General features: G+C 50.8%; 52 protein-coding genes and 4 pseudogenes (1 of these 56 running past the window's edge). 18 read left to right on the top strand and 38 right to left on the bottom strand.

Features of this window, described 5'->3' with window-relative positions; genetic code table 11:
* The 11 genes from P0G09_RS07075 to P0G09_RS07025 form a co-directional block, all read left to right on the top strand.
* Window positions 1-1,072, top strand: the 3' portion of a protein-coding gene (locus tag P0G09_RS07075) for a DNA methylase (RefSeq protein WP_275252318.1). 437 nt of this gene lie to the left of the window's left edge; the window shows 1,072 of its 1,509 coding nt (coding positions 438-1,509); its start codon lies off the left edge, out of view; it ends in the stop codon at window positions 1,070-1,072.
* Window positions 1,069-1,491, top strand: a complete 423-nt coding sequence (locus P0G09_RS07070; protein ID WP_275252317.1) for a hypothetical protein — start codon at window positions 1,069-1,071, stop codon at window positions 1,489-1,491. Before P0G09_RS07075 ends, P0G09_RS07070 begins: the two co-directional genes overlap by 4 nt.
* Window positions 1,491-2,252, top strand: a complete 762-nt coding sequence (locus P0G09_RS07065) for a hypothetical protein (RefSeq protein ID WP_275252316.1) — start codon at window positions 1,491-1,493, stop codon at window positions 2,250-2,252. Before P0G09_RS07070 ends, P0G09_RS07065 begins: the two co-directional genes overlap by 1 nt.
* Window positions 2,249-2,908 carry an SIMPL domain-containing protein gene (locus P0G09_RS07060; RefSeq protein WP_275252315.1) on the top strand — a complete coding sequence of 220 codons (660 nt, stop codon included), beginning with the start codon at window positions 2,249-2,251 and terminating at the stop codon, window positions 2,906-2,908. Before P0G09_RS07065 ends, P0G09_RS07060 begins: the two co-directional genes overlap by 4 nt.
* Before the next feature lie 236 nt (window positions 2,909-3,144).
* Window positions 3,145-3,474 carry a plasmid mobilization relaxosome protein MobC gene (mobC, locus tag P0G09_RS07055; RefSeq protein ID WP_005934759.1) on the top strand — a complete coding sequence of 110 codons (330 nt, stop codon included), beginning with the start codon at window positions 3,145-3,147 and terminating at the stop codon, window positions 3,472-3,474.
* Window positions 3,435-4,799, top strand: coding sequence for a relaxase/mobilization nuclease domain-containing protein (locus tag P0G09_RS07050; RefSeq protein WP_275252314.1), 1,365 nt, complete (start codon window positions 3,435-3,437; stop codon window positions 4,797-4,799). The genes mobC and P0G09_RS07050 overlap by 40 nt, the downstream gene beginning before the upstream one ends.
* A 176-nt stretch (window positions 4,800-4,975) precedes the next feature.
* Window positions 4,976-5,188: a helix-turn-helix transcriptional regulator gene (locus P0G09_RS07045; protein ID WP_197055333.1), complete on the top strand. Its 213-nt coding sequence runs from the start codon at window positions 4,976-4,978 to the stop codon at window positions 5,186-5,188.
* 69 nt (window positions 5,189-5,257) lie between these two features.
* The gene (locus P0G09_RS07040) at window positions 5,258-6,760 is read left to right on the top strand and encodes a class I SAM-dependent DNA methyltransferase (protein WP_275252313.1); all 1,503 of its coding nucleotides are present in this window, start codon (window positions 5,258-5,260) and stop codon (window positions 6,758-6,760) included.
* Entirely contained in the window at window positions 6,750-7,925 is a 1,176-nt protein-coding gene (locus P0G09_RS07035) for a restriction endonuclease subunit S (RefSeq protein WP_275252312.1), read from the top strand. The genes P0G09_RS07040 and P0G09_RS07035 overlap by 11 nt, the downstream gene beginning before the upstream one ends.
* Before the next feature lie 108 nt (window positions 7,926-8,033).
* Window positions 8,034-9,017: a site-specific tyrosine recombinase/integron integrase gene (gene xerA, locus P0G09_RS07030; RefSeq protein WP_275252311.1), complete on the top strand. Its 984-nt coding sequence runs from the start codon at window positions 8,034-8,036 to the stop codon at window positions 9,015-9,017.
* A 13-nt stretch (window positions 9,018-9,030) separates the two neighbouring features.
* A complete protein-coding gene (locus P0G09_RS07025; RefSeq protein WP_275252310.1) occupies window positions 9,031-9,573 on the top strand; it encodes a restriction endonuclease subunit S in 543 nt (180 codons plus the stop codon).
* Here the strand turns inward: P0G09_RS07025 and P0G09_RS07020 are convergent.
* Complete coding sequence (locus P0G09_RS07020) at window positions 9,570-10,277, bottom strand: restriction endonuclease subunit S (protein WP_275252309.1); 708 nt, start codon at window positions 10,275-10,277, stop codon at window positions 9,570-9,572. The genes P0G09_RS07025 and P0G09_RS07020 overlap by 4 nt on opposite strands.
* Between P0G09_RS07020 and P0G09_RS07015 the strand changes: the two genes are divergently transcribed.
* The 5 genes from P0G09_RS07015 to P0G09_RS06995 all read left to right on the top strand — a co-directional run bounded on the left by P0G09_RS07015 (window position 10,242) and on the right by P0G09_RS06995 (window position 19,031).
* Window positions 10,242-11,744 carry a hypothetical protein gene (locus tag P0G09_RS07015; protein ID WP_275252308.1) on the top strand — a complete coding sequence of 501 codons (1,503 nt, stop codon included), beginning with the start codon at window positions 10,242-10,244 and terminating at the stop codon, window positions 11,742-11,744. The two genes, P0G09_RS07020 and P0G09_RS07015, sit on opposite strands and share 36 nt — an antisense overlap.
* A gap of 16 nt (window positions 11,745-11,760) precedes the next feature.
* The gene (locus P0G09_RS07010) at window positions 11,761-14,850 is read left to right on the top strand and encodes a type I restriction endonuclease subunit R (protein ID WP_275252307.1); all 3,090 of its coding nucleotides are present in this window, start codon (window positions 11,761-11,763) and stop codon (window positions 14,848-14,850) included.
* Between the two features lie 25 nt (window positions 14,851-14,875).
* Window positions 14,876-16,267: an NYN domain-containing protein gene (locus tag P0G09_RS07005; protein ID WP_275252306.1), complete on the top strand. Its 1,392-nt coding sequence runs from the start codon at window positions 14,876-14,878 to the stop codon at window positions 16,265-16,267.
* Window positions 16,268-16,296: 29 nt separating this feature from the next.
* Window positions 16,297-18,345: an ATP-dependent DNA helicase gene (locus P0G09_RS07000; protein WP_275252305.1), complete on the top strand. Its 2,049-nt coding sequence runs from the start codon at window positions 16,297-16,299 to the stop codon at window positions 18,343-18,345.
* Between the two features lie 74 nt (window positions 18,346-18,419).
* Window positions 18,420-19,031 (top strand): hypothetical protein, encoded by a 612-nt coding sequence (locus P0G09_RS06995; RefSeq protein WP_275252304.1) that lies wholly within the window; start codon window positions 18,420-18,422, stop codon window positions 19,029-19,031.
* Window positions 19,032-19,307: 276 nt separating this feature from the next.
* On the opposite strand, the gene P0G09_RS06990 is transcribed toward P0G09_RS06995, so the two are convergent.
* Window positions 19,308-19,883: an SLOG family protein gene (locus tag P0G09_RS06990; RefSeq protein WP_008816165.1), complete on the bottom strand. Its 576-nt coding sequence runs from the start codon at window positions 19,881-19,883 to the stop codon at window positions 19,308-19,310.
* 151 nt (window positions 19,884-20,034) lie between these two features.
* Between P0G09_RS06990 and P0G09_RS06985 the strand changes: the two genes are divergently transcribed.
* On the top strand, window positions 20,035-20,364 hold the full coding sequence (locus P0G09_RS06985; RefSeq protein ID WP_006573527.1) for a helix-turn-helix transcriptional regulator: 330 nt from the start codon (window positions 20,035-20,037) through the stop codon (window positions 20,362-20,364).
* A gap of 143 nt (window positions 20,365-20,507) precedes the next feature.
* Here P0G09_RS06985 and P0G09_RS06980 read toward each other — a convergent pair whose 3' ends face one another.
* From P0G09_RS06980 to P0G09_RS06835, 30 genes and pseudogenes are all read right to left on the bottom strand, one after another.
* On the bottom strand, window positions 20,508-20,729 hold the full coding sequence (locus P0G09_RS06980; protein ID WP_275252303.1) for a hypothetical protein: 222 nt from the start codon (window positions 20,727-20,729) through the stop codon (window positions 20,508-20,510).
* A complete protein-coding gene (locus P0G09_RS06975; RefSeq protein WP_275252302.1) occupies window positions 20,726-22,498 on the bottom strand; it encodes an antirestriction protein ArdA in 1,773 nt (590 codons plus the stop codon). The genes P0G09_RS06980 and P0G09_RS06975 overlap by 4 nt, the downstream gene beginning before the upstream one ends.
* A gap of 13 nt (window positions 22,499-22,511) precedes the next feature.
* The gene (locus P0G09_RS06970; RefSeq protein ID WP_008396825.1) at window positions 22,512-22,727 is read right to left on the bottom strand and encodes a transposon-transfer assisting family protein; all 216 of its coding nucleotides are present in this window, start codon (window positions 22,725-22,727) and stop codon (window positions 22,512-22,514) included.
* A gap of 1 nt (window position 22,728) precedes the next feature.
* Complete coding sequence (locus P0G09_RS06965) at window positions 22,729-23,922, bottom strand: DNA mismatch repair protein MutS (protein WP_275252301.1); 1,194 nt, start codon at window positions 23,920-23,922, stop codon at window positions 22,729-22,731.
* Window positions 23,923-23,934: 12 nt separating this feature from the next.
* Complete coding sequence (locus P0G09_RS06960; protein ID WP_275252300.1) at window positions 23,935-25,824, bottom strand: DUF3849 domain-containing protein; 1,890 nt, start codon at window positions 25,822-25,824, stop codon at window positions 23,935-23,937.
* Window positions 25,825-25,840: 16 nt separating this feature from the next.
* On the bottom strand, window positions 25,841-26,599 hold the full coding sequence (locus P0G09_RS06955) for a phosphoadenosine phosphosulfate reductase (RefSeq protein ID WP_275252299.1): 759 nt from the start codon (window positions 26,597-26,599) through the stop codon (window positions 25,841-25,843).
* On the bottom strand, window positions 26,596-28,665 hold the full coding sequence (locus P0G09_RS06950) for a DNA topoisomerase 3 (RefSeq protein ID WP_275252298.1): 2,070 nt from the start codon (window positions 28,663-28,665) through the stop codon (window positions 26,596-26,598). Before P0G09_RS06950 ends, P0G09_RS06955 begins: the two co-directional genes overlap by 4 nt.
* On the bottom strand, window positions 28,662-29,441 hold the full coding sequence (locus P0G09_RS06945; protein WP_275252297.1) for a DUF4366 domain-containing protein: 780 nt from the start codon (window positions 29,439-29,441) through the stop codon (window positions 28,662-28,664). The genes P0G09_RS06950 and P0G09_RS06945 overlap by 4 nt, the downstream gene beginning before the upstream one ends.
* On the bottom strand, window positions 29,434-29,670 hold the full coding sequence (locus tag P0G09_RS06940) for a DUF4315 family protein (protein WP_006573549.1): 237 nt from the start codon (window positions 29,668-29,670) through the stop codon (window positions 29,434-29,436). Before P0G09_RS06940 ends, P0G09_RS06945 begins: the two co-directional genes overlap by 8 nt.
* Window positions 29,671-29,686: 16 nt before the next feature.
* Window positions 29,687-31,894, bottom strand: coding sequence for a C40 family peptidase (locus P0G09_RS06935; RefSeq protein WP_275252296.1), 2,208 nt, complete (start codon window positions 31,892-31,894; stop codon window positions 29,687-29,689).
* Window positions 31,894-32,724: a site-specific DNA-methyltransferase gene (locus P0G09_RS06930; RefSeq protein WP_275252373.1), complete on the bottom strand. Its 831-nt coding sequence runs from the start codon at window positions 32,722-32,724 to the stop codon at window positions 31,894-31,896. The genes P0G09_RS06935 and P0G09_RS06930 overlap by 1 nt, the downstream gene beginning before the upstream one ends.
* Before the next feature lie 152 nt (window positions 32,725-32,876).
* A complete protein-coding gene (locus tag P0G09_RS06925; RefSeq protein ID WP_275252295.1) occupies window positions 32,877-33,470 on the bottom strand; it encodes a nitrogen fixation protein in 594 nt (197 codons plus the stop codon).
* A 17-nt stretch (window positions 33,471-33,487) separates the two neighbouring features.
* Entirely contained in the window at window positions 33,488-35,887 is a 2,400-nt protein-coding gene (locus tag P0G09_RS06920; RefSeq protein WP_275252372.1) for an ATP-binding protein, read from the bottom strand.
* 1 nt (window position 35,888) lies between these two features.
* Entirely contained in the window at window positions 35,889-36,269 is a 381-nt protein-coding gene (locus P0G09_RS06915; RefSeq protein WP_040647218.1) for a PrgI family protein, read from the bottom strand.
* The gene (locus P0G09_RS06910) at window positions 36,238-36,726 is read right to left on the bottom strand and encodes an XF1762 family protein (RefSeq protein WP_275252294.1); all 489 of its coding nucleotides are present in this window, start codon (window positions 36,724-36,726) and stop codon (window positions 36,238-36,240) included. The genes P0G09_RS06915 and P0G09_RS06910 overlap by 32 nt, the downstream gene beginning before the upstream one ends.
* Window positions 36,714-37,283: an MT-A70 family methyltransferase gene (locus tag P0G09_RS06905; RefSeq protein WP_275252293.1), complete on the bottom strand. Its 570-nt coding sequence runs from the start codon at window positions 37,281-37,283 to the stop codon at window positions 36,714-36,716. The genes P0G09_RS06910 and P0G09_RS06905 overlap by 13 nt, the downstream gene beginning before the upstream one ends.
* Before the next feature lie 13 nt (window positions 37,284-37,296).
* A complete protein-coding gene (locus tag P0G09_RS06900) occupies window positions 37,297-38,166 on the bottom strand; it encodes a CD0415/CD1112 family protein (protein ID WP_007046101.1) in 870 nt (289 codons plus the stop codon).
* A 39-nt stretch (window positions 38,167-38,205) separates the two neighbouring features.
* The gene (locus tag P0G09_RS06895; RefSeq protein WP_130869802.1) at window positions 38,206-38,421 is read right to left on the bottom strand and encodes a Maff2 family protein; all 216 of its coding nucleotides are present in this window, start codon (window positions 38,419-38,421) and stop codon (window positions 38,206-38,208) included.
* A 95-nt stretch (window positions 38,422-38,516) separates the two neighbouring features.
* Window positions 38,517-38,732: a Maff2 family protein gene (locus P0G09_RS06890; protein ID WP_130869802.1), complete on the bottom strand. Its 216-nt coding sequence runs from the start codon at window positions 38,730-38,732 to the stop codon at window positions 38,517-38,519.
* Window positions 38,733-38,866: 134 nt separating this feature from the next.
* Window positions 38,867-39,925: pseudogene (locus P0G09_RS06885) on the bottom strand (type IV secretory system conjugative DNA transfer family protein); the annotation flags it as partial.
* A gap of 111 nt (window positions 39,926-40,036) precedes the next feature.
* Window positions 40,037-41,947, bottom strand: a complete 1,911-nt coding sequence (gene ltrA, locus P0G09_RS06880) for a group II intron reverse transcriptase/maturase (protein ID WP_113998925.1) — start codon at window positions 41,945-41,947, stop codon at window positions 40,037-40,039.
* Window positions 41,948-42,650: 703 nt separating this feature from the next.
* Window positions 42,651-43,379, bottom strand: a pseudogene (locus tag P0G09_RS06875) (type IV secretory system conjugative DNA transfer family protein); the annotation flags it as partial.
* Window positions 43,376-43,867: a PcfB family protein gene (locus P0G09_RS06870; protein WP_147561391.1), complete on the bottom strand. Its 492-nt coding sequence runs from the start codon at window positions 43,865-43,867 to the stop codon at window positions 43,376-43,378. The gene P0G09_RS06870 and the pseudogene P0G09_RS06875, both read right to left, overlap by 4 nt.
* Before the next feature lie 130 nt (window positions 43,868-43,997).
* Window positions 43,998-44,903 carry a DUF6017 domain-containing protein gene (locus P0G09_RS06865; protein WP_147561393.1) on the bottom strand — a complete coding sequence of 302 codons (906 nt, stop codon included), beginning with the start codon at window positions 44,901-44,903 and terminating at the stop codon, window positions 43,998-44,000.
* Entirely contained in the window at window positions 44,900-45,673 is a 774-nt protein-coding gene (locus tag P0G09_RS06860; RefSeq protein ID WP_147561395.1) for a BRO family protein, read from the bottom strand. The genes P0G09_RS06865 and P0G09_RS06860 overlap by 4 nt, the downstream gene beginning before the upstream one ends.
* The gene (locus tag P0G09_RS06855) at window positions 45,666-45,914 is read right to left on the bottom strand and encodes a hypothetical protein (RefSeq protein WP_005934799.1); all 249 of its coding nucleotides are present in this window, start codon (window positions 45,912-45,914) and stop codon (window positions 45,666-45,668) included. Before P0G09_RS06855 ends, P0G09_RS06860 begins: the two co-directional genes overlap by 8 nt.
* A 126-nt stretch (window positions 45,915-46,040) precedes the next feature.
* The gene (locus tag P0G09_RS06850) at window positions 46,041-46,349 is read right to left on the bottom strand and encodes a DUF6050 family protein (protein ID WP_033121585.1); all 309 of its coding nucleotides are present in this window, start codon (window positions 46,347-46,349) and stop codon (window positions 46,041-46,043) included.
* A gap of 153 nt (window positions 46,350-46,502) precedes the next feature.
* Window positions 46,503-46,751, bottom strand: a pseudogene (locus P0G09_RS06845) (recombinase family protein); the annotation flags it as partial.
* Between the two features lie 70 nt (window positions 46,752-46,821).
* Window positions 46,822-50,877 (bottom strand): annotated as a pseudogene (locus P0G09_RS06840) (SNF2-related protein); the annotation flags it as partial.
* Window positions 50,878-51,251: 374 nt separating this feature from the next.
* The gene (locus P0G09_RS06835) at window positions 51,252-51,608 is read right to left on the bottom strand and encodes a TnpV protein (protein WP_227621867.1); all 357 of its coding nucleotides are present in this window, start codon (window positions 51,606-51,608) and stop codon (window positions 51,252-51,254) included.
* A 160-nt stretch (window positions 51,609-51,768) separates the two neighbouring features.
* On the opposite strand from P0G09_RS06835, the gene P0G09_RS06830 reads away from it, so the two are divergent.
* Entirely contained in the window at window positions 51,769-52,014 is a 246-nt protein-coding gene (locus P0G09_RS06830) for a hypothetical protein (RefSeq protein WP_256266571.1), read from the top strand.
* A gap of 445 nt (window positions 52,015-52,459) precedes the next feature.
* Here the strand turns inward: P0G09_RS06830 and P0G09_RS06825 are convergent, their stop codons facing one another.
* From P0G09_RS06825 to P0G09_RS06800, 6 genes are all read right to left on the bottom strand, one after another.
* Window positions 52,460-52,852, bottom strand: coding sequence for a hypothetical protein (locus P0G09_RS06825; RefSeq protein WP_217212472.1), 393 nt, complete (start codon window positions 52,850-52,852; stop codon window positions 52,460-52,462).
* A 262-nt stretch (window positions 52,853-53,114) separates the two neighbouring features.
* Window positions 53,115-53,273: a hypothetical protein gene (locus tag P0G09_RS06820; RefSeq protein ID WP_055186498.1), complete on the bottom strand. Its 159-nt coding sequence runs from the start codon at window positions 53,271-53,273 to the stop codon at window positions 53,115-53,117.
* 102 nt (window positions 53,274-53,375) lie between these two features.
* A complete protein-coding gene (locus tag P0G09_RS06815; RefSeq protein WP_120079983.1) occupies window positions 53,376-53,579 on the bottom strand; it encodes a transposon-transfer assisting family protein in 204 nt (67 codons plus the stop codon).
* Window positions 53,569-54,483 (bottom strand): LPD16 domain-containing protein, encoded by a 915-nt coding sequence (locus P0G09_RS06810; protein WP_275252290.1) that lies wholly within the window; start codon window positions 54,481-54,483, stop codon window positions 53,569-53,571. Before P0G09_RS06810 ends, P0G09_RS06815 begins: the two co-directional genes overlap by 11 nt.
* The gene (locus P0G09_RS06805; protein ID WP_275252289.1) at window positions 54,483-56,297 is read right to left on the bottom strand and encodes a DNA topoisomerase; all 1,815 of its coding nucleotides are present in this window, start codon (window positions 56,295-56,297) and stop codon (window positions 54,483-54,485) included. Before P0G09_RS06805 ends, P0G09_RS06810 begins: the two co-directional genes overlap by 1 nt.
* On the bottom strand, window positions 56,284-57,671 hold a 1,388-nt coding region (locus P0G09_RS06800; protein WP_275252288.1), incomplete at its 5' end, for a recombinase family protein. The genes P0G09_RS06800 and P0G09_RS06805, both read right to left, overlap by 14 nt.

Here is a 57,671-nt window from a genome sequence, read left to right as displayed (position 1 = left end):
GGACGTGACGGACTACCTGAACACCTACAAGCTCTCGGCACATGACCTTGCCATGAAGATCATCCTCGACGTGCTTGAGACAACCGGCATCACGGCAACCGCTGGGATTGGGACGAATCTCTTTCTCTGCAAAGTGGCAATGGATATTGTGGCGAAGCACATCCACGCCGACAAGAACGGTGTCCGCATTGCAGAGCTGGATGAGATGAAGTTCCGGCGTGAGCTTTGGTCTCATCAGCCTCTCACGGACTTCTGGCGCGTGGGTCGGGGCATTGCCAAGAAACTTGAGCAGAACGGGATGTTCACGATGGGTGATGTTGCCCTCTGTTCAGAGCGGAACGAGGACTTGCTTTACAAGCTGTTCGGCAAGAATGCGGAATTGCTCATTGACCATGCGTGGGGATGGGAACCGACCACCATTGAAGCAATCAAAGCGTACCGTCCCAGCTCCAACAGCCTCAGCTCTGGTCAGGTTTTGCACTGCCCCTATGAGCCGCAGAAGGCGAAGCTGGTTGTGCGGGAAATGACGGACTTGCTTGTGCTGGACTTGGTAGACAAGGGGCTTGTCACCGACCAGATGGTTCTCACAGTTGGCTACGACATTGAGAACCTGACTGATCCGGCGCGACGGGCAAAGTATCACGGCGCGGTGGAGACAGATCATTATGGGAGGCAGATTCCGAAACAGGCGCACGGCTCTATTAACCTCGACGGTCACACATCCTCTACTCGCAAAATAATGTGTGCTGTGTCAGAACTCTTCGACCGGATCGTGGATAAGAATCTGCTTGTCCGCCGTATGTATGTTGTTGCAAATCATGTCCTGCCGGAAGCTGATGTACCGAAGAAAAACGACGGTGCAGTCCAGCTCGACCTCTTTACCGACTATGCCGCCGAAGAGGAAAAACAGAAAGCCGAAGATGCCGCTTTGGAGCGTGAGCGGAAGATACAAGCCGCCACGCTTGCCATCAAGAAGAAGTATGGAAAGAACGCCATCCTCAAGGCAATGAATCTTGAAGAAGGTGCAACCGCGAAAGACCGCAATGCGCAGATTGGAGGGCATAAGGCGTGAACGGAAAATACGACGAGATCATGGGACTTCCTCACCACGTTTCCAAAACGCGACCACAAATGCCGATGTCAGATCGTGCAGCGCAGTTTGCGCCCTTTGCCGCCCTCACCGGCTATGATTCTGCAATCAAGGAAACCGGACGTCTGACCGACGAAAGGATTGAGCTTGATGAGGGAGCCTTGACCGCTTTGAACATGAGGTATCAGCTTCTCATGGATGCCCTTGATGAAGAGCCGGAGGTTGAAATAACCTACTTCAAACCTGATGAGCGCAAAGCTGGCGGTGCGTATGTAACTGCAACCGGCGCAGTCATAAAGGTTGATGACTTTGAGCGCCTGATTACCATACAGGACGGCACGAAGATTCCGATGGATGACATCCTAAGCATTGACGGAGAGCTGTTCTTGTCCTTAGAATAATGTCGCTTGCCATGCGACCAAATGAAGTGAATACCGAAGTACAATATGACTGTAAGGTGAGACACCAAGCAGTCATATTTTTATATACGGAGGTACAAAACATGAGAAAGAACTTGACGGAGATCGTATTCATCCTTGATCGCAGCGGCTCTATGAGCGGACTGGAAACAGACACCATCGGAGGATTCAACTCCATGATTGAAAAGCAAAAAAAGGAGAATGGTGAGGCATTGATCTCTACCGTTCTCTTTGACAACATGAGCGAGGTTATTCATGACCGTGTACCGGTTCAAAAGGTCGAGCCGATGACCGACAAGGACTATTCCGTTCGCGGCTGCACCGCGCTTCTGGATGCTATCGGCGGAGCGATTCATCACATTGGAAATGTCCACAAGTACGCAAGAAATGAAGATGTCCCTGAACATACTCTGTTCGTCATCACAACGGACGGTATGGAGAATGCAAGCCGCCGTTATGACAGCGAGAAGGTCAAGAAAATGATTGAGCGTCAAAAGAAAAAGTATGGCTGGGAGTTTTTATTCCTCGGTGCAAACATCGACGCGGTTGAGACGGCAAGGCATTTCGGAATTGGTGCAGACCGAGCGGTCAACTACCACTCTGACCATGAGGGAACGCAGCTCAACTATGAAGTTCTGAGCGAAGCGGTTTCTGCTGTCCGATGCAGCGTACCACTGGGTACGAATTGGAAAAAGCGTATTGATGAGGACTTCAATTCCAGAAAGGACGGGAGAAAGCAATGAGAACGATCACCGTAAAAGGGACAGGAAATGTCTCCGCAAGACCGGATTACATCATCCTCTCCTTGAACATTGAAACCTTATCTAAAACCTATGACCGTGCAATGTCGGAAGCTGCCGAGAGAATCGAAAGACTGCAAGGTGCCGCAGTCTGCGTTGGGTATCGCAAAGAAGACTTGAAAACCACGAGCTTTGATGTCCAGACAAGATACGAGAACGTCAAGGATCGGCAAGGAAATTACAAGCGAGAGTTTGTCGGATATGCTTGCAGCTATCGCTTGAAACTTGCATTTGACTTTGACAGCAAACAGCTTGCAAAGGTCATTTCTGCGATTGCGGATTGCGGTGCAAAGCCGGAACTCAGTATTGCATTCACTGTAAGAAACCCATCAGCGGTCAGCGAAAAGCTGCTGATCAGCGCGACGGAGAATGCCAGAGCGAAGGCGGAGATTCTTTGCAAAGCATCAGGCAGTACGCTTGGGCAGCTACTCAATATCGACTACAACTGGGGCGAACTCAATGTGTATTCCAGAACAAGCTATGAGGTCGAAGACTGCATTCAGCCTCTTATGGCGATGAGTAAATGCTCTGCGCCAGAGATCGAGCCGGACGATATTGACGTGTCGGACACCGTGGCTTTCACATGGGAAATCCAATGATTTTTTGACTTTTTTGAAATCCGGTACTCAACAAACGCTCTTATTGTGTCCGTTGTAAAGTGAAGGGACATTTCACGGAGGACTCTTCGGGGAATACGATTTTGGGAGATTAGCAAGCAAATCCGGTGAGTACCCACCGGAGAAAAATCAGTTAAGGAGACCCTGCCCTTAACATCAGATTTTTGCTTGTTGGGATAGTCCCAAACCCTTCTAATCTTTACGACGGAGGGCGCAGCATGGTACGAAGAACACGAGACATTCAGAAGAAGATTTGGCTGACACCACAGGAAGAACGGACGATTGCAAAGAAGATGGAGATGATCGGCACGGAGAACTTTGGTGCGTATGCAAGGAAGATGCTGATCGACGGCTACATCATCGTTGTGGACTACACGGAGCAGAAAAAGCTCGCCGCCGAAATCAACAAGATCGGTGTGAACATCAATACCGTCTGCCGCAGGATCAACTCGACGGGACGATTCTATCAGGACGATATTGACGAGCTGAAAGAAAAGATGGACGCGGTATGGCAGTTACTAAAATCAAAGCAATCCGAGGAACTTTGAGCAAGGCAATCGCGTACATTCTCAATCCCGAAAAGACCGACGAGAAGCTGCTGGTCTCGTCCTACGGCTGTGCCAGCGAGACCGCAGCGCGGGAATTTGAATGGACACGGAAAATAGCCGAGCAAAAAGGGATGAACCCGGTCAGGATCATAGCCCGTCATGTGATCCAGTCCTTTGGAATTGGAGAGGTCACGCCGGAGCTTGCCCACGAGATCGGCAAGCAATTTGCGGATGAAATCCTCGGTGGAAAATACGAGTATGTGCTGACCACGCACATTGACAAGGACCATGTTCATAACCATCTGATTTTCAATGCGGTTGACTTTGTGGACTACCACGCCTACAAGAGCTACAAGCGGATTTACTATGATATGCGTGAGGTCAGCGACCGGCTCTGTAAGGAAAACGGTCTCTCTGTTATCCCTCCCTCTCAGAACAAAGGCATGAGCTACAAGGAGTACACCGAAGCCAAACGCGGCACGAGCTGGAAGCAAAAACTCAAGCAGACCATCGACCGGCTTGTCATCACAGCGAAGGACTACGATGATTTTCTGCGGCTCATGCAGGAAGCCGGTTATGAAATCAAACCCGGCAAATACATCTCCTTCCGCGCTGAAGGTCAGGAGCGGTTTACCCGTTCTAAGACCATCGGAGAGAACTACACCGAGGAACGCATCAAGGAGCGGATTGCCGGACGGACGCCCCGAAGAAGTCAGAGACAGACCACGCCGAAGGGCATCTCTCTCATCGGAGATATTCAGGAGCGGATCAGGCTTATCGACAGCAAGGGTTATGAGCATAAAGCAAAGCTCACTATCCTCAAGGAAGCGGCACGGACGCTCAACTATCTCACAGACAACAACTTGCTCCAATACGCCGATCTTGAGAAGAAGGTCGAGGATGTTCACAGCTCCTATGATCGTACCGGCAAGGAGCTGAAAGGCGTTGAAGCGCGGCTGCGGGAAGTCCAGCCGCTTATCAAAAACATCTCCAACTACCAGCGCCTAAAACCTGTATATGACGCTTTCCAGAAGGCAAAAGATAAGCCGGGTTTCAAGGCAAAGCATGAGGCAGAGCTTGTGATCTTCGAGGCGGCACGGAGTACGCTGCTTGCCATGCAGGGCGATGAAAAACTGCCGAGCTTGAAGACGCTGCAAGCGCAACAGCAGCGACTTCTCGATGAGCAACAGCGGCTCTATGATGAACGTGCGAAGCTCAAAAAAGAAGTAAAGCAAATAGAGACGATCAAGTCTAATGTTGATACGTTTCTCGCTCCTTCTGCTGACCATGACCGTGATCATCTGCGCAGCACACAGCGCGAATAATCTCGTCAAAAACAGGGCATCTCCGATCAACAGGAGATGCCCTGCATCCTTGAGAGAAGGTTCGAGAAATTGAAACTTTTTCTTTAATTTCTGCATCAACGGATTGCTTTTGAGAATGAAATCCAGTATAATATTATAAACGATGTTGAATGCAAGCAAGCGAAAGGATGGTTGCCGTGCGCATAAGCTATAAGAAACTATGGATGCTTCTTCTGGAACGCGACATAAAGAAGGCTTCTCTACGACATGAAGTAGGGCTGTCTGCCGGAACATGGACAAAACTGAATAAGGGGGAAGAAGTGTCCCTCTCTATTTTGCTGCGCATTTGTGATTACTTGAACTGTGACATCGGAGATATATGTGAGGCTGTGCGAACGGACAAGAACTGAGTCCGGTTTTTCGTACAGCTCTTTTTGTAGAATAGTAAGTGTGAAACTATAACTTTGGAGGTTGCTGAAATGGCTGAAAATAACACAAGCAATATCGGCTTTGAAAAACAAATCTGGGACGCGGCTTGCGTCCTGCGCGGAAACATCGACGCATCCGAATACAAGTCCGTCGTTCTCGGATTGATTTTCTTGAAATACATTTCTGATCGCTTCGAGGCAAAGTACAAGGAACTGGTTGAAGAAGGCGATGGATTTGAAGAGGATCAGGACGAATACACTGCCGAAAACATATTCTTTGTCCCTGAGAATGCACGATGGAGTGCGATTGCTGCTGCCGCTCACACGCCGGAAATTGGCACGGTAATTGATGATGCAATGCGCAGTATCGAGAAAGAAAACAAGCGCCTCAAAGATATTCTGCCTAAGAACTTCGCCCGTCCGGAGCTGGACAAGCGGCGTCTTGGTGAAGTGGTTGATCTCTTCACCAACATTCAGATGATCGAGCATGGAAACAGCAAGGACATTCTCGGTCGTACATACGAATACTGTCTCTCCAAGTTTGCTGAGCAAGAAGGTAAACTTGCTGGTGAGTTCTATACTCCCTCTTGTGTTGTACGTACCCTTGTTGAGGTGTTGCAGCCGTTTAATGGACGTGTTTATGACCCATGCTGCGGCTCTGGCGGTATGTTCGTTCAGTCTGCAAAGTTCATCGAGAATCACGGCGGCAACATCAACAAGATTTCCGTTTTTGGTCAGGACTCCAACCCGACCACATGGAAGATGGCGCAGATGAATCTTGCCATTCGCGGTATTGAAGCCGACCTCGGCAAGTTTAATGCGGACACGTTCTTTAACGACTGCCACCCTCAACTCAAGGCAGACTTCATTATGGCAAATCCTCCCTTCAATCTCTCCGGCTGGGGTGCGGATGAACTCGTTGATGATGTCCGTTGGCAGTATGGTACGCCTCCTGCTGGAAATGCAAACTTCGCGTGGTTGCAGCACATGATCTGGCATCTCGCCCCGAATGGGCGTATCGGTATGGTTCTTGCAAATGGTTCGCTTTCCTCGCAGTCCGGCGGTGAAGGTGAAATCCGCAAGAACATTATCAATGCTGACCTTGTGGACTGTATCGTTGCAATGCCGACGCAGCTATTCTACACGACGCAGATCCCGGTATCGCTCTGGTTCCTTGCAAAGAACAAGAAGCAAAAAGGCAAGACACTATTCATCGACGCACGGAAACTCGGCACTATGGTTACGCGGAAGCTGCGCGAACTGACGGATGAAGACATCAAGAAAATTGCCGACACTTATAATGCCTTCGTTGATGGAACACTCGAAGATGAAAAGGGCTTCTGTGCTGTTGTCACTACACAGGACATTGCAAAGCAGGATTACATTCTCACTCCGGGACGCTATGTTGGTATTGAGGAACAGGAAGATGACGGCGAGCCGTATGAAGAGAAAATGGGGCGTTTGACTTCTGAACTTTCTGAGCTTTTCGCAAAGTCCCATGAACTTGAGGCGCAGATCAAAGAACGACTGGGGGCGATTGGGTATGACATCTGAGTGGAGGACAATTCGCGCTGCCGACTTTATTGACTTTAATCCTCGCTTGAGCCTCAAAAAGGGTGACATTGCAACGAAGGTTGCAATGGACAAATTAAAGCCGTTCACGAAAAAGATTCCAGAGACGGAAAAAGCCGAGTTTAACGGCGGAGCTAAGTTTTGCAACGGGGACACCGTTATGGCAAGGATCACTCCATGCCTTGAAAACGGAAAAACCGCTTATGTTGATATGCTTGATGATGGCGAAATTGGCTTTGGCTCAACGGAGTTTATTGTGATGAGAGCAAAAACGGGAATCAGCGATCCGCAATTTGTTTATTACACAGCAATAAACCCGGTTTTCCGTAATGTAGCTATAAAGTCTATGGTTGGATCTTCTGGAAGGCAGCGAGTTCAACAAAGCGTTCTCGAAGAGCTTGAATTGTCAGTGCCAGACTTGGACGAGCAGAGACGCATCGGAGATTTCCTTGCAAGGATTGACGAAAAGATTGCGCTTAACGATAGGATAAACGATAATTTATATGAGATAGTCAACGCTTACTACACATCACTATTCAAGGACGTTGAATGTGAAATGACCACCATCGGCAACTATGCCGAGCGCATTTACAGCGGCGGAACTCCGACAACCTCAAATGCAGCGTATTGGGATGGCACGTTTGGCTGGTTTTCATCTGGTGAGACCCGAAATCGTTTTGTGATCTCAACTGAAAAAAGCATTACACAAACCGGCATCGACAATTCATCTACCAAACTCGCTTCAAAACACGATATTGTCATGGCATCTGCTGGTCAGGGTTTTACGAGGGGACAGACATCCATGCTTTTGATTGACACCTATGTCAATCAGTCTGTAATCGTCATTCACGCCGATAGAAACATCCTACCCTATCTGTTTTGGAATTTGGCAAACCGGTATGAGGAACTTCGCGCAATCTCAGATTCAAGTAGTATTCGAGGAAGTTTAACCACAAAGATGATCGCAGCGTTTGAAATACCCTGTGCAAACAACGATGTAATTCAAACATTTTCTGGTTTTGCGTGGGCTGTCATCCCTCAAATTGAGAATAATCTTCTTGAGAATGAGCGTTTGGCAGCACTGCGAGACTCCCTTTTGCCCAAGCTGATGACCGGCGAGATTGATGTCTCCGCCATCCAGCTCTAAGCCGCTAAATTATCGTTTACCGTCTGAATAACTCTCACCAGTGGCGAGAGTTTTACAAAAGGGACTGCCACTGAATGTCGTTCTCTTACCTCGAAAGGAGACACGACAATGACAGAACAACTCATCACGGAGATACAGCGAAAAATGCTGCCGTATCTTAACAACGAACAGCTCATGCACCTTCGGGATGCAATGGCTGAGACATTGGAAGGGGCAACGATCACCTATGATAGTGGCTCAATTCCAGCAGACGAAGCAGATGCAGTCGAAGCATTTATCACGGCAAAGCGGATCGAAGGCTGTTCGGAGAAAACCCTGAGCTACTACCGGAAGACGATTGAGGCTCTAATTGCCGGAGTTGGAAAGGCTGCGCGACAGATCACCACAGATGATTTGCGCCGCTATCTGACAAGCTATCAAGTTCAGCGTAGGTCGAGCAAAGTGACCATAGACAACATCCGCCGGATACTGTCCAGCTTCTTCTCATGGCTTGAAGATGAGGATTTCATTGTGAAAAGCCCGGTACGCCGGATTCACAAAGTTAAGACTGCACAGGTGGTCAAGGACACCTACACCGATGAAGCGTTAGAGCTGATGCGTGACAACTGCACAACAGCACGGGACTTGGCGATGATTGATCTTCTGGCTTCCTCTGGAATGCGTGTTGGTGAGCTGGTCACACTAAACCGCGAAGACATCAACTTCAATGAGCGCGAATGCGTTGTTATCGGCAAGGGTAATAAAGAACGATTGGTCTATTTCGACGCAAGGACGAAAATCCACCTTCAAAACTACCTTGAGGGGCGAACGGATGAAAACCCAGCTTTGTTTGTTTCCCTGAAAGCTCCCTTTGACCGATTGATGATTGGCGGAGTGGAGACACGCCTTCGGGAGCTGGGAAAGCGTCTGAATATCCCGAAGGTTCACCCTCACAAGTTCAGGCGTACACTGGCTACAACTGCCATAGACAAAGGAATGCCCATAGAGCAAGTCCAGCAGCTCTTAGGGCATCAGAAAATCGACACCACCATGCACTATGCAATGGTGAAACAACAGAATGTGAAGCTGGCACATAGAAAATACATCGGATAGGATGGTGTACCGCATGACAGAATGGATTGAGTGTACTCTTGATAAATTAGGAGAAATAGTTGGTGGGGCAACCCCATCTACAAAATGTGAAGACTACTACGGAGGCAGTATTCCGTGGATAACGCCCAAAGACCTATCTTCTTTCAAAGGAAGATACATAACCAGCGGGGAAAGAAATATAACCGAAAAGGGACTTGCGTCATGTTCTGCACAAATGATGCCGAAAGATGCTGTTCTCTTCACATCACGCGCTCCCATTGGTTACGTCGCAATCGCTTCTCAAAGTGTTTGTACCAATCAGGGATTCAAGAGTATTGTCGTAAATGAAAAAGCTGATCCGCTATTTGTTTACTACCTTTTGAAGTACAACAAGGACGCTATCGAAGCGATGGGAAGCGGAACCACCTTTAAGGAAGTATCAGGAAAAACGATGAGGGCTGTTAAGGTACGCATTCCCGTAGATGTCAGCTACCAAAAACGAATTGCTGCTGTGTTGGATAGCCTTGATACCAAAATTGAAAACAACGAAAGGATAAACGATAATTTAGCGGCTTAGAGCTGGACAGCGGAGACATCAATCTCGCCGGACATCAACTTTGGTAGCAGTTCATCCCTAAGTACAGCCAGCTTACGACCCTCAATCCGGTTCGAGATTATCAGCTCAAAAATGGGCTGCATGATAGAGGTGAGACTTGTATAATCTTCTTCGCAAGGAATTAAGACCTCTGCTTTGGCAAGTTCCTCACGTTTGATATGCCCCATTGTTGTTGCCTTATCAGCAGCGATTGCAATAAAACGGGCAAGGTGGTGAGCCGTCCACAGGTAGTAAAACCACTTGTCATAGATGTCTGATGTAACCTTGAAAAGGTGCTGATTCAATCCGCAAGTTCCCCCGCACCATATATCAACAAGTAGACTTCCAGACCAAGAGAAGATGACATCGCCATCGTGAATGATGTATTCTGGTTTGATTCTCAAGGAGCAGAGTTCACTACTATCATCACATGAACCTTGGCGGAGTTCCTTGATCTTCAATACTGGAAGACCTATTTCATTCCCCTGAGGACGGAACTTCTGCATGGCAAGTCCATTCAAGTAATTGGCGATGTCTAAGAGATTGCCTTTTCTCCATCCAGCAGGGATGGCATCAATATTGATAAAATGGTTGTCAAAGATAGCTTTGGCTTGAGCGTATAAATTATCGTTTACGCTAGGAGGGATAAGATGAAATACTGCTTTTACTACGATGAGTCTGAGCATAGCAGGGTCATCAATCTCTCAACCGTTACTGGTGAGACATATTATGATGGTTTTCTGGCAGCTATTATCGGGTGGCGCAGCGATCACGAAACAGCTTTTGAACAGCGTTATCATGCTTTTGAAGAAAAATACGCTGATAGGAAGAAAAAAGGAGAGCTGAAAAGCGGAACGATAAAGCCGAAGCAGTTAGTTCATGGATTTGCCTCTCTCAACGAAGCAAATGTAAAGCTGCTTGGAGATTTCTTCTCCATCTTTGATGCGAACAGCTATATCTATCTGTTCTGTGCAAGCAAAATCGAATACGTTATCACCCAGCTTTTCAAAGGCTATCGCAATAGCGTCTTCTTTGATATGGACGCTGCACGCTACTCAATAGTCAAAGCGATAGTTACATACCGACCCACAGAGGTAATTGAAAGCCTGTATAAAAGTCCAGCGGAGTTTGTAGCTGCGTTAATGACATTCTTGACGAACCGGATTAGGCGTAACAAAGAAAACCGCGAATTGAAGGCGCAGGAAAACACGGCATTTGAAGCCGTCCTTTATGTCCTGAATAACGTCGATGTTCCGCAGTCCCTCACTTGGGACTACCATTCGCAGTTTGTCGGGTTTGGAAATTTCCTGAGCAGCAAGGGCATTCTTGATTATTCAGTCTTGCTTGACAAGGAAGGTGAAGCAGGAGCCGAAAGCGAAACTCTCATTGCCGCGAAAGAAGCCAGTTTGAAGAATTGCGAAGAGGCAGACTCGATAGACCACTTTGGAATTAGAATGGCTGATATGCTGGTAGGAATTATCGGCAAACTGATGAAATCGCTATACCATTCCTTGACACCGACGCAGGACAGTCCCCGCATTGCGAAGACTCTTCTTAGCAAAGAATGGTTCAGACTAACCGATGGGCAGTTACAGCTATACAAGCAGCTTTATCATATCGTGTTCGAGATCAACAATGATTGGTATAAGGTCTATGCCGGTAATTATTCAGATGACCTTGTTAGCTTTTTGGGACTGCTGGATTTCATGAATCATTTCAATTCAGCTAAAGACATCGAACAAGACTTTGATATGCAACCGGAGTATTGTAATAGCTGCATCTGCCAAAGACTTGAAACCCATTTTGAGCAGATGAAAAACAAGCTGCCTGTTGAGCCGGTGAAAGATCAAGAAAAGGATTTTTTTAGGAATCGACGCGGCGCAAAAGTTTATCACGATGTAGACAGACAACCCATTCTGGAACTCACCAAAGGAAAAAACGCCTTTGTAGTTCTTTCTGTCGGTATTGCAAAGGGCGGCATCCCATTAGTCACTGTTGAGGCATCACCTGAAAATCTATGTTATAGGCTGCCTGTACAGTTGAACGAATGGGCAATGACGCTGGTTTCAATGGCAAATACAGGAGAAGATTTATTTCCTGCTGAGGTAATCTTCACAAAAGCTGAAAACCGCATCTATGCGGATATTATGTAGAGGGAGTTGAGTACAAATGTCGGGCTATTTTACCGAATCAAATTATGAGAATGCCGTCTTGCAGCTTCTCAATGAGGATCTTGGATATACCTATGTCTATGGACCAGATGTGGAGCGCGATTATCACTCTCCGCTTTATGAGGATGTCCTGCTGCCCTCTTTGCAGCGAATCAACAAAAACTTGCCAATGGATGCTCTGACGGAGGCAATCTATAAGCTCAAGAACTTTGAAACCGGAACGCTTTTGCAGAAGAACATGGTCTTTATGGACTACCTCCAAAACGGAGTCCCGGTAAAATACTATGACAAGGGTGAAGAACGCTCTACCCTTGTTTACCTTGTAGACTTCAAAAATCCTGCCAGTAACGAGTTCACAGTTGCGAATCAATGGACTTTCATTGAGAACTCCGAAAAAAGACCAGATGTGATTCTCTTTGTCAATGGTCTCCCACTCGTCATTGTGGAGTTGAAGTCTCCGTCCCGCGAAGAAACCGATGCTTCCGCAGCATACCGCCAGCTCCGGAACTATATGTATGAGATCCCCTCTATGTTCATTTATAATGCGGTATGTGTCATGAGCGACTTGACCACTTCAAAGGCTGGTACAATCACGTCCGGCGAAGACCGCTTTATGGAGTGGAAAACAACAGACGGCAGCTATGAGAATACGCAACACGCATCATTTGACACATTCTTTGTAGGACTGTTTGAGAAGACCCGCTTCCTTGACATCGTGAAAAACTTCATCTGCTTTAATGTGGATGGACAGAATACTTTCAAGATACTCGCCGGGTATCATCAGTATTTCGCAGTCAAAAAGGCGATTGAGTCTACAAAACACGCAACAGTGACGGACGGTAAGGGTGGTGTTTTCTGGCATACGCAGGGCAGCGGAAAATCGCTGTCTATGGTCTTCTATGCTCATTATCTGCAAGAAGCGTTAGAAAGCCCCACTATCGTTGTCATTACCGACCGTAACGATCTGGATGACCAGCTTTACGGACAATTCGCCCGCTGCAAGGACTTCCTCCGGCAAACGCCGCAGCACGCTGAGAGCCGCAAGAATCTGAAAGAATTGCTTGCAAACAGACAGGCAAACGGCATAATCTTCACGACCATGCAGAAGTTTGAAGAAAGCAACGAAGCTCTTTCGGAACGCCGGAACATTATCGTGATGGCTGATGAAGCGCATCGTGGGCAATATGGTCTCAATGAGAAGGTTGTGGTCAAGCAGAAGGACAACGGCGAAGTCGAGGCGAAAACCGTTATCGGCACTGCCCGCATTATAAGAGACACGCTTCCTAATGCGACCTACATTGGATTCACCGGAACACCGATCTCCACAAAAGACCGCAGTACACGAGAGGTCTTCGGTGATTACATCGACATCTATGATATGACTCAGGCAGTTGAAGATGGCGCGACCAGACCCGTCTACTACGAGAGCCGTGTGATTCACCTGAAACTCGACGAGAACACCCTCCATCTGATCGATAATGAGTATGACATTATGGCTGACAACGCCGATCCATATGTCATTGAAAAGAGCAAAAAGGAACTCGGTCAGATGGAAGCAATCCTCGGTGCCGACCAGACGATCAATTCCTTGGTAAATGACATTCTTGATCATTACGAGAATTACCGTGAGAATATCCTGACCGGCAAGGCGATGATCGTTGCTTATTCGCGTCCCATAGCAATGAAGATTTATAAGCGCATTCTTGAGCTACGCCCAGCGTGGACGGAAAAGATTGCAGTGGTCATGACGCAAGGCAATAACGATCCCGAAGAATGGCGTGAGATTATCGGCAACAAAGCTCATAAGGACGATATGGCGCGGAAATTCAAAGACAACAACTCTCCGCTGAAAATCGCCATCGTCGTGGATATGTGGCTGACCGGCTTTGATGTTCCCTCCCTTGCTACGATGTATGTCTATAAGCCGATGGCTGGACACAACCTGATGCAAGCTATCGCTCGCGTCAATCGTGTCTTCAAAGATAAAGAAGGCGGTTTGGTTGTCGATTACGTCGGTATTGCGGCTGCACTGAAACAGGCAATGAACGACTATACTGCCAGAGACAAGAAGAACTATGGTGATACAGATGTAAGCAAGGCTGCATATCCGAAGTTCCTTGAAAAGCTCTCTATTTGCAGAGATTTGTTCCACGGATTCAGTTATGAGAAATTCATGACCGGAAGCGACCTCGACAGGGCAAAGCTCATCAGCGGCGGTGTGAACTTCATACTCGGCAAAAGTGTTGCAGAGTACGAGCTTCCCGACAATGAGAAGACACAGAATGTGTTCATCAAAGAAGCCTTGCTTCTCAAGCAGGCACTTTCGCTGTGCAGCAGCTTGGTAGACGAGCAAACCCGCATGGAGGCGGCTTTCTTCGAGTCCGTAAGAACAATGACCGTGCGCTTGGTTTCAGGCGGTACCGGAAAGAAGTTTACGCTTCCGGAAGTAAATGAGCGCATTAACGAGCTTTTGAAGCACAGCATCAAGAGCGAAGGCGTTATCAACCTCTTTTCTGATGTCCAGACTGAGTTTTCGCTGTTCGATCCGAAGTTTCTTGAAGAAGTGGCAAACATGAAGGAGAAGAATCTTGCAGTCGAACTCCTGAAAAAACTGATTTCCGAACAGGTCTCTGTTTACCGTCGAACAAATATCGTCAAGTCTGAAAAGTTCTCCGAAATCATTCAGAGCGCAATGAACCGCTATTTGAACGGAATGCTCACCAACGAGGAAGTTATTCAAGAATTACTCAAGCTGGCGAAAGACATTGCCGCTGCTGCCGCCGAGGGTGAAAAACTCGGATTGACAGCGGACGAGCTTGCTTTCTATGATGCTCTCACGAAGCCGCAAGCAATAAAGGACTTTTACGAGCATGATGAGCTTATTGCTATCACGAAAGAACTGACAGATTTGCTTCGCAAAAACCAGACAATAGACTGGCAAAAGAAAGAGAGCGCAAGAGCAGGAATGCGCCGCCTTGTCAAAAGGCTGCTGAAAAAACACAAATATCCGCCTGAGGGTATGGATGATGCTGTCCAGACTGTCATGAGCCAGTGTGAGATGTGGACGGACAATGTAATGACCGCTTAACTCCCCTACGAGAAAGGAGTAGATCATGGGCAATTCAGTCATGTTGAATGGCGTCGAATATGCCGGAGAGCAGATTGCCTACAAAGACAGCACCTATGAGCTTGTGTCAAAGGTCGCTTATCTGATCGGCGTCCCGCTCCGTATTTTTCAAAATGAACACGAGCCGCCGAAGATAGAGATATACGACCGGCTTGAACAGGATAAAAATGCCCGCATCATTCGTAATCTCTGTATCATCCGCACCGCCATTGAGCGCAATTACCGGAAAATAAATGACATCATGCGAATGGAATACCGTGGGCTTCTTTCGATGCCTGAGATCCTTCCAATGTCCAGTATGCAGCAGCTTTCAAATGACGGAATCAGCTTTATCAAAAAGTCGAGTACAAAGCTCTGCCACCACATTATCGAGATCAACCGGCTGATTTCAGACCGCATCAACAACTGCAAAAGCCTCTTTCCAATCTGGATTAACTGGGCGTACATAAAAGAGCTGTTCATCATGCCAAACGGTTTGACAGAGGACGGAACGAAAGATGCTGCGGACATCTATTACGCAAGTCTCTCCTACTACCCCTATCAAATGTATATCAACTGGATACCGATGGACGAGGGTAATGTCCTCTATAATGACAAGAAGTTTGCTACCCTGCTTTATCAATGGCATTGCGACGCCTTCACGGAATACAGTAAAGTCTCCGATGCAGGGGCTTTTGTAAAAAACAATATCTACGACTTCATAGATGACAGCGAGAAGACCGTATTGGTGGTGGACTGTGAAAACTCCGACCCGTACAAGCTGTGCGCCACGCTCAAAAACCTTGATTATGAAGTCATGCAGAAAATTACGGCGATCATTCTCTTTGATGACGTACACACCGCTACGGCATGGCGGATTCTTGAAAACTACACCCGCATCCCCGTTGAACATATCATGATTGAGCGGATCAAGCAGAACAAATCACTGGTAGACATCAAGCTCACCGCAAGAGCCTGTCAGGAACACTACCAGAAGCAAGTGGATTCCTTCGTCATTGTCTCAAGCGATTCCGACTACTGGGGGCTTATCTCTTCATTGCCGGACGCCAGATTTCTTGTCATGATTGAGCGGGAAAAATGCGGACCGGATATGAAGGCAGCACTTGCAGAATCCGGGATATTCTACTGCTATCTGGATGACTTCTACTCCGGCAACAGCGAGGACATCAAGAAAAACGCACTGTTCAAGGAGATGAACCGCTGGATTGACAACTCCGTTCACCTGAATGTCAACGATATGTTTGATGCAGCTCTGCGAAACACGAGGATCGAAATGTCTTCCGCAGAGCGGCGGCAGTTCTATGAGAAGCACATCAGGCACATGACGCTGACCATCGACGAGAACGGAAACGTCAGCATTGAGCTGAAACGCGGATAGCCTTGGTTTCTATTCCGGGAGGAATGTGGATGGACAACAGATTCTATTTTGGATTCAATACATCGGAGGAACGGAAAAAGCGCAGAAAAGCAGAGCTGTACTCCATGAGTGAGCAAGTCAGCACCTTCTTTTGGGATGAAGCCCCGCAGCATGGTTTGGAAATGCGTGAGGGACAGCAGGATATGTCCTTTGAGATTGTGGACGCCCTCATAAACGATCAGCATTTTGCGATTGAAGCTGGCGTGGGCATTGGAAAGTCCTTTGGCTATCTTGTGCCGGTGCTGCTGTACAGCAAACGCATGAACAAGCCGGTTATCATCGCAACCTCGACCATCGCGCTTCAAGAACAGCTCTGGCGCGATGTCCACGCGGTAATGCCCCTTCTTGGGCTGAACAGAGATGTCATCCTCGCAAAAGGACAGACCCATTATCTCTGCAACAAACGCGCAGATGAGTATATGTGTGACCCGAAGGCTGACCCACCGGACGCGCTCAATGAAGGAATCCAGCAGGGGTATGAGGAACGCAAGGATTTCCCGGAGGTTTTGCCGCAAGGCATCTGGGACAAGGTAAATGTGCAGCGGTTCAGCATGAAGAATTGCGGCTCCTGTGAAAAGAAGTGCAAATATTACAAAGTCCGCGCAGCATTAAAGTTTACGGATGGAGTGGTACTGTGCAATCAGGATTTTCTAACCCAGCATCTCATGAAACTCCGGCGCGGTCAGGACGGGCTGATTAACGCCGCCGCTGATCTGCTTGTCGTGGATGAAGCGCACAACTTGGATGATAAGGTGCGAAGTGCCACAACGGAGCGTTTCGGGCAAGGTATGCTCTTTGGGATGATTAAGAGCGCATTCTATGAGCTGCGATCCTCTGACCAGAGCAGCGTGTCCAGAGAAAAGCGAGAGGCAGAAAGCGCAATCATCGCCTTCTATAACTGCCTGAAAGCACAAGTCCAAAAGCAGATCAACGAGGCAGAACAGGATATGCGCTACGCTGACCGCTTTTTCTTCGACAACAATGGCAGTGCGATTGAACTGCTTACCGAGATGAACGCCGCCATACACAACCTTTCGTCCAGCATTCAGATTTATTCCAGCATGGATTTCAGAAACAACCGTTCCTTTGCTGCCTCTGATGATCTGGATGCCGTCAGCGAGTCCCTTTCAGAGCTTCTTGACCAGATAGACGATATGCTGATCTGGATTGAGCAGCACGGCAGCAACACGGAACTCGTCTATTGCCCTAAAAACACAAAAGAAATTGTGAGCCGCCTATACTTCAATGGTGATGAAAGAACCATCTTGACCTCTGCCACGCTGACGAACGCCACGAGCGGGTCTCTGGAAGAACAGTATTCTTACTTTATCAGCAATACCGGCTTTCCCGCTGGTGATCGCGGCTGCTTATCCGAGCCAAAGCCTTCCCCATATCCATACGATGAACACGCCATGATCTACTATTGCGACGATCTCCCGCACCCGACCAAAGAACATGAAGCCTTCATTGAAAAGGGCGTGGAGCGACTGCTTGAGATCCTGAGCATTTCCAATGGAAAGGCACTCGTGCTGTTTACGGCAAAGACCGACATGGAAGAGGTCTACTCCATTCTCAGTGAGAAAAATCTTCCGTACAAAATCCTGATGCAGCAGCCGGGATCGTCGCAGGATAAGGTGCTGCTTGAATTTAAGGAAGATACGAACTCCGTGCTTCTGGGGACGGGCGCATATTGGGAAGGTATCAGCATTGAAGGAAAAAGCCTTTCCAATGTCATCATTTTCCGGCTTCCGTTTCCTGTCCCCGATCCAATTATCGAGTATAAGTGTTCCATTGCTAAGGATGCTCTGATGGATGTTCGCGTTCCCGAAATGATTATCAAGCTCAAGCAAGGTATCGGGCGATTGATCCGCAATTTCACAGACACCGGCATTGTCTGCATCATCGACCGAAGACTGCGGGACGAGCCGCCTGAACGCTATCATGACATCACATGGGATTCCCTGCCCATCAAAAATCGTACAAGCAGTCTGGACGAACTGAGGAAGTTTTACGAAGGTCTGCCCTCAGCCAAGGAATGATGATACAAACGGCATTCTCTTCGGAAACATAGAACAGCCCCCCAAAAACGACAATCAGAAAACGGAGGTGTATCATGATGTACAATGAAAATCTGCACGAAGAAGAACAACATCTGATCCAGCAGATTGCCGAGCAAACAGAGAGAGGAAAAATCGCCTGGGAGCTGACGGAGTATAACCCGCTGTCATTTCTGAATGAGGACAAGATAGACAAAAACCCGGCAGTAATCTGTCAGTCCTTCTCCTTTGAGGCGATCATCGGCGGCTCCCGTTACGAGCTTGATGTCATGGAGAATATTGATGTGCCGTCCGGTATGGGAGACTACACCATAACCTTGACGCGGGATGAAATCGAAAATTATCTTAAAATTGAGGATGCGCTTTCCTTTGACTGTGACCGCTATGAATGCACACCGGAGGAAGTCGCAGAGCGATTTACGGACAGCCCCATTGTCCGTCTCTGCAACGCCATCATTCCTGCCACGCTTGGGCAGGAAGATTTAGAAGAGGTCTTCACATGGGCAAGGTTTTTCAACGAGACTGGCATTTCTGCAAAGCTGATGAATCATCCGCTGACCAAGCTCTGTGAAAAGCTGTTCGACGAACACCGTCTGATGGACTTCCATCGCTGCGTCTTGGATGTGGGCTATCGAAAGCTGCTCCTAAATGAACTGGCTCATAACTAAGACACGGAAAAACGCCCCCAACACTGTGCCAGACGCACAGTGCCGGGGGCGTTCCCGTTTCCAGCGATTTATTTTTCTCTCGGCAAGGGACTGTTCATAAGGTGACACTTTCCGTTTTACGAAGCCGTGAAAATTCGATGTGTTCCGTGGAGATGTTCACTGGGCAGCATACGCCGTACACGTTTCCAATAATCACCGAGTAGTGCAATGTGTATTCACTATCGGGAAATACTTCACGGTTTTCGCAACGCTTGATTCAGGAGTGGGATTTTTGCCTTATTCCCGCGTGACATCAAGGGAAACCGGATTGATAACGATGATAGATTTGCCCTTTTTGTGGGCATATCTCACGGTGTTCCCGGTACCGCTGGGGCATCCATTCCATACTGCGAGAATATAATCGGCGTGATCGACCATGTACCGATTTCTCTTGTCCATGCAGTCCGGCGTGTACTCCCGTTGCAGCATGGTCTCCTTGTCACACTTTGCCGCGATATTATAATACCGTTCCCGTGAAGCCACAGACCATTTGATAGCTTGTGTCTCACAAGGGATTGCACTTTCCAGAGTAATGTGAGGGTATTTTGATTTCAAATCGAGTACAATTTCCGCAGCGTACATATCGACGCCAAGAGCCATGCCGGTAATAAAATGCGTGACGCCCTCGTTCTCGATGAGTGCTACAATCTGATCCCGCATAACAGATTTCAAAGAAGTACAACGCTTATCGGATTCATCAAAGCCGAACGGAAGACTCTGCGGTCTATGACCGGTAAACGCACAAGTCTTGCCTTGAACGGATTGCTTTTCAGCTTTTTGAGCAGACTTTCTAAACTCAATAATGCGCGACATGACACCCCTTCTTTCACTCTTTTGGTAGGTAACTCCATTCTATCACCCTCATCACGGACAGTCAACGCATTGTCATTAGTAAAATCAACGACGGCGTACCGTGGATAATGACACCGCCGTTAGGTACACTAAATGCAAAGGTGGTGAGGCTATGCGAGAGAAGAAGGACATCAATATTGAAATCGGCGGCAATATTCAAGTGGCAAGAGAACAGGCGGGCTATACGCAGGACACGCTCTCAGAAATGCTTGGCATGACGCCGAATCACCTGAGCGCTATTGAGCGTGGTGCTTCCGGTATTTCTCTTGAAGCCTTGCAGCGTCTTTGCCGTTTGCTGGGCGTCAGTGCGGACCGAATTATCTTTGGGACCGATGAGCCAGAAGCGGAAGCCCTTGCGCTTGCCAGACGTATTTCGGATATAAAGCCGGAATACCGGCAACAGGTTCAAGAGCTGCTGTCCGCTATTTTGAATATGTCATAAAAAAAGAGCCTCTGCCGACACCCAAAACGGGCATCGACAGAGGCTCTTGGTTCGTTTTCCGGGCATTCAAACAAGTGCCGAAATCGACACTTATTTCCGCGCTAAAGAAGAAACTGCGCAGGGAATACAATCACTTAGGTTGGTCAATTTGCGCCGCTCTGGGGCTTGCTATCACAGGCTTTTTCGACCCCTAACTGTCTACACTGCGCCGCCTTGCGGGAGAAGTGCGGACAGGCGATGAGATCCGCACGGAAGCTCTGCTTGCAGCTATGGACGCAGCGGACGCAGAAGCGGTTATACCTCCTCCGTCCGCTGTCTCCTATGAAGAACGACCACTCCTGCCGCCATTTCTTACTTCTGCTCACAACTCAATCTCTCCTTTGTGCTTTTGGGGAGGGCAGCATTCCTTCTGCTTTTCAGCCTTTGCAGACTTGAGCCTGTCCATGATGGAGGACTTCTCGCCGGTTTCGGGGGCTTTGGCATCAAGGGTCTTGTCTTCCTTCGGACCGTTGTTGATGATCCCGTCAATCATGCCGTAGTCATCCTCCATCGACATCTCCGCCGCCTTGAGGTAGTTTTCCTTCTCAAGAGCTGCCATCCAGCTTTCCTTGCTGATACCGAGCATTCCGCCCTTTGCCGCATGATCGGCAATCTCTTTGGCATCTGCGCACAAGCCCTCGGTGTTATCCGAATAGAGACGGTAAACCTCGCATCCCTTCTCCAAAGCCTTCTCAGCCGCCTCCTGACCGGCGGGAAGAACGCCAGCCCATGCGTAGCCATAGTCCTTCATATCCTGAACAGTGAGCGTGGGATCGGGCATTTCCGGCACTTCCTTGACCTCAAGGTCGAGAAGGCAGAGCGTGTCATCGTCAAAGCCGTTGTAGACATCATCAAGGACGAGCTTGCCGCGCTCATCGACAATGATGCAAGCCGCCTCATCGCCGTAGGTGTCATGCTCCATCAGATAAAAGCTGTGACCGCCGATTTCGTGCTGGTCAATGGTGTGCCACGTCCCGATGTGACCGGCAACTGTCAGACCGGAGGTATCGGCGTTCATCTCAAAGTCCTTCTGCTCAACGCTCTCCTGATTCTGCTGTTCCTTCGAGATCATGGGGATTGCCACAATCTTATCGCCCAGCTTTGCAAACTGCTCCGGCACTTTGAAGTGGTCAGAGAACTTTTGCATCTGCTCTACGGTCAGAGAGCCGAAGCTGTCATCCGTCAAGCCGACTACCATGAATGTTCCGGCAACAACGTCGTAGATGTCACCATCCTCATCACGCAGAGCGCGGTTCAGAGGCAGACCTTCCAGCTTGCCTTCCTCGTTGCAGACTAAGGCAACAGGGTCTTCGTAGGGATAAATTGCCTCGATGCAGCCTCCGACCTCATGCTGCAAGGACTCCAGACCGGAGTCAATCTCCTTCACATAAGGCTCCTTTCCCGGCTCAACAATGAGAACGGCGATGGTGCTGTCACGCTCGGCGGCTTCCTCTGAGCCAGTAATCCGGTATTCGTCGGGAATATCGTCAAGCTCACCGTCAAACTGCCTGTCCCACCTCTCGCTTGCGACACGGACATAGCCCTCATCGGTGAAGCGTCCCTGCTCATCCATCGCAATGTCGCGCCCATAGCGTTCATAGTCGATGTAATCTGCCAGAGGACCGAGATCCTTTTCAGAGTAGATACCGGCTTCGTGGGCGTAATAGTAGCCGAGGTCGGATTCGTCGTTGATACCGGGCATGATGTCGTAGCAGTCCAGATTGAATGTCAGGTTGATGAGATCGTCGATGTCGCTGACCTCATCGCAGCCAGCCTCCATAATAGCAACGAGCTTTTCCTGATCGCTCAGGGAAAGCTCGTCAATCAAAACGGCAAGGTAGTTGAGCTTATCAAGGCTCTCGTACTCGCCAAGCATCTTCTGAACGCCATAGATCGGGCATTCGTAGTCGGTGATAAACCACTCTTCATAGGGCTGACCGAACTCGTCCTGCTTGCCGATCCCGATGCGCTCAAAGACCTTCTGCATCTCTTCCTCGGTGGTGGGTAGCTTCACCCACTCACCGACCAGCATACCCTCGTTGTACTTGCCAAGGTTCGTGACGAAGGCTTCAAAATCACCGTCTAATACGGGCATAGGCATCCTCCTTTCAGTCATCCACCATGCCGTCCGGCATGATATACAGTTCCTCAAACTCCGCGTCGGTCATGGCTTCGAGCTTCCGGACGGTCTTATACATCAGCTCCGCAATCTCACCGTCCATGTCGTTCAGGGTGACGCTCTTCATATCGTCGATCAGCCGCTTCCGGCTGGATGTGTTGAAGCAGCACATCAGGTTGATTTCTTCCACGGTAAAGTTTTTCATATCAGAGTTCCATATCCTTTCCTTTTGATTTCTGTGGTTTCGGTGTATGGGGCGGCTGGGCTTTCTGCGCGGATTTCAGTTTGTCGCGGATGGATTTACGGGCTGCGGGCTTCTTCGGGATGGTGTCGTAGATAGCAGTTCCGGCATCCTCCACATAGGAGCGGATATATTGGATGCTTTCAGAAAAGCGGATGGGGCGGTTCTTGTCCTCGATGTTGGTCAGCCGGACTTCATCAGCGGCAAAATCAACCGCTTCGATTCTGCACTTGATGCCATCCACATTCAGCGTCGCGCCGACAGGAATGTAATCTGCGGCTTTGAGTTCCTTGAAGGTCTCGCCGTCCTTGCTGAGAAAGACATCCGCTCCGAACTGCCAGAGCTTCTTTGATGCAGCTACCCATGCGCTTTCACGGAAACCAGTAACCGGCACGGAAGGCTTGCCGCGCACTTTCTTTTCAAGGAGTTTTGTGCCGAGAAGCGGCGCGGCTTTCTTTGCGTCCTTGCCGTACAGCTCAAAATAGCCGTTCTGATCAAAGCAGACCAGCGCATCCGGATGAGCCTTTTTGACTGCCTCATATTTGCGGAGTTCTGCGACGGGGAGCGGCGAAAGCACCTCTGTCCTATCTGCCTCCGGCAGTCTGTCACGGCGGCTTTTCTGCTGAGACAGCACTTCCGCCAGCGCATCCGCGTCCTTCGGGAGCGTCTGGTGGGTTATGACGCCGCCATGCTCACCGACCAGAGTCATTGCTGCATCGAAGCTGCTGCGGCAGGGGGCGTCCAGCACATAGCCGTCTGCGAAGGTCAACCGGTCATGATCCGGCGCAACTGCGTTCTGCGCCACATTTGCAGCCTGTTCCCGGTAGTTGATCTCAAAGACATCTCCGAACACCTTGCCGCGCTTGACGGTTTTCGGGACAATGACGCGGGCAACGCACTCGTCGTAGGTCTGTTCCGCATAGAAACGGAAGGTGTTGTGATCCCGCGTTCCCTGAATGAAGACCTGATTTTCGTTGAGGCAGTGCGTTCCGTGCGGGCGGCAGAACCACATCAGCGTCTTGTCTTCGGGATTCCGGCTTTCGGCGGCGCGGCGGATGATGCGCTTGTCGATGTCGAAGTCTTCCTTGTAGCTGTCTACATGACTGTCCACGAGCTTCTGCAGCTCCGCAACGATGTCAACGTCTGTGTATTTCTTCATGCGTCTCCTTTCTCACAACTCCATGTCGTGCGTTTTGGATTTGACCGGAGATTTCTGCTCCGGCTGCTGTTTTGCAGCAGTCCTGAGCTGATCACGGATGGAGGGCTTTTCCTGCTTCTGCTCCTGCTTGACGTATTCCAGCGTCGGCATCAGCTCACGGTAACAGCCCTGCGTTTTCCGCGCCGCATGACGGCGATGGATTTTGAACAGCGGCTCACCATTCTGCGTGACCGTGTTGCCATCGATCCTGACGCCGTTCCGCGCCAGCAGATTGAAGGAGTGGTTAGAGGCGCGATAGGACGCCCGCATTCCGTCGTTGTTATAGGCAATCTGCCCCTTGAGCGTGTCCATGACGGCGGCTTTGATTTCCTTCTCTTCGGCAGTCAGGCGGTGCGCCTTCGGTGCTTTCGCTGCTTCCTCCGGCAAGGGGGCAAAGGGAGACTTGACCTCCACGGTTTTTACCTCAATAGAGGTAATCTCATCGTTCTCCCATGCAACGACCTCCGGGTCTCTTTCCTCTGTTTTCTCAGAAGTGACTTCCTTCTGGGGTTCGGTCTGCTGACGGAACGCATCGACGAAAAGTGCTGTCAGTCCGGGATTGGGTTTATCCACAAGGAAGCGGGAGGCGTTTTCGGGGCAGACATCAACGGTCTTCGCCCATTCCTTGAGGGGCTGGGGAATGCGCCCGTCAAAGTCTTTCTGCTGAATGGTGTTTGCGAGGACATACCGGACGCGCTCCGGTGAGAACTGCTCAAGGACGCTTTTCACGGCAGCATCCGCATCCAGCCGGTTGTCTCCGTAGTTAGAACTGATTGCCGCCTCAATCGCACGGCGGCATTCCACGTTTGCAGCGAGAGAAGCACGATATGACTCCAGCTCACCGGCTTCATAGGCATAATTCGCCGTCTCGCGGTAAATGGGGACTTCCGGCTTTTCCTCCGGAACAGCTTCCTTTACGGGAGCTTCGACTTCCATCTCTGCGGACTGTGCTTTCTCTGCCAGCAACACCTTGAGCTTGGCGTCAATGCCCTCGATCATCTCAGCCGCCGTCTTGCGGATGGTGTCCAGAGAGCTTTTCAGTTCCTTGGTTTCCTTGCCGGATGACCAACCGGCGATGTAACCGAAGGAGTAGTCCGAGGTTTCAATGCCGTACCGTTGGCAGACGGTGTAGGCAACGCTTTCCGCTTCAACCTCCTTGGTGTGCCGATCCTTCTTATCTTCTGGCGCGGCTTTTTCATCCGGCTTGACGGCGTGGAGCTTTGCGTGGGCGATCTCGTGAATGGCGGTCTTGACCGTCTGGATTTCGCTCATGCCCTCCTGAATGGCAATGCGGCTTTCAACCGGAGAGAAGAATCCCTTTGCACCGCCCGGAATGTCCTCAAAGGAAATAGGGACGGGAGATTCCTGCCTGAGCGCATCGAAGAACGCCTCGTAGTTCTCGACGGTGCCTTTCAGTTCATCGACAACAATGTCCGGAAGCTCCTTGCCGTCCGTCTGTGAGACATCAAAGACACTCACCACCTTAAAGGCAGGGCGCAGAACTTCGACCGTTTCCGTGACAGTTTTTCCATCTGCGCCGATCACGGGCTTCTGCGTCACGGGGTCAATCTTCTCGCGCTCTTCCTGTGCCTTGTACGGCGCGGGTGCGAGAATCTTGATGCCTTTTTCGCCCTTCATGACCTGACGCTCAAAGTTGCGCTGCCACGAGGTATAACCGGCAACATAGGTTGCCTCTGGCTTCTGCATCGCAATGAGCAGCGTGTTGTTGAAGGAATAGTTGTAGAACTTGGACATCGTGCGGAGATATTCCTTGAACCGCTCGGATTCAAACAGCTCCTTGATGCCCTGTTCCAGCTTGTCCGTGATTTCGCGGACTTGCTGTGCATTTTTGTTTTCAGCCATCTCAAACCTCCATTTCTTATTTGCTTTTGGGCGAAGAAAACCCCGTCTGGGATTTGCTCAGTAAACGAGCCTTTACCTCAGACGGGGTTTCTCTGCGTGTCAGCCGACGATGAAAGATGTTATCCTCCTTCTCCCATTCAATCAGCCGGTCAAACAGCTCCGGGTGTTTTGTAATCATGTGCAACAGCTCTTCGTCGCTTGCGTTGGGACAGAACCAGCAGCCGTTTCTTCGGCAGTGAGCGTAGATTGGGGAAAGCAGCCCGTGCTCCTGACAGAGCTTGTAGGCGTCCGCCTCGGTCATGCCGTATTTGGCAAGCAGACTGACCTTCGTTACTCCATCCAGACGAGCAAGGCGTTTTGGCTCATCCTCCGCGATGCCGACATAGCTCACGGTGTCCGGCGAGAGTGCGGCATTGTACTTGCGGACGGGCGGGATTTTGCAGTCACGATTGACTGCACACATACCAGCCCATGCAAAACCGCGAACCTCGCCCTTGTGCGGTCCGCGGGTGATGACATGATGGAACACCTCATCGTAGGTCTTGTCCGCATGGAGAATGGTGAACTTGATGCCCAGCTCCTTTTCACAGAAGGGCTTGAGCCGGTCATAGATGAAGTCCCGGTGTTCCGGGACTTCGCCGCTTGTGTTCTTATCAAACATGACCTCGCTGAAAACCGCCTCGTCCAGCGGCTCATTGTGCTGTGCAGCCAGCAGGAGCGTTGCCACGCTGTCTTTGCCTCCGCTGCAAGAGGCAACATACTTCGGGCGACTCATCGGTCAAACTCCATCTTGAAGCTGACGTATTTGCCACCGCTGTCATCCAGCCGGATCACTGCGTCGTAGAGCTGAGGCTTCTTCGGTGTGTAAAGCCCGGTCACTCGACACCAGCCCTTGTCCAGCAGCTCCTTTGCAATCTTCTTGGTCAGCTTCTTTTTCTTACTGGAAAAGAACTTATTGTCTTCCCACAGGCAGAAGGAGCAGTCTTTATTCGAGCAGTAGAAGTTGCCCTTGCCGACGTAGACCGGAAAGCCGCAGCGGGGACATTTGCCGATTTCCTCCTTGCCCGTGCCGAAACGCTGGGCTTCGGCATCGGAGAGAAACGGATAGGCTTTCACGAGATCCCCGGTCATCCGGACAATGCCGCTGAGGAAGGCATCCGCATCCGCCTTGCCGCGCTCAATCTCCATGAGCGTGTTTTCCCATTCCGCCGTCATTGCGGGAGAGGTGATCTGTTCCGGCAGGACGCAGACAAGGTTGCAGCCGTCCTTTGTGGGAATGAGGGATTTGCCTTTACGCTCTGCAAAGCCGGACTTCACCAGCTTTTCAATGATACCGGCGCGAGTCGCGGGAGTGCCGAGACCTTTCTTCTCGGTGTCATCGTCAAACTGATCGTTTCCGGCAGTCTCCATTGCAGACAGGAGGGTATCTTCCGTGTACTGCTTCGGAGGCGTTGTGAAGTGTTCGGTGACACTGGCAGACACACCATCCAGCATATCGCCTTCATGGACTTCGGGCAGGGACTTCATGGGATCATCACTTTCCTTCGTCTTGAGGGATGCCTTGAACAGCTCTTCAACGGCTTTCCAGCCGTTTTGAACAACGGTCTTGCCCTTGGTTTTGAACACATAACCCTCGCAGGAGAGCGTGATCTGCGTTTCTGCGTAGGTGTGCTTCTCGCCGGTCGCACACAGAAGGCGCATCCCGACAAGATTGAGAATTTTCTGCTCCGACTGAGGGAGTGCGGAAACATCCTGCTTTTCAAGCTGGACGGTTGGGAGAATGGCGTGGTGATCTGTGACCTTGCTGTTGTCGGTTACGCGGGCAATGTCCGGAGTAACCGAAACACCGGAGAAAAGCGGAAGCTGGCGGCAGACGATAGAAATGACCTGACGGGCGGTGTCCTCCATATCATCCGTGATGAACTGACTATCCGTGCGCGGATAGGTCAGGAGCTTCTTTTCGTAGAGCGTCTGAACGAGATCGAGCGTCTGCTGGGCAGTGAAGCCGTAGTAGCGGTTTGCCTCGCGCTGCAAGGTGGTCAGATCGTAGAGCTTCGGAGGATTGACGGTCTTCGTTTCCTGCCTGAGAGAAGAAACGACGGCTTGCTTTTTCTCGCAAGCCGCCGCAATCTTCTTTGCTTCCTCTTCGGTTTTGACCTTTTCCAGATCGGCAGTCAGATCACCCTTGCCGACATGGACGTTGAAATACTTCTCCTTCTGGAAGGTGGAGATTTTCCCGTCACGCTCCACCAGCATTGCAAGGGTCGGCGTCTGGACGCGCCCGACCACCAGCTTCTTGTGATAGAGCGTGGTAAACAGGCGGGTTCCGTTGATGCCGACAATCCAGTCCGCCTTCGAGCGGCTGAGTGCCGCTTCATAGAGACGGTCATATTCCTTGCCGTCCCGGAGATGCTGGAACCCTTCGCGGATGGCGGAGTCCTCCAACGAGCTGATCCACAGACGCTTGAAGGGCTTGGTGCATCCGGCTTTGTTGTAGACCAGCCGGAAGATCAGCTCACCTTCGCGTCCTGCATCGGTTGCGCAGACAAGCTCGGTGACGCGCTTGTCCTTCATGAGAGCGGACAACACCTTGAACTGCTGGGCTTTGTTCTGCGTGACCTCAAACATCCAGCTTTCCGGAACAATGGGCAGATCGTCATATCGCCACTTGGCATACCGTTCATCGTAGGAGCTGGCGTCTGCCAGCTCCACCAGATGACCGAAGCACCATGAAACGATGTAATTGCCGCCCTCCATGTAGCCGTCCTTGCGGGATGTCGCGCCCAACACCTTTGCGATGGACTGGGCAACGCTGGGCTTTTCAGCAATGACTAAGATCAATCTTCATCACCATCCGTTTCAGCATCCTCCGCAATCTGCGGCTCTTCATCCTCGTTGATGTACGGCTCTTCCTCGTAGCCTTCATCGTCGAAGAAGTCCATGTCCTCATCCTTGGGCTTTCTGCCCTTGACGAACTTGATGTAGTAATAAGCTGCACCCGCAGCACCGGCAAGGGCAAAGATGACGAGGATCATGCCGATGTTGGATTTCTTTTCGGGCTTGGTCTCCGGCACTTCGGTTTCCGCATCCTTGTCCGGCTCAGGCGTAACGGGGGCTGTGCCGGTGCATTCGCTCATGTTGGTCTTGCAGACCGGGCAGTCGGTGTTGACCTGACCGGCAGCGCATTTCTCTTTGCAGTTACAGGTGGTCAGCGCAGCCGCAGTATCTTCATCCAGCAGTGCAAGCAGGTCGCTTTCATCGACCATGTTGAGGAAGTACGTCTGGTACTGTTCCTCATCCTCGTTGATGGGCGCATCGTAGTCAATGACAATATAGAAGGTGTTGCCGTTCTTCGTCTGGATGGTGATGAACTGCTTGTTGGTTGCCTTGTCATAGAGCAAGTCACGGGTGTAGGCGTTGCCCTCATCGTCAATCGGCTCACCCTTCGGCTTTTCCGGCGTGGGAGTGACTGCGGGCTGCTGTTCCGGCTGGGTTGCCTCCGTAACCGGAAGGTTCTGCTCGGTATCATCGGCGTAGGCAAACGCCGTCACCGAGAAGCAGGACAGAACCATGATGCAGACCGCAAGGACGGTCAGAAAACGAAACTTCTTACGCATTGTCGATTACCTCCGTATTTTCAGCGGGCTTGGTGCCGCCCTTCATGGAAGACAGGAACGCCATGATCTGATCCTTGTCCATCACCATAGAGCGCACGGTGTTGATGATTTCAAGGTTTTCCAGCTCTGTCTTTTTGTCGTACAGCTCCTTGAGCTGACCTTCGATTTCGGATTTCTTCTTTTCAGCCTTCTCGATGTCGGAGAGGACTTTCTGATACTTGGGATTCATGCAAAACTCCTTTCTTTTAATAGGCGGGTCTTCCGAAGGCGTAGAAATGCTGCTGCCAATAGGAAGAGTTGATAGATGTGTACTGAATGGGATCGCCGCAGTGGATCATGACCCCATCACCAACGTAGATGCCGACGTGAGACACGCCGGGGGTGTCATACGTCCCGACGAAAAAGATAAGATCACCGGGCTGTGCATTCGCCTTTGAAACCGGCGTACAGACGTTGTAAAGCCCTTGTGCGCCAAGCCGTCCGGTATTTACAAGACCGCTGTTCGTGAGAACATAGCTGACAAAGCCGGAGCAGTCAAAGGACGTGTCTGGATTGGAGCCGCCCCACACATACGGATAGCCGAGATACTTTTCCGCCTCAGTAATCAGCGTCGCAAACTTCTCATCGTTCAGGTATTCCGGGTTGACATCGTAGTCGGCGGGAGGATTGGTGATGTACTTGTCCACATAGGGAGAGTCACCGAACAGATCCTCGCGGTTGCCAAGCACAGACATATACGTCGCGTACATGGAAAGCTGTTCCTGAGACATGATATAGACCGGAACGTGGGAGAGATTGAAGTTTTCGAGCTTCACGTTGCAGATGTAGTAGTCATACGGGACGCGGTAGGTTTCCGTGTGCGTGTTGCCGTCTGCATCCGTCCATGTATCAGTCTCCGTGCGGTATCTGGTTTCGACGATGACCTCTTCGGTGAGAATGTACTGCTTTTCAAACAGCATTTGGAGCGTACCCTGCACCTCGTCCAGCGTGAACTCGCCCTCATGGAGAGCCGAGAGAATGGAGATCAGCACATAGGGGTCATGCTCAATATCGTCCAGATCGAAGTGATACTCGTCATAGTCATGAGTGCTTTCATAGGTGTCGAGATAGCGTTGCAGCTCTTGCTCCATCCGGCAATACTGCGCCTCTGCGCCGAGCATCGCGTCATCCTCGCTGAGATAAGAGGAAGCGATAACCGACGAGCCGGTAGAGGTGAGCATCGAACACGAGCTGATTCCGGCACCGAGCAGCACGAGAAGGGCAATTCCGACGCCGATCCAGATAAAGACCTTCTTGTTCTTCTCAAAGAACTCCTTAATCTTGTCGGATGCCTTCTCTCCGAGCTTCTTGCCGGTATTCTTTGTGGCAGTCCCGGCAGTCTGAGAACCGGCATTTCGAGCGGCGGCATATTCCTTCTTGATGTTCTGCTTCTGGTAGTGCTTGTTCATGTTCTGCTTCTTCATCTCAGGATGCTCCTGCTGATTTCTCTCATATTGGAGCTTCGCATCAGCGACATCCGCCTTGTGTTCCAACTTGGAGACCTTCTCATAAGGCTTGTTGACGCTGCTTTCCCGATGATGACTGAAATGCCGAGCGGCAGTCTCAGCGGCGATCTCCGTTTTATGCGCCGCCTCAACCGCCGAGTTTTCCTGTTCGACCTCATGGATTTTGCCGTGAATGCCGGAAGCGAGAGTGTCACCAACCTTGCGGACGGTTTTATCCGCTTCAAATTGCAGCTTGCCTTTGCCCTTGGGCTTTTTCAGCTCATCCTCAAAATGAAGGCGGGTTTTGCCCTTGCCGGTTTCCTCATTAAAGACACGCTCTTTCTTGAGGACCTTGTGCGTGGGCAGCTTCTCGCGGGCAGCGTCCAGACGCTCATGCGCCTTCTCGGACTTCCTTTCGAGCTTCTGCATCCGCTTCGTGGGCGGGACGGCATCGTCCGAGACCGGCTTTGCGGAGGCAGTCTCCGCCGCTTGGGAGAGAACGGCATCCGCGTCAACGGCATCAACCGCAGAGGTCTTGCGCAGCTTGTGCGTGACAACCGTTTCGGCAATCACCGTGCCGGTATGAGAAGAAACGGTGTGCTGCTCCAAAACAGGAGGCTTGAACGGCGTTTCTGACGAGGGCAGCGGTTCAGGTACATTCTGGGGTGGATTTTCTGCCCTTTTCTCTTCTGTGACGGACGTTTCAGAGGGCGGCTGCGTGTCGCTATCCTCAGCGTGTTCCGCCTGAAACTGACGCTGCTGACGGCGCATCTGCACCTTTTTCTGTTCCTCCGCAGAAAGAGCTTCGGAAGGCTCGGCTGTCTCAGCGGGCTTCACCAGCTCCGCATCTTCCAGCCGCTTTGACACACGCTGCTCGGTGCCAGCCGTCAGGTTTTCCTCAACCGCGCCCTCCCGTGTCATCCGCACGACTACCTTGTCGCGGGCTTTGAGTTCCGGTTCCTTGGACATCAGATTTCACCTCCAATCCGCTTGTAGGCAAGCTCGGTGTATTCAGGGTTCAGCTCGATGCCCACGAAATGCCGTCCCATCTGTGAGGCAACCATACCGGTTGTGCCGCTCCCCATGAAGGGATCAAGCACAATGCCGCCTTCGGGACAACCGGCGAGAAGACAGGTCTCAACCAGTTTCGGAGGGTAGGCGGCGTAGTGACCGCCCTTGAAGGGGACGGTGTTGATCTTCCAGACATCGCGCTTGTTGCGAAGCGGATTGATGTCACTATCCTTGATCTCGCCATGCTCACGGGGGCGGTTGATGGACTGCGGCTGAGGCTGACCGGGAACGGGCTTGCCGTATTTGTTGCCGCCCTTCATGCCGCGCTTGAGGCGTTCTGCCGTTGCAGGGGCAATCGGCTCGGAGATCGCCTTGTAGTCGAAGAAATACTTTTTCGACTTGGAGAACAGAAAGATATGCTCATAGCAGCGGGCGCAGCGGTCTTTGACACTCTCCGGCATGGGGTTATCCTTCATCCAGATGATGTCGTTGCGCAGATACCAACCGGTATCGCGGAGGGCAAAAGCCAGCATCCACGGGATGCCGATCATGTCCTTCGGCTTGCAGCCCTCAACCTTGTTGTTGAGAGCCACAGCCTGACCGTTTCTGCCGTTGGGGTTCTTCGGGTCAATGAAATCGCCCTGATTGCCCTTTCCGGCGTAGGTGTCCGAGATGTTCAGCCAGAGCGTACCGTCCGGACGCAAAACGCGCCTGACTTCGGTAAATACTTCCGTCAGGCGCGAGATATATTCCTTCGGCGTTGTCTCTCTGCCGATCTGAGCCTCCATGCCGTAATCGCGGAGCGCGTAATACGGAGGGGACGTCACACAGCAATGAACGCTGTCATCGGGCAGAGTTTTCAGGATTTTGAGGCAATCGCCGGTATGAATGATGTCAAGCTCTATAAGAACCAGCTCCTTTCTTCGGATTTGAGCGCATATCAGTCGGAGTAATACTCGTCCGGCTCGTAGTCCTCATCTTCCATGAAGTCCTCGTCGAAATCGTCAATCTCGTCCGCCCAACGGTCGAAGATTTCCTCGGCTTCCTTCGCTGCCTCACGATAGAGGCTCAGGCGGTTCTTCTCAAAGGCGGCAAAGGCGGGGATAAACTTGCCGAACTCGCGGATTGCCCTCATATCCTGCGTGCGCATATCTGCAACGCACTGAATGATTTCGGACATCGTGAGCAGATCGTCGATCATCAGCTCATACTTGTCCTTGGGGATAGAAACGGTTTCATCATCCGCCGCGTCAGCGAAAGGGGTATTCTCGTCGCTGTTGCTGCTTTCGGGAACATCAACCTTGAAATAGAATCCGATCATATCCACAGATACCTTGGTCATAATCTGACGTGCCTCCTTGACCTTTTCGTCGATGTCCTCCCTCACATGGAGGTAGGCACGGTGATGCTTCTTGAGGTCGCTTTCCAGTCGGATCAGATCGGTCAGCTCCCACAGAGCCTTAAACAGCGCGGAGGTGTTCTCTCCGTATTCGATAGCGTCCGCATAGGGAATGGTAATCATCTTGTTGTTCATATTCAAAAATCCTCCTATCAGTTCTGTACGGTTTCTTCTAAGCGGGTGGTCATGATGCGGTAGAGCTGGGTGTCCTTCGGGAAATCGTCCTTGAAGGGAACGATGGTCGAGCCGTAGAAGATCAGTCCCTCACCGGCGTTGGAATTGGTGATGTAGTTTTGCTGGCTGGGCGAGATGTTCAGCGCCTTCGAGAGAATCTGCCGGTCACCGGATGCCTGATTCAGAAGGTAGACAAAATCCGAGTTTTCAAAGATATTCTCTACCTCGCGGGACGCAAGCAGATCCTTGACATTCTGCGTGATTCCGGTCGGAATGCCGCCCCACTTTCTGAAACGCTTCCAGATTTCCACGCTGTATGCGGCGGTCTGTTCCTCCTTCAAGAGCAGATGGAACTCGTCCATGTAGTAGCGAGTTGCCTTATGCTGGGCGCGGTTGATGGTAACTCTGTTCCACACCTGATCCTGCACAATCAGCATACCGAGCTTTTTGAGCTGCTTGCCCAGCTCCTTGATGTCATAGCAGACGAAGCGGTTGTTGACATCCACGTTCGTTCTGTGATTGAAGACGTTCAGAGAGCCGTGAACATAGATTTCAAGGGCAGTTGCGATGCGCTGTGCCTCCGGCTCCTTCTGATTTCTCAGAATGTTGTAGAGGTCTTCGAGGATCGGCATTTTCTCCGGCTTGGGGTCTGCAAGAAACTCCTGATAGACCATGCGGACACTGCGGTCAATGATGGTCTTCTCAACCGGCTGCAAGCCGTCCTTGCCGCCGACAATCAGCTCACACATGGAGAGGATGAAGTCGGATTTCAGCGTCAGCGGGTTTTCCTCTTCGGAGTAGTTCGTGTTGATGTCCAGCGGATTGATGTAATCCATGCTGACCGGCGAGATGCGGATGACCTGACCGCCGAGCTTCTGCACGAGGGGAAAATACTCGGCTTCGGGGTCGCAGACGATGATGTCATCCTCTGTGATGAGGAAGGCGTTCGTCATTTCACGCTTGGCGGAGAAGGACTTACCGGAACCGGGCGTACCCAAGATCAGCCCGTTGGGGTTCTTGAGCTGCTTGCGGTCCACCATGATCATGTTGTTGGACAGCGCATTCAGCCCGTAGTAGAGAGCTTCGCCGCCCTGAAAAAGCTCCTGCGTGGTGAACGGCACGAAAACCGCCGTGCTGGAAGTGGTCAGTCCGCGTTCGATCTCCACCTGATTGATGCCGATAGGCAGAGAGGACATCAGCCCTTCCTCCTGCTGGAAGTCAAGACGCTTGAGCGCACAGTTATACTTTTGGGCAATGGCGGCGGTCTGGAACACAGCATTTTCGAGCTTCTGGCGATTGGTTGCCGTATTCATGATGAGGATGGTCACAAGAAACAGTCTCTCATTGCGGGTCTGGAGATCCTGCAACAGACGCTTTGCCTCACCGCCGAAGGTGGCGAGATCGGACGGGATGATGTCCATATCGTAGCCGGAGCGGACAGCCTTTTTCTGCTCTTCAATCTTCATCTTGTCGAGGTCGGTGATCTTCGACTTGATGCTCTTGATTGCCTTCGCCTGGTCAATCGTCCGGATATGAAAATTGACCGTGATGTTGCTGTCCATCTCAAGGAAGTCGGCAAGCATACGGTCATTGAGTTCCGGCGCGAGGATTTGCAGGAAGCTCACCGCGCCGATGGTTCTGCCCATCTTGAAGCACTTGCCTTCACGGAAGTCAAAGGAAGTGGGCGCGATGAAGTCCTTCGTGCTGAGTCCCGTCCGGGCTACCATGTCAAAGGAAAAGCGGAACGGCTCATTGCTGTCCATGTTGAACACATCATGAAGCACTTTCAGCCGCTCGTAGCCGGACAGCGGCTCGGTTCTCACACCGAGGGTTTTGAAGTTGTTGAGAATATCGGTTTCAATGCGTTCGAGCTTCGGCTTTGCCGTGCGGAGGGAGTCCGCCTCAATGCCGAAGGTGATGTACTTCCTCTTGACCAATCCGTTGTTGCCCTTGGTGAGCTGGCTTTGCAGCATACCGGAATACTCGGAGCGGATGTCGTTGAAGGCGTCCTCCTGTGCCGGAATGTTGATGCGCTTGCGGAACTCATTGAGACTTGCCTTCTGATTGATGAAGGAGAGCTGGACGAAAATCGAGCTGTCGAAGTAGTTCAGAAAGTCGCACCAGTTCTCAAAGATGGCAGTTTTGTCATCGTTCTGTGCAAGCTGGTAGTTGATGTCCTCAAAGGCGATGGACTTCGTGTAGAGGCGGCTGTTCACCTTGCAAATACCGTCACGGCACATCTCCACATAGGGGATGGTCTGCTGGGCGGACTTGCGGACTTTCTTTGCCTTCCTGTCCTTTTTCTTCTGCACGACGATCCGCTTCTTTTCCTGAGCGGAAAGGGCGTCGCCGTAAACGACGCCGTTTTTGACGGTCATCTTAGGCTTTGCCTTTGCTGTGCTGTTGTTCAAGCTGCAATTCCTCCTGTTCTTTGATTTTCTTCTGAATCTCAGCGTAGAGATTGTTTGTGCGATATGGACGCACCTTGTCTCGGATAAACATGGACTGTACGATGTGGTACAGATACTTTTCGGCGGGCTGTCCGTCCTTCTCGTAAAGCGCGAAGAAGATGAACGGGAGCATGATCACCACCATCAGCATTGCCGCCGTAGACAAGTCGAGATGCGCCTTCGCCAGAAAGAAGATCGGGACGCCGACTGCCGCAGCGATGGAAAAACAAATAAGCTGCCGCTTGGTCAGGTTGAACATGACCTTCGTTTTGACGCGGTTAAGATCCTTCGGGACCGGAACAAATGCCATTGACTGTTTCCTCCTTTCTAAGCTGCTTTTCATAGCGCAGCTTCATTTGTGCGGGATATTGATCCTCCTTCGGTTGACGCTTGCCCGTCCAGCGAAGCCCACCCGCTTTGCCTTGACAAATCCAGCCGGAAGCCCGAATGCTTGCACCGTTTTCGCTTTCCAGCGTGTAGGTGATGATGCGCTTATAGCCCATAGCCGCAGCAGCTCTTGCCGCCGCGCCGTAGAGAAAGCTGCAAGCGTTCTTCGCCCCGTTGGTGCATAGCCTTGTAACCTCCAATGTGAAGCCGTCATCCAGATACCGGCTGACGGGACGCCCAGCGATGATTACACCGACCAGTTCACCGTCTGCTTCACAGCCGATGGAAAACTTGTGACCGGCAAAAGGCTTGTGATGCCGGTGATGCTGCCGGACGTACTCGTTGGCGTCACGAAGAGAAATGGGTCTTAGCCGCAGCATGGTGTTTCCTCCGTCGGAAGATGCGCTGTGCATTCGACCTCGTTGCCCCAAACATCCCAGCCTTCGGGAGACTGACGGGCAAAAAGCTCTACGCGGGGAAGGTCTCCCATGAGCCGGACAACGCGCTCCCTCGCTTCATCCGGCTTTTTGGAATGCTCTTCGATATGGCTGAGGATGACCTGACGCACACCGGCGTCAACACGCTTCGGATGTCCCTTCGTAGCAAGGATGCAGATTTCGGCGTTTGCCCTTGTCCAATACCCCATGCCGGTGAAGAGATCATCGTTCTTGCGGTTTTGCTTCACCCATACAAAAGCCACGGTCTTATAGGAAAAGCCCCATGCCGCCAGCACTTCGAGTGCTTCACAGAGGCACGGGAACGTGATCCAAAGGAACAGGGCGCAGTCCTTGGCGGCAAGCTCACCGACCGGAAGTGCCTTGATGTCCTCAATGCACATTGTCGGGTAGTGGCTTTCTGCCGACCGTCCCTGTCCCTTCTTGGAGTAAGTCCGATACGCCCAAGGGGGATCGGCGTAGATGATGCTGTACTTCTTCATGCTGCCGACCTCCTTAGTGCGCATGGAAAATGGATTTTGCGAGGCTTCCGGTCTTGAATAGCGAGAAGCACAGAATAACCGTGTACGCTGCCACAGAGAACAGAGCCGAATGAATGTTGTCTGCGATGATCATGCCGTTGATCAGCACCGCATAGATGCCGACGCAGACCATGATGAGGAAGCCCTGAAATGCCAGAGCGAACAAGCCTTTCAGATAGTTCGTGCCGATGCTGCCCCATTCGCGGTTGCTCATGGTTGCGATGGGAATAGGCGCAATGCTCACGGTGCAGTAAATCTCAATCATGCGTCCGTAGAGGATGACCGTAATGAGGATCGCCATGATTTTGAGGCACAAGCTGATCAGGAGCGTTTCTATCGACAGTCCGAGCAGTTCTCCGACACCCATGTTCTCCATGCCGGTACGCATCTGCGCAATCGTCGAATCAATATCAATACTGGTGTTGCCGTGGATGACTCCGGCTGCACCGGAAACCACGTTCTGCCCGATGTCGAATACTGCCATCACGATGTCAAACGTATGCGTCACGAGGTAGATCGCCACAGCCGCCTTGAAAAACCACTTGAAGAACATCCAAGTGTCCATGTCGTGAAGGTTGTTTTTCTCGGTGATCATGGAAATCAGCTCGTAGCACAAAACAAAGGTGATGATGATACCAGCGATGGGGACTATCACATTTTCGGATAGTCCCCGGATCATCTGGTACACGCCGCCGTTCCAGCCGGACGGAGTTTGCCCGACCTCGGCGGCAATCGTTCCTACCTTCTCGTTGACATCGGTGAACATATTGGTCAGGTTGCTCTCGATCCATCCGATCAGCATATCCTTGAGAGCCTGTTCGATCTTTTCTAAAATGCTGCCCAATATTTCACCACCCTTCGGTTAAGCTGGGCTTGCCGTGGATTAGCCGAACAAACCGGAGAGCAGGGGGATGAGGGTCGTGCCGATCAGCACCACACCGCCGCCAGCCATGAGCTGCTTGATACCCTGAGATTTAGCCGCAGGATTATCGTTTCCGTAGCCTTCCATGAGGTTAATAACACCCCACACTGCGAGACCCGCGCCGAGGGCGATAACAAGCGTCTGAAGAACCGTAACTGCCTGATTGATAAATGCCATACTTGAATTTCCTCCTTAAATCGTTGGTGAATTGTGAAGGGCGAGTGCCACTTTCAGCACCCGCCACGATGGTAACTTCCTGTGTGTGTTCCGGATCAACCGAACAGACCGGAGAGTAGAGGAATGAGGGTCGTGCCGATCAGCACCACGCCGCCGCCAGCCATGAGCTGCTTAATGCCCTGAGATTTAGCCGCCGGATTGTCGTTGCCGTAGCCTTCCATGAGGTTGATAACACCCCACACCGCGAGACCGGCACCGAGGGCGATAACGAGCGTCTGAAGAACCGTGACAGCCTGATTGATAAAAGCCATAGATTTTCCTCCTTGAATCGATGAAAGTTGAGTGTGTATTTTTGAAAATGGGCATAAAAAAAGAAGCCCCGTCGCTGTTCTGCTTTGGGATAAGCCATCAGGCTTTACCCACTGCGCAGTGCAGCGACGGGGCTTTAATCTGCATCGACCTCGCCCATATCATAGAGGTCGAATGTGTCATCGGGCTTGACTACCAGCTTGTGCTGCCGATACTTCTCGATGTCAAAGGTGTTCCGCTTGTCGTAGTCGGAGAGCTGCCGGTACTTCGGATGCTTCGTAATGTCGTATTTGTTACTGAGAAAAGGTCTCACGCCTCGAAGCTGCAAAATACACTTTGCTCCGTCCATGACGGCGATCTCGTCCTGAGACATCAATTCCTTGCCGGTCTTCTGATAATTCAAGCCGTAGGAGTTGTTGTTGGAACGGGTTTCTGAGGTGTTGTAAAGGTCGATTGTCTCCTTGCCCAGCACCTCGCTGATTTCCTTGAGCGTCGATTTTTCTTTTCCGCCGAGGAAAAGTGTGCAGTCGCAGTTGCCCGTGATGGTGTCCGCCGCATCCTTGTAGATGGTCTTGAGCTGAGACTGGGACTGCAAGATGATTGACGCCGAGATTTCCCGGCTTCGGATGGTTGCGATGAGCTTATCAAACTTCGGGATTTGACCGATGTTCGCAAACTCATCGAGCAGACAGCGCACATGAACGGGAAGCCGTCCGTTGTAAACGTCATCTGCCTTGTCGCAGAGAAGGTTGAAGAGCTGGGAATACATGATTGCTACGACGAAATTGAAGGTGTCATCGGTATCGGAAATGATGACGAACAGTGCCGTCTTCCGGTCTCCGATGGTGTCCAGCTCCATCTCATCGTAGCTCATCAGCTCACGCAACTCTGCAATGTCGAACACGGCAAGGCGAGCGCCGCAGGAAATCAAAATCGACTTGGCTGTTTTTCCCGCCGCCAGCTTGTATTTGCGGTATTGCTTGACCGCGAAGTGATCCGGGTCACGGGCTTCCAGTTCATCGAACATGACATCCACGGGATTTTTGAAGGTCTCATCGTCCTCTCTGGCTTCCGAGGCATTGATCATTTCGAGCAGGGTAGTAAAGTTTTTCTCGTGATCGGGTGCCTCATACCAGATGTAGCCGATGAGAGCTGTGTAGTAGAGCTTTTCCGCCTATAGTGATAGGTAATCCTTTGAAGTTATCGCCGGATTTTCCCCCACTCCACACCGGACGTGCGACTTTCACCGCATCCGGCGTTCCATCGGTTGTTTTCACAAGCATTTAATCAATCACCAAATGAAATGTTAGTTTTCTATTGCGGACAAACCAGCCTGCTGGCGCAGACTGTTCACTTTTAACATCAGTTCCTTTGTTGCCTTGAGCGTGTCGGCTATCTCTTTTAGCTCATTCTTAGGACACTCTTGCAGGAGTGGAAGAAATCTATTATGGAACAAAATCATATTTCGATAGCGTTCCTTGCCGCCCAATTCTGCCGGTGTTTTCAGCCAGCATACTATGTCAGCCGCATTTTCAAAGAGTTCCCCACTTAGCGCACATTTTCCACGTTGAGCCGAGAATAGTGAAATCCTGCTGTCAGTAAGTTCTGTGCTTCGCCCCATAGACGGTTGATTCCTCAAACCTGATAGAACAGATGAGTTCATACTTAGGTTCGTGTGTATCAATGCCCGTCCCTCTACCGTGTAACTGCAAACCGCCGCTTTCTTTGCCATCGGTATCTTGTTCTTGATGTATGCGATAGGGTAGATAGGTTGGTCGATTCCAGATACATACCGTATCATTGCCGACTTTCCAAACCGTTCTTTTTCGCTCTCGGTCATTGCGCCGCCCTCTCGAACAAGTCTGCACCCGGTTTCTGTATTGAGCCGATTTGTTAAAACTGTCATGACCTGTCTGTGGATTTTCCTGCAATCAATGCTGATGCAGGTGGCAAGTTGAAAATAATTCTGTATTCCCAGAACCATTGAATTGTACAGCCGTATTTCGTCCAAAGGTCTTTTTCCCTCTGGAGGTCGGGCAATTCGTTTCGCCTGTTCCACCAGTTTTTGCCTTTCCAGTTCCAACTTTTTGTCACAGATATGAGATTGCACGATGTACTTCCTGCTTTTCGGTCTGACTCGTATCTTAAACCCAAGAAACTCTGAATAGCGTTTTCTAACATTGACTATCCTTGTTTTCTCTGGCGATACCTCCAACCTCAGCCTCTCGGTTATCCATGCCGTTACAGCCTCTTTCGTTCTCAAAGCGTCCTCTTTATTCCGGCAGAAAATTCTGAAATCATCTGCATATCTCACGATATACATTTCTTTCAACCCTGTTTTCCTCATTTTGAGGAATGCCTTGCTCCGGTCAAAAGTAATCGAGTTTCTGATTTTCCTCTCATACCCGTATTCCTTTACAAGAGGGTGGTTCTGCCATTGGCTCTCAACCCATTTGTCCAGTTCATTCAGCACGATATTGGCAAGCAACGGTGAAATGATACCGCCTTGCGGAGTGCCTTTGTCTGGAATGAGTGTAGTGCCGTCTGGCATTCTAATCGGTGCTTTCAGAATCCGCTTGATAATAAAAATCAACTGTTTGTCGTGTATTCCCATTGCCCATATTTGCCGCATTAGCTTGCTGTGATTTACGTTGTCGAAAAATCCTTTTATATCAAACTCAATCACATAATGCAGGTTCATGCGTTGAAGCATGGTGTAAGTTTTCTGCACGGCGTGTTCCACGGAACGGTTCGGGCGAAAGCCGTAACTGTTGTCGCTGAATTTCGCTTCGCAGATTGGCTCTATGACCTGTTTGATACATTGCTGTACCAGCCTGTCCCAGATACAGGGAATACCTAACGGTCTGGTTTTTCCGTTTGGTTTCGGAATGTCTTTGCGTCTTACCGGCTTTGGGCGGTATCCGTGCTGACTTCCTGTGACAATAAACCTCACTTTCTCTGCAACTGTTTCGGGCGGTAAACACCCGATGTCACTGATGTTTTTGTTGTCTGTTCCTGCTGTGTAGCTTCCTCCGTTTGCTTTGATGTTCCGATATGCCAGAAGAATGTTGTCCCGGCTCAGAATTAAATCCATAAGGTCGGTAAAATTTTCTCCCTCCAAACTTCGATGATAGAGTTCATCAAAAACTGGCTGCATACCGTAATACTCGGCATGACGTAAGTCATCTACACATAGAGTTTTGTTTTTCTTTGGCATAAGGCATCACCTCCTTTTTGCGAAAGTGACCCTTTTGGTCTTACTCGAATCCTTATGTTGGATTGAATAATGCCTGCTTATCTCAACCGACTTGTGGCCATTCCTCCGTAGCTCACATAACGCAAGCACATCATAGGTTCGACCACTACTTTTCAGCAGCAGTTCGTCTGCTTATTGTTTTTCGTCAGACTATTCCTTGCGGAATCTGCTGCCTTTCCTCGTTCCGATAGTTCTATCTGTTCATACATACCCATAGGTTCCTGCTATAGACCTGTCGGCTTGCCTGTGCCTGTAACACAGCATGGTCGTTCGTAGGATCAATTTCTACTAAACCACACCGACTGCGCATTAACGCACCCACACATTTCTGCGTGGTCTTCTTTTAGACCTGTACATTCGCAGGTTCGTCAGTCCGCCCGCCAAAGCGAACATTCTAACCATAGGTATCTTATAGACTCTCGGCTTATAGGTAACACAGTCTGCCTCCAGACCGCTTTCGACCACTTTAGGCAGTGGTTACGGTTACTCTCAGCCTTTGTCATGGGGCTTCGTACACCAGCCATTACAGCTAATGCACGCCCATCAAGGGTAGGCGTTTCAGGGCGTTACCCCGTCATTCCACCTATCAAACTACCAGTTCTTCGAACAACGGAAAACCGTTGCTCGTGCGCAGACTTTTTACCGTCTGCGAACGAGTCGCACTGACCCAGAAATCTTCGCCGGACTTATCGCCGTCTCCCTTCGTGTTGACGATGATCGTATTGACCAGCTTGAGGATGTCCTTCTCGCTGCGAATGTAGCTGAACGGGTTGTAGTGCATGGATTTCCGGAAATTGATGGTGTTCAGCGACTTGATGACGTAGCCGCCCTTTTCAAGCATCTTGCCGCACTCCACCAGCACCGTACCCTTCGGGTCAGTCACAACGTAGCTGCTGTGCATCTGCATCAGGTTAGGTTTGACGAAAAAGCGCGTCTTGCCTGAGCCGGAACCGCCGATGACGAGGATGTTCTTGTTGCGGGCGTATTTTGGCTGCTTTGGACGGCTGTTCATGGTCAGGAACTCCGTCTGCGTCAGAATGACGTTGTTGGAGAACTCCGGGTCCATGTACGGCTTGATGTCCTCTGGCTTGCCCCAGCGGGCAGATCCGTATTCTTCGCCCTGCCGGAACTTCTTGCGGTTTTTGCCCTTGACGTAGACTGCCAGCTTGAGCAGCACGCCAGCCGACAGACCGATGAGAAGATCGACGGGATGAAAGCTGGGCAGCGGATTTGCAAAGGCAGAGCCGAACACGGCAAAGCCGTTTGTCAGCTTGTCGATGAACGCTGCGCCGGGGGCGAGACGAAACACGGCGGCGATCTTATCCGCGAAGTAGAAGGCGAAGACATACGGAAGGTTCAGAAGAATGAGCTTCTTCACATCGGGTTTGTTCACAGCTCCACACCCCGATCCTTGGTTTTGACCTTGACCTTCTCCTTGTGCTGCGCCTTGCTCTGGGCTTTCTCCTGATCCAGCTTGTGCCGGATGGACGGCTGTTCCTTCTGCTTGACCGTTTTGGCGGAGAACTCCTTGAAGGCGGCGGTCATCACATCAACGTCCCGTCCCTTGAAGAAGACAAGATAGCTGGGCGGCTCAACGGAAACGTCTTTCTTGAGCGCAAAGTCCAGACCGTATTTGCTGGCGGTCCGCTCAAAGGATTTGATGTTGCCATCCGTCACTTCGATGTTGGAGATGGCGGCATTCTGGCTCATCAGATGCTTGATGGACTGCTTGCCGCGATAGGTTTTTGGCTGCTGCATCTGCTTCTGTGCCTTCTCAATCTCCTGCACGAACTTGTCCAGTGCCTTTTTCAGCACCTCGGCTGAGATTTTGCCGCCCTTGATCATAATTGCAACAATTTTGGTGTTGACTTCATCCTGCATTGCGACGTTTACCTCCTTTCGTTGTAATGATTATGGGGACTGCTGCCGAAACTAAGGCGGCACAATCCGGCGATAGATGATTTTCATTTACACTGTCCTCCTTTCCGAGCATTGCTCACGATGGTATTCATTAAAGAGTGTCTTCACAAAGGCTATAATCGTAGGTCTTCGGCTTCTTTGACCCTGCCGATCTGTCCTGCCCGTAGAAATCATGATTGACGAGCGCGGAGTAGTAATTGTCTATCGTCAGAGAGGCGTTATACAGAGCGGTCAACAGGTACGCCCGGATATTACGGATGTCTGACGGGTTCTTGTTCATTGCTTCCAGAACGTACTCAATGTGGCTGCTATTCAGCTTGAGAAAGCGGGACTTAACCACTTGCTGCGGCATATCCTCGCCATTGATACGGATGGTCGGAGCGGTAGAGCAGACGGCATCCAGCATGATGTCCATGATCTCCCGGAAGCGGTCTTTATCGAACTTCGGATCCTGACAGAGAATGTCGTAATCAAGATTCTCTTTGATAATCTCTTCATACTCGCTTCGCTCATCCATCCTGTCCATCCCATCAAGATTGATGGATTGATAGTTCTTTGAGAGAGTATTTCTTTCTTGGGTAATTACTTGATCAGTATTTATTTGTGCGTACTTATCCCCGCGTGGATTATCCACATCTGGCTTCTCCACACATGGATTTTCCGTGTGTGGCTTTTCCCGTTCTGGTGTAGACTCCTGCGGCTCTTCGTATATCTCAAAGATTGTGTTGCTCATCCTGCCTTTACCGTCTCTCTGCCGGTGCCGGACAAGGTAGCCGTGCTTTTCAAGCTCACGGAGCGCGGAGAGAATGGCATCCGGACCTTCCTTGCAGATTGCAGAAAGTCCCTTGGTTGAGAACTTCCAGCCATCATTAAACGAGAGCATCTTTGAGAGAAGACCGACTGCCTTGAGTGACAGGCTCTTGTCTCGAAGGTGGAAGTTCGCCATGACCGTATAGCCACGATTCTTGTTTACGCGATAGACTGCCACAGAAATCACCTTGCCATCTTGGAAAGCAGCTCTTCGCCGCACTTTTTCTGGAACTTCATTCGGATGACATCCTTGCCCTTCGGCGTGAAGTAGGTCTGAGAACCGGTGTAGCAGTACGTCACAAAATCGCGGACGATAAACAGTCCGGCATTGCTGTCCTTGTTGTAGGGAAGAAGCTGACCGGAGGGAGATCGGAACAGGTACTTCTCCCTGAGAAGAAACTGGACGAACTTGCGCTCCGGGATTTTCAGTTCCTTCGCCGTCGTTCGGATATTGGTGCAGTCATCCGGATTGATGAAGGCGTCGTAGTAATCGGCTTTGGGCTTTGCCGTGTTCAGCTCACACTCAAGAGCCTTTACGCGATTCTTTTCCAGAATCAACGCCTGAGCAAACTCCACAATGACCGCTGGTTCCTTCTGAATACGTTCCAGAAGGGAGTCCGTCATGTAGCCGCCGGTCTTGCGGATCATGGGGATGACATCATGTGTGATCCAGCGTTTGAAGGCTTTGGCTTCGGGCTTACGGCTGCTCAGAATAAGCGTGTAAAGTCCAGGTTCGTTCACCACCGTCATGTTGGGATTGCCTCGTTTATTACCCTCATTTGAAATGAGGGTAATCATCTTCTCGTCCGCATCCAGCCGTGAAATGGCTTGTGACGAATTGCCGATCTCCAAAGCCCTGCACACGTCTACCGCCACAAACCACGGCTCGTTTTCGATCAGGGCTGTTCGGATTTCTCCAAACTGTTCATTCTTGAAGACTTCGATTTTGTTATCCATGATTGACTTCCTTTCCGGCAGCAGATGTGCCACTTTGGTTTTTGAGGGTAGAAACGGGATTGCAGCAGTAGGGACACTCTGCAAACACGCAGGACTGATATTTCCAGAAGGGGCGATGAAAGCGGCAGCTTCGGCACTCAGGGAGAATGCCATCCGCGCCGCTGTCAAAATGCTCAAAGCCGGGTGTGGTCTGCATCAGCAATTCCAGTGCTTGAAGATCACCGGCTGTCATGCGTTTCATGCTTAAAAACTCCTTTCTTTCGCCGCATCGCCAGCAAATACTCCGGCTTTTGGGCAACAAAAAAAGAGGGTTTGCTTCTTACTCCAAATTGGAGAAGAAACAAACCCTCTTCGTTTACGATGTAGTTCAGATGATTTCTCGGATGGTATGAATGATACCGAGCAGCAGCCCGATGAAGAAGGCGAGTCCTCCGATGAGACCGCCTATGATTAAGTTCAATGCGAAAATGCCGACTGAGCCGGAGATGCCGTAACCGCTTGGAACGAGCCAGAGGCACATCCTCCGGATGCCGAATGGCAAGCCGACGCAGATCCACATTAGGAAGTAGTCGCATACGCCGTCAGGCATATAGATCGGCTTGAGAAATGACGCGAGGCAGAACGCAAGCGCGATTGGAAGCACAACTTCCTTCAAGAAGACTTTGATAGCACCCACTATATCCTCCTTCTGCCGGAAGTGTGCAGCGGCACCCTCCGGCTTGCTTGATTATTGTGAAAGTCCTTTGTTTTCGGTCAAAAAAAGAAGGGACTAAGCCAGAATGCCTTGGTTTTCAAGGTCTTTCTGATTTAGTCCTATTATCGCACAATAATCCTTCACAATAAGCGTTTCGACATTTCCTGCTTCTACCTCTTTTATTAGAGATTGAAAGCCGGGACGATTGAAATTCACACCTGAAAAGCCATCATCTGTAAAATGGCGGATGTTCTTGAAGCCGTTCTTTTGGGCGTAATCTTCCAGATATTTCTTTTGGTTGGTGATGGAATTCGATTCACCAGCAAGATCATCATCTCTTGACAAACGCTCATAGAGTGCGGTGATTTTTGGTTCTTTAGGCATTTGTTCTACCTCCTTTCTTATGGAATCTTTCAATTTAGGACAATCAAGTTTATCGTCCTATTAAAGTATAGCCCTCCGGGGCAAGTTCAATGGCGGTGGTGGTTTCACCAAAAGTAGATGCCCAGCAGTCGAAGTGTGTCAGCCCTTTTTGCTGGAGTGTGCCATATTGCAGATAGCGCATGACCGTGTACAGCTCCGACATGGAGTTGCTCACGGGCGTTCCCGTAGCAAACACCACGCCGCGCCCACCTGTGATCTCATCCAAGTAGCGGCACTTTCCGAACATATCGCTCGATTTTTGCGCTTCACTTGTAGACAAACCAGCGACATTGCGCATTTTTGTCGTGAGGAAAAGGTTCTTGTAAAAATGGCTCTCATCCACAAAAAGCCTATCCACGCCCAACTGCTCAAAGGTGATAACATCATCCTTTCTCGCATCGGAGCGTAGCTTTTCCAGCTTGATTTCCAGCGTTTTGCGTGTCTTTTCCATCTGCTTGATGCTGAAATTTTCGCCAGCAGTGGCTTTCAGTTCGTTGATGGCGGCAAGCGTTTCATCAATCTGCTCCTGAATAATGCGTTCTTGCCGCTCATAGGACAACGGGATGCGCTCAAACTGTGAATGACCGATGATGACCGCATCGTAGTCCCCAGTCGCAATTCTAGCACAGAATTTTTTGCGGTTGGCGGTTTCAAAGTCCTTTTTTCGAGCTACCAGCAGCTTGGCATTGGGGTATAGGTGCAAAAACTCTGCCGCCCATTGCTCCGTCAGATGATTTGGCACCACAAAAAGACTTTTCTGACACAGCCCCAGCCGTTTGGCTTCCATTGCGGATGCTGCCATCTCAAACGTCTTTCCGGCTCCCACTTCGTGTGCAAGCAGCGTATTACCACCATAAAGCACATGAGCGATGGCGTTACGCTGGTGTTCCCGGAGCGAAATTTCCGGGTTCATACCGACAAAGTGGATGTGGGAACCATCGTATTCGCGCGGTCTGTTGCTGTTGAACAGTTCGTTGTACTGCTTCACCAGTGCAATGCGCCGCTGGGGGTCTTGCCAGATCCAGTTGGCGAAAGCATCTTTGATTACCTGCTGTTTCTGCTGCGCCAGCATGGTGTCCGTTTTGTTCAGGACGCGCTTCGGTCTGCCTTCTTCATCTTCAATGGCATCATAGATGCGCACATCTTTCAAGTTGAGCGCATCTTCCAGAATCTTGTAGGCATTGGCGCGGGATGTGCCATAGGTTTCGGTGGAGGTAATGTCGCCTCTGCCCATAGCCGACTTGCCCTCAATGCGCCATTCTGCGGTATAGGGAGAATATCTCACTTTAACTGCATGACGCAGATAGTAGGGAATCTGGAAAGTTTCTGCCATAAACTTTTGGATGATCTCCGGCGCAAGCCATGTTGCACCCAGACGTACATCAATCTCAGATGCTTCAAGGTCTTTCGGCTGCGCCTTTTCCAATGCGGTGACGTTGACTGCAAACTCCGGGTTGGTTTCGGCGGCAAGCTGTGCCATGCGCAGTTTTGCCCGGACATTGCCGGACAAGTATTCATCCGCCATTTGCCAGCCCGCTTCTGGGTCAGTAGGGTCTGTGCCGGGGTCTTTGAAAATTACGCCGGATAGTTCGCTGGTGATTCGCTCATAGTCGCCGGGAGTGCCGAGCAGCTCTGCCATATAGGGCAAATCCACCCGGCCACGCTCTCCGATGGAAATTGCAAGTGCTTCCGTGGGAGTGTCCACGCTGGTGACAGTACGTTCCGGGCGAATGGTGCGTTTGGTGAACATCGCCGCCTTGCTTTTGAGTTGCCCCTGATCGTCCAGATTTTCCAGAGAACACAGCAGATAGTAAGAAGAATCCTGCTCAAATAATCTGCCGTTTTTGCGGTCATTCAGCAAGCCGTATTTTGCAGAAAAGGCATCGTAGGCGGCATTCAGCTTTTCCTGCGTAGCCTGAATGTCGGCATCTGGGTAGTCGTTTAGCTGCTGGTCAATCAACTCATTGACGATTTGCCGCAGCTCCACCATCCCGGTCACACGGCCTTTGGCGGTGTCGGAAAGCTCCACCTGTGTCATAACAGAATTTTCGCGGTAATACACTTCACCGTCAACCACGGTGTAGGAGAAGTTCTTCACATCCGGGTCAGCAGGGAGAATGTGTCGCTCATTTTCTGCATCCGCAATATCTGGTGTTTCGACCTCAACTTCCGTGTACAGTCCCTCAATATGCTGGATAGCTTCGGCAAGCTGGTCTGCCAGCACTGCACCCTCAATGGGGCGCACGGTGCATTCCTCACGGCCATACTGGGTGCTTTCGGTGGTCAGTTCGCCCAGCACCATCTCCGGGTGGTCTACAAAATAGCTGTTGATGGTAAAGCCATCTTCCGTTTTGCCGAGCTGTATCCAGTCCGGCTCATGGTCGATGGGGCGGTCACGCTTCTGCAGGAAGATAATGTCGCTGACAACATCCGTACCAGCGTTGGCACGGAAAGCGTTGTTGGGTAGACGAATGGCCCCCAGCAAATCGGCTCGTTCTGCCATGTGCTTGCGGGCAGAAGAATCTTTACTGTCCAGCGTGTAACGACTGGTAACAAACGCCACCACGCCGCCCGGCCGCACCTGGTCGATGGCTTTCGCAAAGAAATAATTGTGGATGCTGAAGTTCAGCTTGTTATACGATTTGTCGTTGACTTTGTAATTGCCAAACGGTACGTTGCCGACCGCTAAATCGTAGAAATCCCGCCTATCCGTGGTTTCAAATCCGGCCACTTTGATGTTGGCCTCCGGGTACAGCTTTTGGGCAATCCGGCCCGTGATACTGTCCAGTTCCACACCGTACAGGCGGCTGTCTGCCATGCTCTCGGGCAGCATTCCAAAGAAGTTGCCTACGCCCATACTAGGTTCCAGAATGTTACCGCTGCGGAAACCCATGCGCTCCACAGTAACGTAAATACTACGGATTACGGTGGGGCTGGTGTAGTGGGCATTCAGCACGGAGCTGCGGGCTGCGGCATACTCGTCCTCGGAGAGCAGCCCTTTCAGTTCCGTGTACTCTTTTGACCAGTTGCTCTTATCCGGGTCAAAGGCATCCGGCAGACCACCCCAGCCCACATACTGCGAAAGCACTTCCTGTTCCTCGGCGGTGGCTCCACGGTGTTCCTGTTCCAACTGAAACAGGGTGCGGATAGCTGCAATATTCCGGGCATACTTCTGCTTTGCGCCGCCCTCGCCCAGATGGTCGTCCGTGATGTGGAAGTTCCCGGCAGGCTCCGGCGCAGGTTCGGCATTCAGGGCTTCATCCAAGGCAGCGGCATCCGGGAAGGTCTGCCATTCGCCGTTGACCTCCCCAGAGATAGGCAGCTTGTCCAGTGATTCATCAGACGTAGGCTCATCCCGTCGCAGACTGTCCTCGAACTGCTGTTTGTTCAGCACCTCGTTGCTCCACGAATAGCCCTGCGCACTGGTGTCGATGCGAACATCCGTTTCGCCCACATAGCCGATTGTTCCTTCGATGGTTCGGGTAGGAAGGTCAACGATAGCATTGTCACCGACCTTGTAATCGGGCAGGGGGTGTCCCATCATATCCTGCTCCTCGTACAACTCCCGGACAAGAGCCAGCGGCTCTTCCCGGAAAATTGGCATCCGCAGGTCGGCCAGTGCCATATCCTGCAAGGAAACCTTGCCCTTATCAAAATCCACTCCGTCAATCAGAAATTTCCGGCCATCCATATTGATGATGGAGCCGATGGGCAGATAGTCCTCTTTGTGCAGATGTTTAGTCTGGTGATGAGTCCCATCTTCGTTCAATCCGGCAAGGTAAACATCATTGCCCGCAGACCACAATTCTTTTGACTTTCTTACCCATAAGCTAGGTGGAAAGCCTGTGACCTGAACTTCGCCCAGTGCTGTTTCTCTCGTAAACAAAGCACTGTTGAGAACTTTTGCGACCTTGGCAGCATCTTCTCCATAGAACATAAAATTGCCGCCAGCTTCAAATCCAACCAGAGTATCCGGGTGCTGCGCCTTTAATGCAGTGTATTCGGCTGCACTGGCGGCGTTCAGTTCAAGGGGAAAGTCGATGGCTCTTCTTTCTTTGTCCGACAGGTAGCGGTCAGACTGAATCATCAGGTCAATATATTTTTCGACCCGATCCCAGCGGAGAAGCACTTTCTGATGGTCGGGATAATGCTCAAACGTCAGACCCTTGCTGTCATGGTCAAGCCAACCACTGCTTCCGTCCAGATAAGTGTGTGAAGAACCGCCGGGGCCATACGGTGCATATTCTTTGGCAAGAGCTTTTGCCCGGAGTTTTCGGTCAGGCTGCAACTGATAAATTTTCCATATCCGAAGTTTGCTGCCTTCAACATTGGAACCTCTCCGCAGCGCATTTTCAATCTCCGCCTGCGACAAAACAAAAGCGGAGGGCGATTTTTCGCTCTCCGCTTGGTCGATGGATTCAATTTGTTCGGCTTCGGTGGGAATAGCCACATCGAAGAAACTTAGCTGTAAATCAGCTCGTTCATCACCAGTTCCTCGGCCTGTGCTTTCAGGCTGTTCATGTGCTGCACCCACTCCATCTGATGCCGCTCTTTGTTCGGAGCCGGGTTCTGCTTCAGCAGTTCCTGCATGGTCTGCTGCATCCGGCTCTCTGCGGTCTGTTCCACTTCCAACAGGTGCGGATGCAGAGTCCCCGACAGGAGCATCGAATTGTACAGCACCGGGCGATGCTTCATCAGGTAAGTCCGGCGCAGTCTGCCGTATTTGCCCAGTGCTTTCTCCTGCTGGGGCAGGGTCAGGTTCGGGAGCTGGTAGTCCCCGACGGTCGAGTAGGTCACGTTCCTGCTGTTCATATTCATACTGGCTCCTTTCTACATTGCGGCGGCGGATTGTCGTTTTTACGGTTCGCTCGATGTTGCGCAGCACATCCCGGCTGCATTCGCTGACTGCGGTGCCCAGCGCATACACGGCGGCAGGCGTGGAAAAAGAGAAGATGGCCTGAAAATCGTCACGGTCAAAATGACCGTCCGGCTCAAGGCCGCAGCGTTCCAGAACCGTATACAGGATGCTGATTGCGGCGGCAGATTTGAACTGGAACTCCTGTCCGGCTTCATCATAATCCATCAGGAACGAGCCGTCAACGATGTCGAGAATGTCACCGCTGTTGTTATCCCAATAGGAATCCACCAGCTTGCCGCAAATGTCCGCGATCTGCTGGGTGATTCGTTCATGCCGGACACCGTATTCTCTGGCAAGCATTTCTGACACAGGCTGAACCAGATCAGGGCCGAGCTGCCACACCTCAGGGTCACGAGAATTGCGGCGCACCCCGGTATCGCTCACATCAAAGACATAGTGCAGACGTGGGACACTGCTGGACTGGTCTAACAGGGCGATGCCCTTGGAGCCATGCCTGACGTAGCGGTTCATGCGGTTGTTCCAGAGGTCGAAACTGGCACAGGCGGTAGCATCAGGACGCTGGGCGTAGATCATGAGCTGGTCTGCATAGCTGTATTTATACAACCGGGATGCAGTGGTCAGATAGTCCGTCCAGTTTTCCCAATACCGGGTCAGTTCCTTTGCTGTTTGCTGGGCGAGATTAAGATATTCTTGCGTTTTATTTGGCATTGCGTTCCTCCCTTCATGTTTCGTGGAAAACAAAAAAGCGAGCGGCCTTTTCAGGTCACTCGCTTATGGAATCTATGGTATTTTAATCGTATTTTGCGGCGAATTTTTCTGCCATCTCAAGTAGACGGTCAAATGTCTGATTTTCCTCCGGCTGCTCGATCAGTTTTGCAAGCAGGGCGCGGAACACATCGGTGCTGTCCTGTCCCAGTGCCACCGCAACCTTGTCGATGCAGTCGTGCAGTTTCTTGACAGCATCATCGGAGGGCTTGGATTTTGCAAGCAGGTCGGACAGGTAGCTGATGAAAGGATAGGTGGAATCATCGTTGATGATTTCGTTGGTTTCCTCAATGATCTTCTTGTTATCTTCGGGGGTCATATCGCCCTTTTCTTCCCATATATCACGAGAAGAAGTTCGGCCTTTCAGAAAAGTGGCAAAGAGCAGGCGGTCAAGGGGAGAGCGTTTTGTGGTGTCCATTGGCAAGCCTCGCTTTCATTTTTATGTATTAAAACTGGTTTTAGTATAGCATGAATCGAAGCATTCTATCAAGACCACTTTCTTGCAGGTTATGAATTTTTTCGGAGCGATGGCTTATGACACTATCCCGGTTGATAATCATCGACAAACTGGGACTTGTCGGGGCAAAGCCCCTCCATCTTGCTACGCAAGACCGTTCTGTCGCTTAAAAACCCCACTGGGGCTTTCATTGTTCTGCTTCGCTCCACAAACGCGAATTGTCTTACTTCTTGTCATTGAAGTAGATGATAAAAGCACCCATTACTGCAATAGCAATGAGCAATCCAAACTCAACCCAATTACCTAAAAGTTCAAGTCCTACGACCATACCTAAATAACCAACAATCAATGTAACGATTGCTGCCAAAATCGCTTTACCCATATAATCACACTCCTTTGTCAAATTCCGAGTTGTCGAGTTCAGTATACCACACTGAACCGCATTGTAAAAGAGGATATGTACACCGCCCGCAGGCGGCAAAAATTAGTTCATAGGAAACTCGACTTCTGCAAACTGTGCATCGGTCATCAACTTCAGTTTTTCGATAACCCCCTCCGACAGCTCCCGCAGAGCAATCTCATCGGGCATCAGGTAGCACTGCATAAGCCGCAGTTCCTGCATCAACCCCAGTCGAGTGCCGGAATTGTAGAGCATCATCAGCATCAATTCTTCGCCATTAAAGTTCATGAGCATCCCTCGCTTTCCGGCACCCAACGGGGCTGCACTCCGGGACATCGCATTTTTCTTTTGCGCCAACCAGCGAAGCCAGTTTTTCCAGCGTGGAAGGGCGGTTGTTTGCACCAAGTTCTTCAGCTTCTGCGGCTCTGTCCATGACGAAGTCATAGTCCTGCAACAGCCGTCGCCCCTTTTCCATGTGATGTGCTTCCAGAATCTGCTCCCTGACTTCCTGAATTGTCAGCTCCGGCGCGTCAACCTGCCCGCCATCCATCACGGAAAAGTCGCTGTGATAAAGTGTATAATCCCAGCCATCATCACAGGACTGGATAGCAATATAGCCCTTGCCGCCCAGCTCCCATGCACCCTGATTATCCTGCGTCTGAATTTCTGGGTAGAAATCTGCGTGGTTCCTGCCCATAACATCGGCAAACTGGCAGATGTGGAACACATTGCCCAGACCGCCCATATCAAAGTGGTAATCATCCAAATGTTCCAGCTTTGCCGTAAAACTGCGGCCATCCGGGTAGTCCACTTGAATCACACCACCATCAGGAATTCGGTAGAGATCGTCATAGTGACTGTTGATGAGCCGAATATCTTTTGGCATCGTTTCAGGCTCCCAAATACGCCGTTTGTGGATGCCGGATGCGGGAACGCTTTCGAGAATTTTTATGCTTTCAAGTTGGATGACCTTGCGCTCATCTTCCGAAAGTTCAAACAGATACCAGTTCCGGGCAGCAGACATCATGTTCCTGCCATCCGGCGGCAGATTTTTTTCGGAGATCTGCCCGCTTTCCAGAGGTTCACCCGTTACCTTATTATAAGTGGCAAAGCCGACACCTGCGCCGTTTTCCCGGAGGTGCAGATAGCGTTCATCGTTGATGAGGTAGACCGCTTCATTTAGCTTTTCCATCAGCAACTGCCCTCAAATTCCAGCGAGAATTTGCTGCGACCATCGGCTTCAGTGGTCAGCAAAACCGTTGCATTGTAGGTCTTGCCCTTGGCACTACGGCAGTCTTTCAGGCGGACACGGCCGTCCCGCAGCAACTTGTCGGCTACATGAGCATCCATCCGTTTGCCCAGACGCTTGAAGAAGGCGTTGTCTTTCCACAGTACAAATCGGCATTCCCGGTTCTCGCAGAAATAGCCCTTTTCGCGCTCCACAACAGATTTGCCACAGTTCGGGCAGATACCAATCACTTTATTTTTCATAAGCGCACTCGCTCCTTTCACGGCCTCGGTGGTGTTTACCAGCGAGGAGATCATATCGTTGATTTCAGTCATAAATGTCTTTGGCTCCATCTCGCCGCGCTCCACGCGCAGCAGTTTTGTTTCCCAGTCGGCAGTCATGTCAGCGGACTGGACTTCTTCGGGCATCACTGTAATCAGGGCTTTGCCCTTGTCGGTAGGCAGCAGCACTTTGGTTTTCTTGTCGCCTTTGCGCTCCAGAAAGCCCTTTGCCACTAATTTTTCGATAATAGCCGCTCGCGTAGCCGGAGTTCCAATGCCCTGACGTTCTGCATCCTCCGGCATACTGTCCGCGCTGGCCGTTTCCATAGAGTGCAGGAGCGTATCTTCTGTGAAATGCTTCGGCGGTGAGGTCTGGCCTTCTTTCAGTTCAGCACCAGCAATGCCGCACTCGCTCTGCTCCTGCACATCCGGCAGAGCAGCAGGCTCTTTCTTTTTGTCCAGCAGATCGTCCAGCATTTTGCGCTCGATGCCTTTCCAGCCCTCGTCCAAAACTACCTTGCCTTTTGCCGAAAATTCTTTCCCGGCGCAAATGGTGGTCAGGGTGGTTTCCGCATAGCGGTGAGGTTCGCCAACAGCGCAGAGCAGACGCACCGTAATCAGCCGCAGGATGCTTAATTCTCCGGCGGGCAAAGCAGAAAAGTCTGCCTGTTCCACACTTGCCGTGGGCAGCAGTGCATGGTGGTCACTGACTTTGCTGTTGTTGATTGCTTGCTCTGCATGGACAGGCACGGCTTCATGCACATCAAAGGCTCCCGCAGCAGCCGACATCAGCCCCGGCAGCGATGCCGCCATATCCTCAGTCAGAAAACGGCTGTCCGTGCGCGGGTAAGTGATGAGCTTTTTCTCGTACAAGCTCTGTGCATAGTTCAAGGTCTGCTGTGCTGTAAAGCCCAGCAAGCGGTTGGCATCCCGCTGGAGCGTAGTGAGGTCATAGAGCGGCGGTGGATTTTCGGCCTTTTCCTTGCGCGTGATTTTCTGGATCGTGGACACCATCTCCTTTCTGCACTCCGCAAGCAGCTTTTCCGCGTCCGCTTTTTCAGAAATGCGGCGGCTTAATGCCACAAAACCGCTTGTCAGCTCCAGAGCCACCGTGTAGAACTTTTCCGGGACAAAAGCAGCAATGGCGGCTTCTCGTTCCACCGTCATGGCAAGTGTCGGGGTCATTACTCTGCCGACTGCCAAAGGCCGACCATACAGGCAGGAAAAAAGCCGGGAACAGTTGATGCCGACCATCCAATCGGCACGTTCCCGGCAGAGTGCAGCCTGATACAGTGCATCATATTCTGTTGACGGTTTCAGATTTGCAAAGCCCTCCCGGATGGCATTGTCCTCCATGCTGGACAGCCACAGCCGGGAAACAGGCTTTTTACACCCAGCCTGTTCGTAAACCAGCCGGAAAATCAGTTCGCCTTCACGCCCTGCGTCTGTAGGATAGTTCTCGGAGGTGACTTTTCTGACATTGTTACTCGATGGCATCCAATGGGCCGATAAAGCGGTAGAAAATCTGGATTTTCTGGACGTATTCGCCATCAACCTTTTCCGCTTTGGATACCAGAATCTTGTCAATCAGCTGATGCAGAATCTTATAGTTCAGTTCGGTGATGCCAGCGTACTTGCTGACTTCATCAATAAAATCCTGAATCTTGTCCAGCTGACCGTGTTCAGCACGGCCTTCCCGCTCGTACTGCTCAATCTTCTCGGTCAGTTCAGCCTGTTCTTTGTCGTAGCGATCTGCAAGCATTTGAAAACGTTTCTCCGGGAGAAGTCCCTTTGATACGTCCTCATAAAGTTTTGCATACAGGTCTTCGATTTCTGCGATTCGTGCTTTACACTGCTTCAAATCCCGTTTGTGCTGCGCCCGGTCAGAGGACACCCGGAGGTGCATCTGATTTGCAATCTTCTTCACAAGGGCTTCCCGATTACTCACAGCGGCCTTTGCGTGTGCCTGAATGTCCGCAAAGACAGCTTCATGCAGAACACGGGCTTCCAAATTATGAGAGTCACAGGCTTTCGCACCATATTTCCGATAAGTGCTGCAACAATAAAAGGTCTGATCCAGAACACTGTTACGTTTGCGCCTGTGCTCGACCTTGACTAACATCGTTCTGCCGCAGTCTGCACAGCGGACGATGCCCTTGAAGATATTGTCGTAGTCGGTCTTATCGCACATAAAACTACTGGAACGGCTGTAAAGGATTCGCTGCACGTTCTCCCAACGGTCTTGTGGGATGATTGCTTCATGTGTATTCGGAACGATAGCGCGTTCTTCAAGCGGAATATAACGCCGCTTTTTGGATTTCATGGACACGGTGGGCTTGGCTTCGTAGATGATGTGTCCGGCGTAGACTGGGCTGTGCAGAACCTGACTGATATAGGCACTGTCCCAATCATACATCTTTTCATCATCAATAAAGCGGCCAAACATCTCCTTCTTGTAGTAACACGGCTTCAAGACTTTTTCATCGTGGAGCCGCTTGGCGATGCGGTGAAGCCCCAGCCCTTCCTCTGCCATTGAATAGATATACTCAACAACGGGGGCGGTGTTCGGGTCGATCACAAGGTGATTGTGGTCGGCAGGGTCTTTCTGGTAGCCAAACGGTGCGCCGCTGGAGATATACTTTCCACTTTTCTTGCGTGTCCGAAGGGCACTCTTGATTTTTCGGGAAGTGTCTTTGGCGTACATTTCATTGATGATGTTTCGGAACGGGGCAATATCCATCTGAGATTGCTCGTTGGAATCATAACCATCGTTGATTGCAATATAGCGGACACCGTGCTCAGGAAAGAAGATTTCCATATACGTTCCGGTTTCGATGTGGTTGCGTCCAAGTCGGGACTGGTCTTTGGTAA

This window comes from Faecalibacterium sp. DFI.5.82 (assembly GCF_029076575.1).
GTDB classification, from domain to species: domain Bacteria; phylum Bacillota; class Clostridia; order Oscillospirales; family Ruminococcaceae; genus Faecalibacterium; species Faecalibacterium duncaniae.
Note: the sequence above shows the minus strand (reverse complement) of the source record. Positions and strands in the feature narration are given on the sequence as shown.

Bases quoted from the DNA above. Each gene is read 5' to 3' on its own strand.
- P0G09_RS06985 (WP_006573527.1), top strand. From the start codon at position 20,035: ATGCGAGAGAAGAAGGACATCAATATTGAAATCGGCGGCAATATTCAA.
- P0G09_RS06940 (WP_006573549.1), bottom strand. From the start codon at position 29,670: ATGAATCCCAAGTATCAGAAAGTCCTCTCCGACATCGAGAAGGCTGAA.
- P0G09_RS06945 (WP_275252297.1), bottom strand. From the start codon at position 29,441: ATGCGTAAGAAGTTTCGTTTTCTGACCGTCCTTGCGGTCTGCATCATG.
- P0G09_RS06935 (WP_275252296.1), bottom strand. From the start codon at position 31,894: ATGTCCAAGGAACCGGAACTCAAAGCCCGCGACAAGGTAGTCGTGCGG.
- P0G09_RS06805 (WP_275252289.1), bottom strand. From the start codon at position 56,297: ATGCCATCGAGTAACAATGTCAGAAAAGTCACCTCCGAGAACTATCCT.
- P0G09_RS06955 (WP_275252299.1), bottom strand. From the start codon at position 26,599: ATGAGTCGCCCGAAGTATGTTGCCTCTTGCAGCGGAGGCAAAGACAGC.
- P0G09_RS06835 (WP_227621867.1), bottom strand. From the start codon at position 51,608: ATGAATATGAACAGCAGGAACGTGACCTACTCGACCGTCGGGGACTAC.
- P0G09_RS06965 (WP_275252301.1), bottom strand. From the start codon at position 23,922: ATGAAGAAATACACAGACGTTGACATCGTTGCGGAGCTGCAGAAGCTC.
- P0G09_RS06990 (WP_008816165.1), bottom strand. From the start codon at position 19,883: ATGTCGCGCATTATTGAGTTTAGAAAGTCTGCTCAAAAAGCTGAAAAG.
- P0G09_RS07015 (WP_275252308.1), top strand. From the start codon at position 10,242: ATGAAATACTGCTTTTACTACGATGAGTCTGAGCATAGCAGGGTCATC.
- P0G09_RS07010 (WP_275252307.1), top strand. From the start codon at position 11,761: ATGTCGGGCTATTTTACCGAATCAAATTATGAGAATGCCGTCTTGCAG.
- P0G09_RS06915 (WP_040647218.1), bottom strand. From the start codon at position 36,269: ATGGCATTTGTTCCGGTCCCGAAGGATCTTAACCGCGTCAAAACGAAG.
- P0G09_RS06925 (WP_275252295.1), bottom strand. From the start codon at position 33,470: ATGAACAACAAGATGATTACCATTCCCTATGCGGACGCTATCGAATAC.
- P0G09_RS06995 (WP_275252304.1), top strand. From the start codon at position 18,420: ATGATGTACAATGAAAATCTGCACGAAGAAGAACAACATCTGATCCAG.
- ltrA (WP_113998925.1), bottom strand. From the start codon at position 41,947: ATGCCAAAGAAAAACAAAACTCTATGTGTAGATGACTTACGTCATGCC.
- P0G09_RS06920 (WP_275252372.1), bottom strand. From the start codon at position 35,887: ATGACCGTCAAAAACGGCGTCGTTTACGGCGACGCCCTTTCCGCTCAG.
- P0G09_RS07025 (WP_275252310.1), top strand. From the start codon at position 9,031: ATGACAGAATGGATTGAGTGTACTCTTGATAAATTAGGAGAAATAGTT.
- P0G09_RS07000 (WP_275252305.1), top strand. From the start codon at position 16,297: ATGGACAACAGATTCTATTTTGGATTCAATACATCGGAGGAACGGAAA.
- P0G09_RS06930 (WP_275252373.1), bottom strand. From the start codon at position 32,724: ATGGAGGCTCAGATCGGCAGAGAGACAACGCCGAAGGAATATATCTCG.
- P0G09_RS06870 (WP_147561391.1), bottom strand. From the start codon at position 43,867: ATGCAGGATGAAGTCAACACCAAAATTGTTGCAATTATGATCAAGGGC.
- P0G09_RS06815 (WP_120079983.1), bottom strand. From the start codon at position 53,579: ATGAACTTTAATGGCGAAGAATTGATGCTGATGATGCTCTACAATTCC.
- P0G09_RS06905 (WP_275252293.1), bottom strand. From the start codon at position 37,283: ATGAAGAAGTACAGCATCATCTACGCCGATCCCCCTTGGGCGTATCGG.
- P0G09_RS06960 (WP_275252300.1), bottom strand. From the start codon at position 25,824: ATGGCTGAAAACAAAAATGCACAGCAAGTCCGCGAAATCACGGACAAG.
- P0G09_RS06810 (WP_275252290.1), bottom strand. From the start codon at position 54,483: ATGGAAAAGCTAAATGAAGCGGTCTACCTCATCAACGATGAACGCTAT.
- P0G09_RS06895 (WP_130869802.1), bottom strand. From the start codon at position 38,421: ATGGCATTTATCAATCAGGCAGTTACGGTTCTTCAGACGCTTGTTATC.
- P0G09_RS06910 (WP_275252294.1), bottom strand. From the start codon at position 36,726: ATGCTGCGGCTAAGACCCATTTCTCTTCGTGACGCCAACGAGTACGTC.
- P0G09_RS07040 (WP_275252313.1), top strand. From the start codon at position 5,258: ATGGCTGAAAATAACACAAGCAATATCGGCTTTGAAAAACAAATCTGG.
- xerA (WP_275252311.1), top strand. From the start codon at position 8,034: ATGACAGAACAACTCATCACGGAGATACAGCGAAAAATGCTGCCGTAT.
- mobC (WP_005934759.1), top strand. From the start codon at position 3,145: ATGGTACGAAGAACACGAGACATTCAGAAGAAGATTTGGCTGACACCA.
- P0G09_RS06860 (WP_147561395.1), bottom strand. From the start codon at position 45,673: ATGGATAACAAAATCGAAGTCTTCAAGAATGAACAGTTTGGAGAAATC.
- P0G09_RS07060 (WP_275252315.1), top strand. From the start codon at position 2,249: ATGAGAACGATCACCGTAAAAGGGACAGGAAATGTCTCCGCAAGACCG.
- P0G09_RS06855 (WP_005934799.1), bottom strand. From the start codon at position 45,914: ATGAAACGCATGACAGCCGGTGATCTTCAAGCACTGGAATTGCTGATG.
- P0G09_RS07020 (WP_275252309.1), bottom strand. From the start codon at position 10,277: ATGCTCAGACTCATCGTAGTAAAAGCAGTATTTCATCTTATCCCTCCT.
- P0G09_RS07005 (WP_275252306.1), top strand. From the start codon at position 14,876: ATGGGCAATTCAGTCATGTTGAATGGCGTCGAATATGCCGGAGAGCAG.
- P0G09_RS06820 (WP_055186498.1), bottom strand. From the start codon at position 53,273: ATGGGTAAAGCGATTTTGGCAGCAATCGTTACATTGATTGTTGGTTAT.
- P0G09_RS06970 (WP_008396825.1), bottom strand. From the start codon at position 22,727: ATGAAAAACTTTACCGTGGAAGAAATCAACCTGATGTGCTGCTTCAAC.
- P0G09_RS06890 (WP_130869802.1), bottom strand. From the start codon at position 38,732: ATGGCTTTTATCAATCAGGCTGTCACGGTTCTTCAGACGCTCGTTATC.
- P0G09_RS06830 (WP_256266571.1), top strand. From the start codon at position 51,769: ATGACCGTCCGGCTCAAGGCCGCAGCGTTCCAGAACCGTATACAGGAT.
- P0G09_RS06975 (WP_275252302.1), bottom strand. From the start codon at position 22,498: ATGCCCGTATTAGACGGTGATTTTGAAGCCTTCGTCACGAACCTTGGC.
- P0G09_RS07050 (WP_275252314.1), top strand. From the start codon at position 3,435: ATGGCAGTTACTAAAATCAAAGCAATCCGAGGAACTTTGAGCAAGGCA.
- P0G09_RS06825 (WP_217212472.1), bottom strand. From the start codon at position 52,852: ATGGACACCACAAAACGCTCTCCCCTTGACCGCCTGCTCTTTGCCACT.
- P0G09_RS07065 (WP_275252316.1), top strand. From the start codon at position 1,491: ATGTCGCTTGCCATGCGACCAAATGAAGTGAATACCGAAGTACAATAT.
- P0G09_RS07035 (WP_275252312.1), top strand. From the start codon at position 6,750: ATGACATCTGAGTGGAGGACAATTCGCGCTGCCGACTTTATTGACTTT.